This window comes from Caulobacter sp. GW821-FHT10C03 (genome assembly GCF_059415485.1).
In genome coordinates this window covers 52,822-108,827 of record NZ_JBWKNI010000016.1, presented here as the reverse complement: position 1 = coordinate 108,827, position 56,006 = coordinate 52,822, and the positions used below count along the sequence as shown (strand labels likewise).

Here is a 56,006-nt window from a genome sequence, read left to right as displayed (position 1 = left end):
GGCCGACCCGGCGGTGGTCGAACCGCTGCGCGCCGCCGCTGAACGCTTGCGGCCCGAACTAGCCGGCGCGTCGGCCAGCATCGAGGTTGGCGTGCGCGCCTCGACGTCGGACGGTCTTCCTCTGGTCGGCGAAAGCCGGGCGGCGGGCGTGATCCTGGCGGCGGGCGCGCGCCGCAACGGCTGGCTGCTCGCTCCGCTTGTGGCCGACATGGTCGCGGCGTATCTGACGGGCGCCGATCCCGGAGAGGACGCGGCCGCCTTCGACCCGCGGCGTTTCGAAGGCTAGAAAAGAACGACAGAGCGCAGGGAAGGGACGACATGGCCGGTTTCTGGCTGACCGAGGAACAGGAAGCGATCCGCGAAGGCGTGGCCAAGGTGTGCGCCGCCTTCGACGACGAGTACTGGCGGCGGACCGACGAGACCGGAAACTTCCCCGAGGCCTTCGTGGCCGCCATCGCCGAAGGCGGCTGGCTGGGCGTGGCCATGCCCGAGAGCGTCGGCGGGGCGGGCCTGGGCCTGACCGAGGCGGCCGTGATGATGCAGACCGTGGCCCAGTCGGGCGCGGGCTTCTCCGGCGCCTCGGCCATCCACCTCAACATCTTCGGCCCGATGCCGCTGGTGAAGTTCGGGACCGACGAGCAGCGCGAGCGCCTGCTGCCGCGCCTGATCTCGGGCGAGGACAAGATGTGCTTCGCCGTCACCGAGCCCAATTCGGGCCTGGACACTTCGAGCCTGGAGACCCGGGCCGAGAAGGTCGACGGCGGCTATCGCCTCAACGGCCGCAAGATCTGGACGACCGGCGCCCAGCGCGCCAACAAGATCCTGATCATCGCCCGCACCACCCCCAAGGACCAGTGCGCCAAGCCGACCGGCGGGCTGTCGCTGTTCTACACCGACCGCGAGCACATCGAGGCCAAGCCGATCCCGAAGATGGGCCGCAAGGCGGTCGAGTGTAACATGCTTTTTATCGAGGACCTGTTCGTGCCCCAGGAGGACCTGGTGGGCGAGGAGGGCAAGGGCTTCCAGTACCTGCTGCACGGCCTCAACCCCGAGCGGGTGCTGTTCGCGGTGGAGGCCATCGGCCTGGGCCGGGCGGCTCTGGCGAAAGCCTCGACCTACGCCAAGGAGCGCGTGGTGTTCGGCCGGCCGATCGGCCAGAACCAGGGCGTGGCCCACCCGCTGGCCAAGTCGTGGGCGGAGCTGGAGGCGGCCAACCTTATGGCCTTTAAGGCCGCGGCTCTCTACGACGCCGGCAAGGACTGCGGGGCCGAGGCCAACGCCGCCAAGTACCTGGGCGCGGAAGCCGGTTTCACGGCCTGCGAGGCCTCGGTGCTGGCCCATGGCGGCATGGGCTACGCCAAGGAGTACGACGTCGAGCGCTATTTCCGCGAGGCGATGATCGCCCGTATCGCGCCGGTCAGCCGCGAGATGATCCTGAACTTCATCGCCGAGCGCGTGCTCGGCCTTCCCAAAAGCTATTAGGCCAAAAGCTATTGATGAACTCGGACGGGCGACCCGATACGCGGTCGCCCGTCCGACGCCCCCTCAGTCAGCGGCGTTGAAGCGGATGGGGATCCTCACCTGCGCGCCGTCGACCGCCTGGCCGTTCTCGAGCTGCGGTTTCATCTTGAAGAACCGCGCCAGTTTCAGGGCCGCGGAGCCGAAGCCCTCGCTGGCCGGGTTTTCATCGACTACCATGCAGTTCTGCACCGTGCCCTTGGCGGTGACCGCGCAGTTCAGCGTCGCGCCGCCCGACACCCCGCGCCGCTGGGCGCCTTCGGGGTAATAGCGCGACATGTCGTCGGCGCTGGGCATCCTCAGCCAGGTCGCCCGGGTGATGGTCTTCGGCGCCGGGGCCGCGGGCGGTCCTGGAGGCGCCGGCGGATCGGCGGTGAAGCGCGGCGGTTCGGCGTTGGTCGGCGGACCCGGGTTCTCGGGGATCGGCACGGGCAGGGGCTCGGGCGTCGGGAACGGCGTGGGCAGCGGCGGATGCACCGGGATGGGGTTGGCGGACCGGGGCGGCGTCGGCGCCGGTTTTTCCGGCGGCGGCGGAGGCGGCGGCTTGGGGACGAACGGCTGCAGCTCGAAGCCGCCGTCGTCGACGATCTCGGTCGGCATCGTCACGTACTTCTGCACCGCGATGTAGGCGAACAGAGCCACGTGCGCCGCGCCGGAGATCGCCAGGGCGGCGACCAGCCCCTTGGAGAGCTTGCGCTTCTCGTCACGGTCCAGGCCGGCGATGCGCGGGTTGAAGTCGGCGGGTTGGGCGATCATGGCGACCTCCAAAGAGCGGCGTCGATCAACTTCGACACGCCGACGCTCACATGGAGAATGACGTGTGTAAACAGATAAAATTACGATCGTGATATTTTGTCGCCAGGCGTAAGGTCCGGGTGCGACCGGAGCGCGCAGGGGCGGGGTCGTTAAACGTGGTTAAGGCCGCATTAACCATGCTCGTTCAGATATTCGGGGCATGGCCGTCCAATCCATCCGCAACGTCGTTGAATCGGCGATCCAGCGCGCTTCCAGCGCGACGGGGGTGGATTTCACGTTCCTGATGGGCACGGCCAAGCGCGAGAGCGGCTACAACCCCGCCGCCAAGGCCCGCACCTCCTCGGCCTCGGGCCTGTTCCAGTTCGTCGACCAGACCTGGCTGGCCACGCTGAAGAAGCACGGCGCCAAGTACGGCTACGCCCGCTACGCCGACCTGATCCAGCAGGGCTCGGACGGCAAGTACCGGGTGGCCGGCGACGAGGCCCGCAAGGCCGTGCTGGGCCTCAAGCTCGATCCGCACGCCGCTTCGCTGATGGCCGGCGAGCTGGCTTCGGACCACGCCTCCTACCTGCGCGGCCGGGTCGGCCGCTCGCCGACCTCGGGCGAGCTCTACGCCGCCCACTTTTTGGGCCCGCAGGGCTCGGCGCGGCTGATCGAGGCCGCCAACAACAATCCCGGCGCCAGCGCCGCCTCGATGTTCCCCGAGGCCGCGGCCGCCAACCGTTCGATCTTCTACCGCGACGGCCGCGCCGCCACGGTGAGCGAGGTCTACGCCAACCTGACCAAGACCGCCGGCGGTGGCGGCGCGGTCTCCGCGCCGGCCGCGCGCGAGAGCCAGGCCGACGACGGCGAGGGCTTCCTGCAGTACGCCACCGGCCGCCGGATGGACCGCATCCAGCAGCAGCAGGCGGTGGTCGATCTGGTGCTGCGCGGCTCGCAGGGCTTCGACGGCGCCTTCGGGGCCGGCAAGAGCGAAGGCAGCAGCACGAGCCGCGTGGCCAACAGCCTGTTCTCGGCCGAGATGCTGCGCATGCTGTCGGACGCCAACGTCGGCTCGAGCGGCAAGGCGCGCTAAGCGCCCATCTCCCTGATCTCTTCCTCCGAATAGCCGAGCTCCGCCAGCACGGCCGCCGTGTCGGCGCCGAGCGCCGGGGCGGGGGTGCGGGCGTGTTCTTCGATCCCCGGGAAACGGGCCGGGGCGGCGGGCGAGCGGACGCCGGCGGTCGTCTCGACGAAGCAGCCGGCGGCCAGGGCCTGCGGGTCCTCGACCAGGTCGCGCGGGGTCTGCCAGGGCGCCCAGGTGATGTCGCCTTCGTCGAGGGCGGCGGCGGCGGTCTGGTAGTCCATCGATCCGAAGGCCGCGTCGAGGATGTCGACCAGGGCGGTGGTGTTTTCGCGCCGGGCGCGGGCGCCGGAGAAGCGCGGATCGTCGACCAGTTCGGGCCGGCCGACGGCGGCGGCGATGCGCGGCCAGTCAGTCGCGCCCTGGCGAGCCAGCAGGCAGATCCAGCGGCCGTCCCGGGTCTGGAAGAAGTTGGCCAGGGGCTGGACCGCTTCGCGGCGCGGACGGGTCGAGGCCAGCTTGCCGAAGTGCAGCTGGATGGCGAGGTCGGAGCCGATCGCGTAGGCGCCGGTGCGCAGCAGCGAGGTCTCGACCAGCCGGCCGACGCCGGTCCGGTGACGCTCGTGCACGGCGGCCAAGATCGCCGAGACCGTGGCCAGCGAGGTCACGTGGTCGCCCATGCCGGTGCGGATCGGGAAGGGCTCGGCGCCCTTGGGCGCGGTCAGGGCCCCAACCCCGGCGCGGGACCAGAAGGCGGCGACGTCCATGCCCGGCTTGTCGGCGTCGGGGCCGGTGAGGCCGTAGCCGGTCAGGCTGCAGTAGATCAGGCGCGGGAAGGCGCTCAGCAGGGTCTCGTGGTCCAGGCCCGCCCGGCGCAGGGCGGCGGGGCGGACGTTGGTCAGGAAGATGTCGGCCGTGGCGACGAGGCGTTTCAGGGCCTCCGCCCCGGCGGGGCTGCGGATGTCGAGCACGACCGAGCGCTTGCCGCGGTTGTCGAGCTCGAAGATCGGGTTGGCGGCCTGGTCGGCGCCGATGGTCTCGAAGAAGCGCCGCATCGGGTCGCCCTCCGGCGACTCGACCTTGACCACGTCGGCGCCCCAGTCGGCCATGATCCCCGCCGCGCCGGGGGCGGCGATGTAGGTGGCCAGTTCGACGACCTTGAGGTCCCGCAGCATCCGCTTCCTCCCGCTTTTTTTCTCGTTGCGGGCAGGATGGGCGTTCAAACGCTCGTTGGAAAGCCTTCTCAGGCCGCGCCGCGAACCCCTTCGCCGCGTGGCTGGCGGGTGAGGGCGGCGGCGTCGGCCACGGCGCGGGCCACGCCCGCCACGCTGACGGGCTTTCGCAGTACGGTGTCGGCGCCGGCCTCGGTGCACTCGCGGGCCTCGTCGGCGTCGCCGCCGATCACGGCGATGATCGGCATGTGGCCGTTGGCGCCGGGCAGGGCGCGGATCTCGGCGGCGGTCTCCGGACCGTCCAGCACCGGCATGCGGCCGTCGAGCATCAGCAGGTCGAACTCGCAGACCTTGGCCAGATCGACGGCGCGGCGGCCGTTCTGGGCGTGGACGACCTGGTGGCCCAGCTGCTCGAGGATGGCGCGCAGCATGGCGGCGTTGAGGGCGTCGTCCTCGGCGATCAGCACGCGCAGGCTGCGCTGGACGTCGGGGGCCTGATCGGCGGCGGCCAGGGTCTCCTCGACCGGCTCCTGCGGGCAGGGGACGGCGACGTCGTAGGGCAGCAGCAGGGTGAAGCAGCTGCCGACGCCCAGGGCGCTGCTGGTCTCCAGCGCGCCGCCCATCAGCTTGGCCAGCTGGCGCGACAGGGACAGGCCAAGGCCCGCGCCGTTGACGCCGGCGCCGGTGCGCTCGACGCGGCGGAAGGGCTCGAAGGCCTGTTCCAGTTCTTCGGCCGACAGGCCGGGGCCGGTGTCGGCGACCTCGATGGCGATGCGGTCGCCGCGCGGCTCGATCCGCACCTCGACCCGGCCGCGGACGGTGTATTTCACCGCGTTGCCGACGAGGTTGGCGATGATCTGGCGCGTGCGCATCGGATCGGCGACGGCGGCGCCGAGGAGGCGGGCCTCCAGCGTCGGATCGACGTGAACGGCCAGCTCCAGCCCCTTGGCCAGGGCGTGGGGGCGTTCCAGCAAGGCCAGGTCGCGGACCAGGCGGACGGGCTCGAAGGCCTGGCGCTCGACGGCCAGGCGGCCGGCCTCGGCGGTCTCGGCGTCGAGCGTGGCGTTCAGAACCGCGATCAGGTCCTGGGCGGCGTCGAGGGCGGCGTTCAGCTGCTCGCGCGACGGCGCGGCGCGGCCGCCCTTGCCGGCGGCGGCGGCCAGCACGTGGGTGACGCCGGTCAGGCCGTTGCGGATCTCGTGGCTGAGGGTGGCGACTATGTCGGACTTCGAGCGGGCGGTGCGCTCGGCGGCCTCCAGCACGCGCAGGCGCTCCTCGATCAGGGCCTCGTGGGCGACGGCCAGGGCGTGCTGGCGGCGCAGCATGCGGTTGAAGATCATGGCCATGGCCATGGCGAGCGCCAGGCCGCCCCAGGCCATGACGCCGGCCGAGCGGCTTTCGGGCCGGCTGAAGAGGGCGACCAGCGGACCGGCGGCGGCCACGGGGGCGACGACCATCAGGCAGGGCAGCACGGGGGCGGCGAAGAAGATGCAGACCATGCCGGCGGCGGCGGCCAGCAGCAGCAGGGTCTCGCGGGCCGGACCGGCGCCTTCCGCGAAGGCCGACATCTGCACGACGGCCAGCGCCCACAGCAGGCCGCCCGCGACCTGAAGCCGCATGCGGCGGGTCAGATCCTCGGCCTCCGGGGTCCTGAGCCAGTTGGTGACGCCATAGAACACGCCCCAGTTGATGGCGAAGACCGCGAAGGTCATCGTCATCCACAGGGCGTTGGCCGCGTGCGATCCCGCCCAGACGAAGAACGGCAGGCTTACGGCGAAGATGGCCAGGGCGTAGGGCAGCAACGCTCTCTGCACGCCGAGGGCGAGCGCGGTGTCGGCCCCGGGCCTGGTCAGGTCTTGGGTTCGGCGCTCGGCGAGCAAGAATCGGATCCTCGGACAGTCAGGGGAGGACGCTATGCGCTCACGGTTTGCGGCTGGTTACGGGGTATCGTTAATCGGGGAGGTGTCCAGGGCAAACAATCGTTAACGCTAACCGTCACATTGTTTGATTCGACGTTCATTCGCAGAAGGCCAGGCCCATGGCCACGACCCGCGCCGCGCTCACCACCGACGACATCCGCATGCTCGTGAAGGGCGCGACGCCTGACGAGCGCGCGCTGGCCGCCCACAAGCTGTGCCGCAAGATCGACCGCGCCGAACTGAGCGAGGACGAGCGCCTCCAGGCCCAGGACATCCTGCGGGTCATGGCCGCCGACGCCGCCGAGCTGGTGCGCCGCGCCCTCGCCGTGACGCTGAAGACCTCGCCGCTGCTGCCGCCGGACGTCGCCAACCGTCTGGCCCGCGACGTCGAGAGCGTGTCGCTGCCGGTGATCAGCTTCTCGCCGGTGTTCAACGACAACGACCTGGCCGAGATCATCCGCCTGGGCGGCCCCGTGCGCCAGATGGCCATCGCCCGCCGGCCCAAGCTGTCGAGCAAGGTCACCGGCCTGCTGGTCGACCAGGCGCCGGAAGACGTCGTGGCCGCCGCCTGCGCCAACGACAACGCCCGCTTCTCGGACATGGCCCTGCAGAAGGCCCTGGACCGCTTCGCCAAGTCGGAGACCGTGCTCAAGGCCGTGGCCTACCGCTCGGTGCTGCCGCTGTCGGTGACCGAGCGCCTGATCGACATGGTCGGCGACCAGCTGCGCGAGCACATCCTCGACAACCACGCCCTCTCGGCCGAGCGGGCGCTGGAGATCATCGTCGGCGCCAAGGAGCGGGCGACGATCGACCTGGTGGACCAGGCCGGCCGCACCGCCGACCCGCAGGCCTTCGCCGCCCACCTGCACCGCGCGGGCCGGCTGACGCCGTCGCTGCTGCTGCGGGCCGTGGCCCAGGGCCACATGACCTTCTTCGAGTGGGGTCTCTCCGAACTGGCCGGGGTTCCGCATCACCGCACCTGGCTGATGGTGCACGACGCCGGGGCCCTGGGCCTGAAGGCCGTCTACGAGCGGGCCGGCCTGCCGTCGCGCCTGTTCCCGGCCTTCCGCGCCGGGGTCGACGCCTATCACGGCGTGGAATTCGACGGCCGCCCCGGCGAGCGCGAACGCTTCCAGGAGCATATGCTGCAGCGGTTCCTGACCTCGTCCCAGGCCGTTTCGCGCGAAGAGCACGACTACCTCCTCGACAAGCTGGACCGCCTGGCTGGCTTCAAGGCCCGCGCGGCGGGGTAGGGCGTCCTTCTCCCCTTGCGGGAGAAGGTGGCGGCCGTTCCCGAGGAACCTCCCCCCGTGGGGGAGGCGATCGCGTAGCGATCGGAGGGGGAGTTGGTGCGGGATCGGCCGACGCCTCGAAAGCTGAAAACGTCCCCCCACCGGCCTTCGGCCGCCTCCCCCACAGGGGGAGGTTCCTGGACGCACGACTTCTCGATCTCACGCGCGATTGCGCTGAGTTGATGAAGGAGAGCGGAGCGCCCGGGCTACGCCCGGAGGTGTGTAGACAGTTACCGTTTCGACGAAGCCCGTGCGCTCCGCGCGGTCGTTTGGCTGCCGGCTTCCCGGGCGGCGGCGCTCTTAACGCCTTACCAGGACCATCCGCCGGGTTTCCCGTTTGGACGGCGACGAGGAGAGGGGTGCTCTGTAATCCTCGCCCAAGCCGACGGCGGGCGGGCCTGGCCAGCGCCAGGTCCCCGGACGCGACGGATCTTCCCAATCCGCCCCAGTCCCGCTCGATCGCATCCCGCCGCCGCATGGTCGCTGGCCGCGCGCCCCTTCGGTGCGGCGAGACCCAGTGATTATGCGGGTGGTTTGAGCGCGTCTGATCCAGGGCGGTGAGAAAGTTGTAAGGGTTTGGATTGGTTGGGTTTTGGTCCGCCCTCAACGGGGATTGGCAGCGCTCTATCCCCGTCCGCGATCCTTCTCCCCTTGCGGGAGAAGGTGGCGGCCGAAGGCCGACGGATGAGGGGTCTCTCAAATGTGAGACGCTTCGCCCGGCCTAACCGCCGCACGCGGCTTAGAGTTCTGAGAGACCCCTCACCCGACCCTGCTCCGCAGGGCCACCCTCTCCCGCAAGGGGAGAGGGAACGGAAAAGCCTGGGTCCCCGCTTTCGCGGGGATTTTACGGGGGAGGGGAAGGCCTGCGCTTCGGAAGCTGAAAACGGCCCCCCTCCGTCGCTCCGCGACACCTCCCCCAGAGGGGGAGGATTTCTATTCCGCCGGCAAACCCGCGCCGGCCGCGTTGATCCAGCCGACGATGTCGCCGATGACTTTCGCGTTGGCCTGGTCGAAGGCGGCGACGATGGCGCCGACGCGGTTGTCGGCGGCTTTCACCCTGGCTTCGAACAGCTGGTCGCCGACCAGGGCGCGGTCGCCGGTGCGGTTGATGACGCCGCGCACCTGGACGACGATTTCGGGGGGGGCCTTGGGGCCGTTCACATAGGCGGCCTCGAAGGCGCGGACCTCGAGCCGGACCACCATCTGGGCCTTGGCCACCTCGCCGCGGCCGATCAGGCGGGCGCGGCCGGGATCGGCGTCGAAGGCCCGGGCGATCGCCTCGTCGAACTGCACGCTGGCCGGGGCGATCCAGCGGGCGTCGGCGACATAGGCCGCCTCGCCGCCGGGGCTGGTGGTCAGGATGCGGTCGCCGGCCGAGGGGCGGGTGAAGACCGTGGGGGCCTTGAGCACGCCGAACATCGCGCCGGGCGGACCCTTGGCCGCCGCCGGAGGCGTGGTTCCGAAGCGGTACATGCCGGACGGCTTGGCCTTGGGGAACACGCTGATGCAGGCCGAGAGGCTGAGCGCCAGGCCGAGGGCCGCCGCGCCGGCGACCAGGGTCTTGATCCGGAATGCGCTCACGGCTTGATCTCCACTTCCTTGGCCGGGGCCTTGCCCACCAGGCCGCGCGGGTTCTGCTCCACCTCGCCGACCAGGCGGTCGAGCGATTCGGCGGCCGACTGCAGGGTGACGATGGCCGAGGACAGCTGCGGCAGGCCGGTGGAGGCGAAGTCGCTGGTCGGGCCTTCCAGGTTGCTGACCATGGTCCGCACGTCCTTGGCGGCCGCCTTGATCTCGTCGGCGGCCGCGCCGAGGTCCTTGATCGCCTTGCGGCCGTCGCCGTCGACCACGCCCTGGGTCGAGCGCGACAGGTTGGCGATCTCCTGGGCCGTCGTGTCGATGCTCTGCAGCGCCTTCTGGGCGTCGGCGATGATTTCCTTGCGCTCGCGCAGTTCGGCGGTGACCGACTGGACGTCGGACAGGCTGGCGCTGAAGGTCTTGATGTTGCGGTCGGACAGCACGCGGTTGACGCGGTCCAGGGCCTCGATCGTGCGGGTCAGCACCGTGCCGCCGCCTTCCAGCAGGTCGGAGAGGGCGCTGCGCTGGCTGCGGATGATCGGGATGTCGCCCTTCTTCACCGTTTCCTTCAGCAGCGGCTTGGTCGAGGTGCCGGCGGTCAGCTGGATGTAGTTGACGCCGGTGATGCCCTGCGGCTCCAGCGTGGCGTAGCTGTCGACGCGCACCGGCACGTCGGAGGTCAGGCGGGTGTGGGCGATGACGCGGTTGGGGTCGGCCTTGTCGAGCTCGATCTTGGTGACCTCGCCGACCTTGATGCCGTTGAAGTGCACCTCGCCGCCTTCAGACAGGCCGCGCACCGCCCCGACGAACAGCACGTCGTAGAGGTCGTAGTCCTTGTTGAACTGCAGCTTGGCCAGCCAGACCACGAACACCACCAGACCCATGAACAGGATCAGGCAGGCCGCGCCGACGAGGGCGTAGTTGGCGTTTCTTTCCATCAGCGGCTCCTCGCCGTAGCGCCTTTCCCGGCCGCGCGTCCGCGCGGGCCGAGGAAGTATTCCTGAATCCAGGGGTGGTCGGAGTGTTCGAGTTCCTCGACGGGGGCCTGGGCGATCACCTGCTTGTCGGCCAGGACGGCGACGCGGTCGGTGATGGCGTAGAGGCTGTCGAGGTCGTGGGTGATCATGAAGACGGTCAGGTCGAGGCTGTCGGACAGGTCCTTGATCAGCTCGTCGAAGGCCGCCGCGCCGATCGGGTCGAGGCCGGCGGTGGGCTCGTCCAGGAACAGCAGTTCGGGATCGAGCGCCAGGGCCCGGGCCAGGCCCGCGCGCTTGCGCATGCCGCCCGACAGTTCGGCCGGCTTCAGCGAGCCGGCGCGGGCGGGCAGGCCGGTCAGGGCGATCTTCAGGTCGGCCAGTTCGAGGATCTCGCTCTTGGGCAGGCGGGTGTGCTCGAACAGCGGGGCGGCGACGTTCTCGCGCACGGTCAGGTTCGAGAACAGCGCGCCCTGCTGGAACAGCACGCCCCAGCGGCGCTCCAGCGCCGTCCACTTGCGGCGCGAGGCCTCCTGCATGTCCTCGCCGAACAGGCGGATGACGCCGCCGTCGGGGGCCTTCAGGCCGATGATGCTGTTGAGCAGCACCGACTTGCCGGTGCCCGAGCCGCCGACCACGCCCAGCACCTCGCCGCGCTCGACGGTGAGATCGAGGTTGTCGTGCACGGTGTTGTCGCCGAAGCGCGAGACCAGGCCGTCGACCTGGATCGGCGGCGCGGCCTCTTCCGGTTTGGTCGCTTGAGCGTGAGCGGCGGTCATATGTCGAGCTCCATGTAGAGCAGGGCGAAGACCGCATCGATCAGGATGATGGCGAAGATGGCGTGGACCACGGCGGCGGTGACCCGGCGGCCCAGCGACTCGACGTCGTTGCCGACCTCCATGCCCTGGCGGCAGCCGATGGCGGCGATGACCATGGCCATGACCGGGGCCTTGGACATGCCGATCCAGAAGTGGGTGGCGCCGACATAGTCGGTCATCCGCTGCAGGAAGAAGCTGGGCGAGAGGTCCAGCACCACCCAGACCACGACGATGCCGCCGGCCAGACCCGCCAGGGTGGCCACGAAGGTCAGCAGCGGGATGGTCAGCAGCAGGGCCGCGAAGCGGGGCAGGACCAGGGCCTCGTAGGGATCGACGCCGATCACCTGCATGGCGTCGATCTCCTGGTTCATCTTCATCGAGCCGATCTCGGCCGCGAAGCTGGAGGCCGAGCGGCCGGCCAGGAGGATGGCGGTGATCAGGATGTTGAACTCGCGCAGCACCGACACGCCGATCAGCTCGACGCTGAACACCTGGGCGCCGAAGTCGGTCAGGAGGTTGGCGCCCAGCAGGGCGACGACCGCGCCGATGAAGAAGGTGGTGGTGGCCACGATCGGCATGGCGTCCAGGCCCGCGCGCTCGGACAGGGAGATGATCGGGGCCCAGCGGATCTTGCGCGGATTGACGATGCAGCGGCCGATGGCCGTCAGCAGGTGGCCCAGGAACACCAGCGTGCCGTAGCCGTCATGCAGCAGGTCGAACAGGCCGCGGCCGATGCGGTCGAGCAGGGCGACGAAGCCGTGCAGGCGGTTGTCGGGCGGGCACTCGACCTGGATGGCGTCGCCGACCAGCTCCAGCAGGCGCAGGGTCTGCTTGCGGGCCTTGATGTTCCCGGCCGTCAGGCGGCCGTCGGCGGCGCGGATGATGGCGTAGGCGCCGGCCGTGTCGCAGCGGCTCATGCCGGTGAGGTCGAGGTGGAACTTGTCCGAACCCTTCATCGCCTCGGCAAGGCGCAGGCCCGCGTCGGCCATGCCGCGCGCCGTCCAGTCCCCGGACAGGACGACCGACTTGCCGTCGTCCTTGTCTTCCAGGGTGAATTCCGCCCGTACGCCCATATACCGCGCTGATCCCTAGGTTGCTGACTCAGCCTAACAGGGACTGCGCCGCCGGCTCAAACGCGTCAAGGCGCAGCTTGTTGCGTCGTAATCGTGGCGCGGCCCGGATGATCGGTCTTGCAGCTTTATGCGGCGCCGCCGCAATGGCGCCGTCAAACCGCGTTAATTCGCTGTACGGTTCGTAGCGCCGAAGCGGCGCGCGGCATAGAAGGGGCCGCATGGAATTCGGTACGTTTAGCCGTCGCGGCGCGCTCGGCGCGCTGTCTCTAGGAGCTCTGGTCGCCATGCTCCCCCGTCTTGCCGCAGCGCAAACCGATACGGGATCGGCCGGCGAGCCGTTCTCGCCGGACATCCTGCGCGACATGGCGCAAAGCCTGGCCAAGAAACCCTACCGCGCCCCGGCCACGGGCGGGAACAAGGGCCTGGCCGGCCTGTCCTACGACGACTATTTCCGCATCCGCTTTAGGGCCGAGCATGCCCTGTGGGCCGATCGCCAGCCGCCGTTCCGCGCCGAGTTCTTTCCGCCGGCCTATCTCTATCCGCGCGTCTTCCCGATTCATGAGGTCGAGGACGGGGTCGCGCGGCCGGTGCAGTTCGATCCGGAGATGTTCGACGTGCCCGGCGAGCACGCGGGTGCGGCCAAGGCCATCGGCGGCTTCTCGGGCCTGCGCCTGCTGTGGCCGCTGAACCGGGCCGACAAGCTGGACGAGATCGCCGTCTTCCAGGGCGCGAGCTATTTCCGCAGCCTGGGCCGCGACCAGTTCTACGGCCTGTCCTCACGGGGCCTGGCCATCGGCGCAGGCGAGCCCAACGAGGAGTTCCCCAGCTTCGAGCGCTTCTGGCTGGAACGGCCGGCCGACGACGCCGAGACCGTCACCGTCCACGCCCTGATGGACAGCCCCAGCTGCACGGGCGCCTACAGCTTCCTGATCCGGCCCGGCCAGTCGGTGGTGTTCGACGTCACCGCCACGATCTTCCCGCGCGTGCGGATGACCAGGATGGGCGTGGCCGCCCAGAGCAGCATGTTCCTGTTCAACGTCTCGGACGGGCCGCGCGGCGACGACTTCCGCACGGCCGTGCACGACAGCGACGGCCTCGCCATGCTGACCGGGACCGGCGAGCAGATCTGGCGGCCGCTGACCAACCCGACCGCCCACCGCCTGTCGTACTTCCAGGACGAGAACCCCAAGGGCTTTGGCCTCGTGCAGCGCGCCCGGCGGCTGGAGGACTACGGCGACCTGGAAGCCCGCTACGACCTGCGTCCCAGCCTGTGGGTCGAGCCGCTCGGCGCCTGGGGCAAGGGCGCGGTGGTGCTGGCCGAACTGGCCACCCGCAAGGAGAGCGACGACAACATCGCCGTCTTCTGGCGGCCGGACGCCCCTTGGGAGGCCGGCTCGCGCGTCGATCTCTCCTACCGCCTGCATTGGGGCCGCGAGCGGATCGGCGACGGGGAGGCCAGGGTGGTGCGCACCCGCACCGGCGCCGACGCCCAGGCGGGCCTGCGGATGTTCACCATCGACCTCTCCGGCCCGATGCTGGCCGACGGGCTGGACGGGGTGAAGCTGCAGATCGAGGCCAAGGGCGGCCAGACCACCTGGAGCAACATCACGCCCTATCCGCGCGAGGCCACGGTGCGGGCCGCCTTCGGCCTCAAGCCGACGGCCAGCCAGGCCGAGCTCAGCCTGCGTCTGGTGCGCGGCGACACCCCGATCTCGGAGACCTGGCGCTACCTCTGGATGGCGTGAGCGCCGGCCGGGAAACTGGCCCGAAAGCGACCTTCCGCCACACCCCGCGCAAGCTTTAACGGCTCGACAGGCGGTCATTTGCGGCTGGGCCGCCCGGGTTTCAATCTTGGTTAATGAATTGCCGTCACGGCTCTCCTGACCAGGATTTTCAGTGACTCGGGGTGACGGCATGAGCGCGCAGAACCAGCTCGACCAGCGCATGAGCTTCATGCGGTTCGACCACAAGGACCGCGCCGCCCTGCGCGCGGCCAAGCCGCTGATCGACGCCGAGATCAACGGGGCGCTCGACGCCTTCTACAGCCAGGTCCGGGCCTTCCCTGAGACCCGCAAGATGTTCTCCAACGAAGCGCACATCGGCAGCGCCCAGACCCGCCAGTCCTCGCACTGGCGCCGCCTGGCGACCGCCGAATACGGCGCCGACTACCAGCAGGACGTCGCCCGCATCGGCAAGGCCCACGCCGTCATCGGCCTGGAGCCGCGCTGGTACATCGGCGGCTACGCCCTGGTGGCCGAGAAGCTGATCCGCGCCATGGTCGAAAAGCGCGCCAAGGGCCTGTTCGCCAGCGCCAAGAACGACGCCGAACTGGCCGACGGCCTGGTGGCCCTGAGCAAGGCCGTCATGCTCGACATGGACCTGGCGATCTCGACCTATCTGGAGCTGCTGCAGGACGAGCGCGACCAGCTGGAGGCCGAGCGCGCCAGCGCCGAGCAGCGCCAGGCCGACGCCGTGCGCGCCGTGGGCGACGCCCTCTCGCGCCTGGCGGCCGGCGACCTGTCGGCCCGCGTCGACGGCGCTCTGTCGCCCGAGTTCGTCAGCCTGAAGTCCGACTTCGACCAGGCCGCCGCCGCTCTGGCCGAAGCCATGGGCGCGGTCGACCGCGCCACCCGCGGCATCCGCTCGGGCGCCGACGAGATCGCCTCGGCCGCCGACGACCTGGCCCTGCGCAGCGAGCAGCAGGCCGCCACCCTGGAACAGACCGCCGCCGCCGTCGAACAGCTGACCTCGACCGTCGCCAAGACCGCCCAGAGCGCCCGCGAGGTCTCCACGCGCGTCGGCGAGGCCGCCACCGAGGCCCAGCGCTCGGGCGCCGTGGTCACCCGCGCCGCCGAGGCCATGAGCCAGATCGAAAGCTCGTCCAACCAGGTCAACCACATCCTGGGCGTGATCGACGAGATCGCCTTCCAGACCAACCTTCTGGCCCTCAACGCCGGCGTCGAAGCCGCCCGGGCCGGCGACGCGGGCAAGGGCTTCGCGGTCGTGGCCCAGGAAGTCCGCGCCCTGGCCCAGCGCTCGGCCGACGCCGCCAAGGAGATCAAGAGCCTGATCTCCGACTCCAGCCGCCAGGTCGGCGAGGGCGTCGAGCTGGTCCGCCAGACCGGCGACGCCCTGCGCGGCATCGTCGACAAGGTCGGCGCCATCGACAGCCTGGTCAACGAGATCGCCGCCTCGGCCAACGAACAGGCCACGGCCCTCAACGAGGTCAACAGCGCCGTCGGCCAGCTCGACCAGGTCACCCAGCGCAACACCGCCATGGCCCAACGCTCCACCGACGCCACCCGCGCCCTGCGCGCCGAAGCGGCGGACCTCGCCAACCACGTCGGCGGGTTCCGGATCGGGTCGCACGCCGCGCCGACGCAGCGCTACGCCGAGCCGGAGCACCCGGTGCACGCGGCGAGGGCCAAGGTTGCCGCGTTCGCGCGACCGGGGCGGTGAGGGCGGTTCTTCCAGCTCTGAGGTTTTGAGAGGGGCGCGGCCGTGGAGGCCGCGCCTTTTTCTTTGGGGCACGCCAATTTGCCGTGATCCGAGACCCGAACGGCTTGTCGTGACTCCTAGGCGACCTCCTGAAGGTCTGTAGCTGGATGATCAGGTCAGCGTTCTGCGAAATAAGGCTCAGCCTGATCCACGCATTTTGCACGCGACCGAACCTGACGCAGGCGGGCGGCAAAACTATCGCCCGACTGTGGGGGGAAGCTCGCACACCATCTAAGCTGCGCAAAAAAAGGGGAGGTGTCGATGAAGCCCAGAAACAAGCCGCGCGCCCAGCAGGTCGTGTTCGACGACCTGGCCGCGCTATGCGCCTCACCCGGCTATATCGAGGCCATCGCGCGCCTGAGCCTGCGTGACAACATCATCCTCTATGACCGAAACGGCCTGAAGGGCGATGCGTTCGCCAAGATCTTCTCCCACGACAGACTGATCCGAACCGAGACCTCGACCTTGATCGGCCTGATGCTTCGTCAGCCGCTGGATCTCACACCTCAAGCGCCAGCGGTGGTCGATGGCTACTGCACGCGCACAGATGCATTGATGTTGGAGCTGCACGACAGTTTCGGAAGTGTCTTCGATCGCATGATGCCCGGGGTGCTGCCCGACAAGGATTTCAATCCCTTCCAGAACGCCGAGGCGATGCGCGAGCCAATCTTCTACGGCGCGGAGTCGGCGTTCCCCTTCCAGTATCGGGAGTTCGCGGTCCGGAAGTATCTGGCCGACGATGCGTGGCTGGAGAGGAATCGGGGCTTTGCCGTCACGACGGCGCGCGACGTCTTGAGGGCCATCCAGAACGTTCAGCACGACAAGATCATGGCGTTCTTGGCGGCGGCGAAGGCCGGTGGCCAGCCGCCGGCGCTCTCCGGGTTTGCTTTCACCGCCGATGATGTGGCGCGAAAGGCCCGCCTCGACTTGGACAAGGTCAAGCCCGTGCTGGACGCCTTCACGGCCGGCGCCGAGGAACGCAACGCTGACTTCAAGGCCCTGGCCGACTTCAACGTCGCCAATGCCCAACCGCTCATCCGGCTGGGCGATGACGCCTATGCACTCTTCCATACGGCCAGCTTGGCCGAAGCGCTTTACGATTCGCCCTTCTTCTGGATGATGGCCGACGAGGCCTACAAGGGGACGGCCAGCGACAATCGCGGCGACTTCACCGAGACTTTCGCCGCCGAGCGGCTGGGGCGGGTGTTCGGGGCACCCCGGGTCTTTCTCAACGTCATCATCCCCGGCGCCAAAGGCACGACGCGGGGCGAGATCGATGTCCTCGTCCTGTTCGGCGATCGCGCGATAGTCCTGCAAGCGAAAGCCAAGCGCCTGACCCTGGAAGCGCGCAAGGGCAACGACCTTCAGCTCCAGAAGGACTTCAAGGGCGCGGTGCAGGACGCCAGCGATCAGGCCATGGACTGCTCGGCCCTGCTGCTGGAGCCAAGCGTGACATTGCTCGACGACAAGGGCCAGCCGATCCTACTCGCAAGCCCGATCAAGCACATCTATCCGGTCTGCCTGGTGCTCGACCACTATCCCGCGCTCGCCTTCCAGACCCGGCAGTTCCTGAAGGTTACGCCGGTGGAGAAGGTCGCGCCGCCTTTCGTCATCGACGTCTTCGCTTTGGACGTGATCACCGAGATGCTGACCTCGCCCTTGCGGCTGATCAGCTATCTTGAGCTACGCGCCCGCGCTGGCGACAAGTTCCTGGCCAGCAACGAGCTGACCATCCTTGGCTATCACCTGTCGCAGAACCTGTGGATCGGCAGTGACATCGACATGGTCATGCTGGACGACGATGTCGCCTCGAGCCTTGATGCGGCGATGATCGTGCGCCGCGAAGGAGCGGCAGGGCCGCGCACGCCGGACGGGATCCTGACTCGCTTTCAGGGAACCGCCGTCGCGCGCTTCATCGACACCATCGACGCCGAGCCCAATCCGGCGGTCCTGGAGCTAGGGCTGTTCCTACTCGAACTGGACGAGGACAGTGTTCGTTGGATCAGCCAAGCGATGGACAACCTGGTCAATGCGACGCGGCGCGATCACAAGCCCCACAACGCCGCGTTCCTGGTCGGCGAGCTTGGCTTGACCCTGCAGGTCAACAGCCTACCGGATGACAAGGCCATGGAGCTGCTGCGGGCCCAGTGCCTGCTGCGCAAGTACGAACGCAAGGCCAGCCGCTGGTTCGGCATGAGTCTGGACGTGGCTACGGGACGCCCACGGTTTGGGGTGATGCTTGATGAGCCATGGGTCCAAGATGCGAACCTGGACGTCGCGGTCGCCGATCTCGCGCCGCCTCAGACCATTCGTCGCCAGGTGCCGGTGCTAAACGCCAAGAAGCCCCAACGGAATGAGCCGTGCCATTGCGGCAGCGGTGCCAAGTACAAGAAATGCTGCCTGCCGCTCGACGAGGCGCAAGGCCGGGGCGGTGCCCCCTCGGCGATGCGGAGCCCGGGTCTGTTTAGGTAGCGATAGGCCGCTCAATGCGCCATGCGCCCAGTCCTTCGCTATAAGCGCTGTGGCGTCGTGTTTCTGAAGCGACCTCAAGTTCCGGCTCTGGCGCAAATTCCCTCACCCCACCGGCGGGGGCGCGGTCGACGCCCGGTGGATCAGTTCGAACGGCAGAAGTTCGTCGATCGGCGCGGCCATCGCCCCCGCCGCGCCGCCCTTGACCTGGCCCTTGATCAACAGGCGCGTGGCCAGTTCGGCCATTTCGGCGACGGGTTGGCGGACGGTGGTCAGCTGGGGGCGGGAGAAGCGGGCGCTGGGGCTGTCGTCGAAGCCCGCGACGGAGACTTCGCCGGGGACGAGGACGCCGGCCTCGGCGGCGGCGGCCAGGACGCCCAGGGCCATGTCGTCGTTGGAGGCGAAGATCGCCGTCGGGCGGTCGGGCAGGGCCAGCAGGGCCTTGGCGGCGTCGTGGCCCGACTGGAAGGTGAAGTCGCCCTGTTTGACCCAGGCCGCGTCGACGGAGAGGCCGCGGGCCTCCATGGCGGCCATGTAGCCGGCCCGGCGGGCCTGGCTGGCGCCGTGGCGGGGCTCGCCTACCACGAAGCCGATGCGCTTGTGGCCAAGGCCGGCCAGGTGCTCGGTGACGTCGCGGGCGGCGGCGAAATTGTCCATGTGCACGCGCGGGCCGGGGCCGTCGGTCTCTTCCGGGCCGAGGCGGACATAGGGCGTGCCGGACTTGTTGAGGAGCTCCAGCACGATCTCGTTGTCGGAGCTGGGCGGGGTGAGGATCACGCCGTCGGGCTTGAGGGCGGCCAGCAGGGCGCCGACCTCCTGGCGGATCTGCGGGGCCTCGTGGTCGATCAGCTCGACCAGCAGGTGGTAGCCGGCGTCGCGGCACTGGAGCGTGGCGCCCAGCTGGATGCGCGAGAGGTAGTCGGCGCCGCGCTCGCTGCGCCAGTGGTCGATGGTCAGGGCCGCATCGACGAAGACGGCGATGACGAAGCTCTTGGAGCCGGCCAGGCTGCGGGCCGAGAGGTTGGGGCTGTAGCCCAGGGCCTGGGCGGCCTCGAGCACGCGCTCGCGCATGACCGGCCGCACGTTGGGCTCGTTGTTCATGACCCGCGAGACGGTCTTGATCGAAACCTCGGCGCGCGCCGCCACGTCGTAGATGGTCACCGACGCCATCGGTTTGCCGCTTCCCCCGCTAAGCACGACTGAACTGTCGTTTGGTCGGGCCGCTTGGACTCAACCGTTCTGACCAGCCTAGAACATTTGGCGTACCGAACGCGACCCCGGAGCTTACGAAAAAACTGGAGGAGGGGCGCCGGCGCCTCTTGCCGGGCCGCAACGGCGCGGCGAAGGTCGCCGGGCAGGCGAACGCGGCGGCAAGACCGCGTCGGTCACAGGGAGCAGTCATGTCGCATCGCGGCGCAAGCCGGCCGGTCGAACCGGTCCGGCCGAGTTTCATCGCCGCCTTCACCTTCGCCCAGATGGGCGCCTTCGTCAGCTTCATGCCGCTGATCCAGGTGCTGCTGCCGCTGAAGGCGGCCGCGCTCGATCCGGCCCAGAAGGCGCTGGTGCTGAGCCAGACGGCGTTCTGGGGCGCGCTGATCGCCAGCGTCGCCAACCTGCTGGCCGGCGCGATCAGCGACCGCACGACCTCGCGCTTCGGCCGGCGGCGGCCGTGGCTGCTGATCGGCCTGGTGGGCACCCTGGCCTCGTACGTGGCGATCATGCTGGCTGACAGCCGCTTCGAGCTGATCCTCGGCGTCATCGGCTTCCAGCTGGCCTTCAACATGATGTTCGCGGCGCTGCTGGCGCTGCTGCCCGACCGGGTGCCCGACGCCCAGAAGGGCAGGGTGGCGGCGTTCCTGAGCCTGGGCCATCCGATCGGGGCGGTGGCCGGCGCGGTGCTGGTCGGCGGCCTCCTGACCTCGGAAGGTTCGCGCTACCTGGCGATCGGCGTGGTGCTGGCCCTGGCCATCGCACCCTTCGCCCTGCGCCTGAAGGACACGCCGATCACGGCCGACGACGCCGAGCGCTTCAGCCTGGTCGGCTTCCTCAAAGGGCTGTGGGTCGATCCGCGCAAGCATCCCGACTTCGCCCTGGCCTGGGTAAGCCGGTTCATGGTGCTGGTCGCGATCACCCTGACCCAGTGCTACATGCTCTACTATCTGCAGGACGCGCTGCGGTATCCGACCCTGTTTCCGGGCCAGCGGGCCGAGCAGGGGCTGGCCTTGCTGACCACCGTGGCGACGGTCGCCAATGTCTGCTGCGCGATGATCTTCGGCATGCTGAGCGACCGGCTGGGACGGCGCAAGCTGTTCGCGGCCGGGGCGGCGATGATCCTGGCCACCGCGATGCTGACCTTCTCGCTGGTGCCGGGCTGGCCCGTGGTGCTGATGGGGTTCGTGGTCTTCGGCTGCGGGGCGGGCTGCTACTACGCCGTCGACATCGCCCTGGTCAGTCAGGTGCTGCCCTCGCAGGCCGACGCCGGCAAGGACCTGGGGGTGATCAACCTGGCCAACACCTTGCCCCAGGCGCTGGCCCCGGTGCTGGCGGTGTGGTTCCTGGGACCCAGCCGCATGGACTATCATTCGCTGTTCGTGGTGGCCGCGTGCCTCGCGGCGGCTGGCGGTCTGGCGATCCTTCCGATACGGGGCGTGCGGTAGTCTTCCTTCGGATCCGCCGTGCCGCAGTTCGTCACCATCGCCGACCCCGCCGACCCGCGCCTGGCCGCCTATCGCGACATCCGCGAGCGCGACCTGGTGGGGCGGGAAGGGCGGTTCATCGCCGAGGGCGAGACGGTGCTGCGGGCCTTCGTGCGCGATGCGCCCGACCGGGTGGAATCGCTGCTGATCGACCCCAAGCGGCGCGACAAGCTCTCCGAAGTGTTCGACGGCCTCGCGGACGAGACCCCCGTCTATCTGGTCGAGCAGGCGGTGCTGGACGCCATCGCGGGCTTCCATCTGCATCGCGGGGTGCTGGCCGTGGGGCGCAAGCCGCAGGCGATGCTGGCCGCAGACCTGTTGGCGCGGTTACCGGAGCGGGCGGTGGTGCTGGCGCTGTTCGGCATCGCCAACCACGACAATCTGGGCGGCATCTTCCGCAACGCCGCCGCCTTCGGGGCCGACGCGGTGCTGCTCGACGCCGACTGCTGCGATCCCTTCTACCGCAAGGCCATCCGCGTCTCGGTCGGGGCGACGCTGAGCGTGCCGACGGCCCATATCGGCAAGGGCGAGGACGCTGTGGACCTGCTGGCCGGGGCCGGCTTCACGCTGCTGGCCCTGACGCCGTCGGCGGGGCGCATGCTGGCGCAGCTGGAACCGCCGGCGCGGGCGGCGGTGCTGCTGGGGACGGAGGGGCCTGGTCTGTCGGCCGAGGTCATCGCCCGGGCCGAGGGGGTCGGCATTCCGATGGCGGGCGGGTTCGACTCGCTGAACGTGGCGACGACCAGCGGGATCGTGCTGCATCACCTGAGGTTCGCCGGAAGCCTGCCAGGCGTGAGGCGCTGATCTTGTCCACCGGTTACCTGGCGCTTTAAGGTCCGCGCCAATTGTTGAGTTCGGGAGAAACGTCATGCCGCAACTGAACCGTCGGGGCGCCTTCGCCCTGCTGGCGGGGATCACCGCCCTGTCGACCGCGAGCATGGCCAGCGCGGCCCGCAAGCCGGCCGTTCCCGAGCCGAGCGAGGTGCGGCCGCTGTGGCCCAGCGATCCGCCGGGCTCGCAGGGCGTGACCGCCCAGGAGACGGTGACCGAGCGCAGCGACGGCAAGGGTCCGCGCGACCGGGCCGTGACCCACACCCGCAAGCCGACGCTCAGCCTGTTCCGCCCGCGCAAGCCCAACGGCGCGGCGGTGATCCTGATGCCCGGCGGCGGCTACGAGCGCGTGGTCATGGACAAGGAAGGCTTCGAGACCGCCCAGTGGCTGGCCGATCGCGGCTACACCTGCTTCGTGCTGCTGTACCGCCTGCCGGGCGACGGCTGGGGCGCGGGGCCGGACGCGCCGCTGCAGGACGCCCAGCGGGCCCTGCGTCTCGTCCGCTCCTGGGCGCCGGAGATGAAGTTCGCGCAGAACCGCATCGCCATCATGGGCTTCTCGGCCGGCGGCCACGTGGCGGCCAGCCTGACCACGCGCTTCGAGGCCGAGGTCTATGACCGCGTCGACGCCGCCGACGACCTGTCGGCGCGTCCGGACCTGTCGGCCCTGATCTATCCGGTGATCACCATGACCGCGGGCCTGACCCACGCCGGCTCGCGCAAGCAGCTCTTGGGCGCGGCCCCGTCGTTCGAGACGGTGCAGGCCTATTCGCCCGAAGCCGGGGTGGGCGGGCGCACGCCGCCGGTGTTCCTGGTCCACGCCGCCGACGACAAGGCCGTGCCGGTCGAGAACAGCCTGATGATGTTCGCCGCCCTGAAGGCCAAGGCGATCCCGGCCGAGCTGCACGTCTTCGAGGAGGGCGGGCACGGCTTTGGCCTGCGCTCGATCGCCGGCAAGCCGGTGGCCGCCTGGCCAGGGCTGTTCGAGACCTATGCGAAGAAGAAGGGGATTTAGCGCTTCTGGCATTCCCGCCCCTGTGGCGGGGACATCCGCCGCTACCGACACCCGCCAGGAAGCGGACGGATCTTATGTCGGCTATGATGGAAGCGGTCACCGAAACCCTCTCTCATGGAGAGAGGGAGGGGCCCGCGCCGTAGGCGTGGGAGGGTGAGTGGGTAGGCGAAGCCCCTGGACGATCTTGGCGCTGTTGCGGGCGATGTGCCGGCACGCCGGCTGAAGGTGTAACCACTCACCCTCCCATCGCTGCGCGATGGGCCCCTCCCTCTCTCCAAGAGAGAGGGCGCGCCGCATCTGATGTCCGCAACGGGTCGTGAACTGAAGTTGGTCCTGCCGCCTGTTTCGGACGGTCAAATCAGCGTCGCGAGCGAGTGTTTGTTTCGGTCAACCTTGTGGCGGGAGCCCCCCTGTCGGCCGCAAGGGCGAGTGAGGCGGCGTGCTCGGCACGCCGCGGGTTCTTCTCGTGGAAGCGGAGCCAGGGTTTCCCGCCGCAAGGGCGTGTGTTCACCCAAGCCGGCACTTGCCCGTGGCGGCGACTTGAATGTTCTTACAAACAATTAATGAAAACTGTTGCATCCGAGCGCTGACCCCGGCGCCTCTACAGCATGTGCCAAGAACGATCTGCGCATCTCTCAATATATGCGCGCGGCATGTGAATTTATGTCTTGAGGCAGTCGGAGGGGGCTTATGAGTGGAGTAGAGATTTTTGCGCCGCGCACCGCCAAAAGTCGGCGCACGTGGACCGCCGCAGCACTGATCCTGATCGTCGTTTTCTTTTTGGTCGGACAGCTGACGGCCATCTTCGCCATCTTGAAGCCCCTTGGGTATCACAAGGCGGACCTTGATACGCAATGGCAGCCGCTCGCCATCTACTTGGCCGGCGGAGGCGTTACCATACTTCTCATCGTTGCCTGGGCGTTTCTGTTCGAGCGCAGATCGCCGGCGGCCTTGGGTTTCAACGGCAAAATGGCCGGCGCCTATTTGCGCGGACTGCTCGTCGGAGGGCTTTGCCTCAGCGCCGTCGTCGGCGTCATTTTCGCCGCGGGTGGTTACAAGGCCGCCGGGAATTTGTCCTTGGGCTTGCTGGCGCCGGCCGTTCTGACGCCGTTTCTGGCCTTGTTCGCCGGGTATGTGATCCAGGGAGCGGCCGAAGAAACCATGTTGCGTGGTTGGCTGATGCCTTTGGTAGCCTCCAGGCACGGATTGATCGTCGCCGTTCTTCTCAATGCCGGCTTTTTTGCTCTGCTCCATGCGAGCAATATCGATCCCTCGAAGGAGCTCGTGCTCGGGCTCTTCAACCTGTTTCTTTTCGCCGTCTTTCTTAGCCTCTACGCCGTCAAGGAAGGATCATTGTGGGGCGTGTGCGCCTTCCATACGGCCTGGAACGCCCTCCTCGGTACGGGTTTTGGACTGGAGGTCAGCGGCCAGAAGGTCGCCATCGCACCGATCGTCGTGAGTCTGGCGCCGGTCTCGAGCGCGCCGTGGTGGCTTACCGGTGGGGCGTTCGGCCCGGAAGCGAGCGTCGCCACGACGATCGTGCTTGCTGGCGGCTCCGCCTATCTGATCGCAAAGGGGGCCTTGAAGGCGGCGTCCAAGGCGCGGCCTAGAGCCGTTGCAGAAGCCCTTTCGTAGCCGAGCCCTTGTCGGTTGCGAACACAGAGAGGGCGGGAATGACGGGAGAACAGGTCGGGGCGGAGGGGAGGCTATGAGCCCCTACCGCCCGCCGATCGGATCCATCGTCGCCGCGCCCGGCACGTAGCTGTAGCCGCCGCGCTTCAGATCGGTCGACAGGGTCAGGGGGGCTACGCCGCCGCCCAGGCGGGCGCGGTAGACCATGGTGGTCTCCAGCGTGCGCATCACGTAGTTGCGGGTCTCGCTGAACGGGATGCACTCGATGAAGTCGAGCGGGTCGGTGCTGGCGCCGCGCGGATCGCCGCACAGGGTCACCCATTGCGGCGGCCGGCCGGGGCCGGCGTTGTAGGCCGCGGCGGCCATGATGTAGGAGCCGCTGAAGCGGTTGATCATGTCGCCCAGGTACACCGAGCCCAGGCGCATGTTGTAGTCGGGCTCGAACAGGCGATCGACGGTGTGGCTTTCGCCCAGCTTGCGAGCGACGCCGGCGGCGGTGGGCGGCATCAGCTGCATCATGCCGCGCGCGCCGACGCCCGAGCGGGCGCGGGGGTCGAAATTGCTTTCCTGGCGCGAGATCGAATAGACGAAGGCGGTCTCGGCGGCGCCGGGGATCGGCGTGAAATGGTGGTCGAGCAGGGGATAGCCGCGCTCGGGCAGGATGAAGCCGCGCTGGGCGGCGGTGCGGACCGCGCGCATGGCCAGGTCCTGGTCGCCGGTGTTGCGGGCGAAGTCGACCAGCAGGGCCTCCTCGGCCGCGGTCGGCAGCTGGTCGTCGATATAGAGCACCAGGGCGCGGAAGGCGTCGTTGGCCCCGACGTCGCGCAGCAGCTTGGCGGCGCGCACCAGCTCGCGGCTTTCGAAGCGGGCGCGGTCGGCCTCCGTGATCACCGGGTCCTTGTCGAGCCGGATCTCCTTGATGCCGGCCTTCTCGGCGGCCAGCTGGCCGTAGAAGGTGGTGATGTACTTGGCGCCGTCGCCGTAGAAGGCCTGGGCGGCGATGGCGTCGCCCTGGGCCTCGGCCGCGCGGCCCTGCCAGTAGAGGGCGCGGCCGCGGGTGATCGGAGAGGCGCCGATCTCGGCGATGCGGCCGAAGTGGTCGGCGGCGGCGTCGGCGTCCTTGAGGCGGGAGAGGGCGATCCAGCCGGCGAAGAACTCGGCCTCGGCCGCGTCGGCGCCGCCGGGCAGGCCGGCGTTGGCGGCGGCGTAGGCCCCGCGGCTGTCGCCGTTCTTGATCGCCGACATCACCAGCTGCTTGCGCTCGCGCCAGATGGCGCCGGCGACGTCGTCGGACGGCGGCGGGGCGGGGAAGTAGCGCACCAGCTCCAGCGCCATCACGTCCATGCCCTTGCGGCGCAGGGCCGAGGCGCGCTCGAAGGCCACGCCCGGCGACAGCTGCTGGGCCGGGGGGAGGGCGGCCACCAGGTCGTTGGCGTTGCCCGCGCCCGAGCGCAGGGCGATGCGGGCCAGGGCGGCGGCCTGCTGGTCGGCCGGCAGCAGGGCGATCATGTCGCGCGCGGCCGGGCCCTGCTGGCCATAGAGCAGGACGTCGGCGCGGCGGGCGTGGTCGTCGGCGGTCAGCACCGCGCCGAACCGGGCCAGCATGGCCCGCTGGGCGTCGACCTCGAAGCTCTTGCCGCGCCAGAACCGGCGGATGAGGTTGGTCGCATCCTGGGCGCGGCCGCTGGCCTGGTAGGCCGAGGCCAGCGCCATCGCGCCCTCGGCCGTCAGCGGTTCGGATCCGCCGAACCAGGCGATGGTCTGGGCCGGCGTCAGGCCCGAGGTCGAGAGGGCCTTCTCGGCCGGCAGGTCGCGGCGCGAGGCGCGGGGCCAGCCCACCAGGTCGCGGCGGGCCTGGTCGAGCTCGAAGAAGCTCATGCTCTCGGCGCCGACGTCGGCCAGGGCCCAGAGGGCGATCTTGCGGGCCAGCGGGTCGGAGATGCTGGTCATGGCCGCGCGCACGGTGGCCGCCGAGCGCTGGCCCATGACGGCGGCGCGCAGATTGGCCGCGTCGCTGTCGGACAGGCTGGAATTGTTGGCGGTGTAGGGCGTGCTGATCAGGCCGGGGCGGGCCGAGCCGGTATAGGGCTGGGGCGCGGTCGGCAGGCCCTCTTCGTCGGTCTGGCCAGTCTGGGCGTCGGCGACGCCCGAGATCAGGACCAGGCTGGCGCAACCGAGGAGAAGCCGACGAATCCCAAAAGCCAAAACGCGGTCTCCTTCACGAGCGGGCCCTGGGCCCCTATCTTGTCTACGACGGCTTCGAGGGCCGATTTGGGGCCGGAACCGAGACGATGCACGCTCTATAGCCCGGTTCGCCGCCGGATCGACCCGTCCAGGCGGGCACAACCCTCGAAAAGGTCAGCTCGGCCAGTTGCGGTCGGGCGGCGCCCGGACATATTGTCCGCCCCCACGTTTCAGCCGCAACTCTCGCGGCGTCTGCTCACGGCAAATTGCAAGTCATGGTCCATTCCCCGTTCAAGGGCGTCATCCCGGCCCTGGTCACCCCGTTCCAGAACGGCGAGGTCGACGAGAAAGGCTTCGTCGCGCTGGTCGAGCGCCAGATCGCCGGCGGCGTGCACGGCCTGGTGCCGGTCGGCACCACGGGCGAGACCTCGACCCTGTCGCACGACGAGCACAAGCGCGTCGTCGAACTGTGCGTGAAGACCGCCCGCGGCCGCGTGCCGGTGATGGCCGGCGCCGGCAGCAACTCGACCGACGAGGCCATCGACCTGGTGCGCCACGCCAAGACCGTCGGCGCCGACGCCGCCCTGGTGGTGACGCCGTACTACAATCGCCCGAGCCAGGAGGGCATGTACCAGCACTACAAGGCGATCAACGACGCCGTGGAGCTGCCGGTGTTCGTCTACAACGTGCCGGGCCGCACGGGCGTCGACATCTCCAACGACACCCTGGCGCGCCTGTCGAAGCTGCCCAACATCGTCGGCATCAAGGACGCCACGGGCGACCTGACCCGCATCAGCCTGCAGCGCATCACCTGCGGCGAGGACTGGGTCCTGCTGACCGGCGATGATCCGACCGCGCTGGGCTACATGGCCCACGGCGGCCACGGCGTGATCTCGGTGACCTCGAACGTCGCCCCGGACGCCTGCGCCACCTTCATGAACGCCTGCTTCAACGACGATTGGGAGACGGCCCGCTACTGGCAGGACCGCCTGATCAAGCTGCACAAGGCGCTGTTCCTCGACTCATCGCCGGGTCCGACCAAGTTCGCCCTGGCGCAGCTGGGCCTGTCCACGGAAGACGTGCGCCTGCCGATCACGCCGTGCAGCGAAGCCGTGCGTCCCGCGATCCTGGAAGCGATGCGCGAGGCGGGTCTGGTCTGATGACCAAGCCGATCGCCGAGAACCGGCGCGCCCGGTACGACTACTTCATCGAGGAAACCTTCGAGGCCGGCATCATGCTGACCGGCACCGAGGTGAAGAGCTTGCGCGTCGGCCGGGCCAACATCGCCGAGTCCTATGCGTCGGTCGAAGGGCGCGAGATCAAGCTGATCAACGCCGACATTCCGCCTTATGGCCACGCCAACCGCTTCAACCACGAGCCGCGCCGGCACCGGAAGCTGCTGCTGCACCGCAAGCAGATCGAGAAGCTGATCGGCGCGGTGCAGCGCGACGGCCGCACCCTGATCCCGCTCAAGCTCTATTGGAACGAGAAGGGCCTGGCCAAGCTGGAGATCGGCCTGGCCAAGGGTAAGAAGAACCACGACAAGCGCGAGACCGAAGCCGCGCGGGATTGGGCGCGCGACAAGGCGCGGCTGATGAAGGGCGACCGGGGGGATTGATCTGTCCGTGAGGAACCTCCCCCCGTGGGGGAGGTGATCGCGAAGCGATCGGTGGGGAGAGTGGTTGCCGACCCCGCCGACGTCCCGGAAGCTGAAAACGGCCCCCCACCGGCCTTCGGCCGCCTCCCCCAAAGGGGGAGGTTCCTTGGTTCAGATGCTCCCCCTTCAGGGGGAGGGTTTTGATCCTGGCCCCAACCTTGCTCCTCCTTCCGCGAAGGAGTCCGCCCATGTCCGATATTGGTGCAAAACCGGCCAAGGCCGCGCGTCCGCTGTCCCGTGGCGGGCCGCTGGATGCGTTGCGGTTCTTCGCGGCCTTCTTCATCGTGGTCTATCACTACGCCGAGCAGGCGCCGGTCTCGCTGTTCTCTATCCATCCGGCGTTCGGGCGCGGCTATCTGGCCACCGACTTCTTCCTGATGCTGTCGGGCTATGTGCTGGGCCGGGCCTATGGGCCGCGGTTCACCGCCGGGCAGGTCGACGACCGCGCCTTCCTGCTCAAGCGCGTCGCCCGGGTGTGGCCGGCGCACCTGGTCATGATCGCCGCCTTCGTGGCCCTGGTGCTGGCCACCTCGTTCCTCGGCCTGCCGGCCCGCAATCCGCAGTGGTACCAGTGGGACCAGCTGCCGGCGCAGATCTTCCTCATCCAGACCTGGGGCTTCCAGGGGCCGTCGGGCTGGAACATGCCGACCTGGACGCTGTCGGCGCTGCTGGTCTGCTACGCCCTGTTCCCGACCATCTGGCGGGTGTTCGGCAAGGTCCGCTCGCCGTGGCTGGCCCTGGCGATCGGCCTGGCGATCTTCGTGGCGGTGGACGCCTTCGCCCGCGCCGCCTTCGGCCTGCCGTCGTTCCACCTGCACCTGCGCAACGGCCTCTACCGCGCCATTCCGTTGTTCCTGATGGGCGTGCTGATCGCCCGCCTGGCCCGCGAGGTGGTGATCGGCCCGAAGCTGGCCGACGCCCTGGCGGCCTTCGCCATCGTCGGCTTCGTGGCCCTGAACGTGGTCGGCGAATACGCCTATCCGAGCCTGGCCCTGCTGGGCCTGCTGATTTTCGCCGCCAGCGGCTCGGCCCAGAACGGCTGGACCTGGGCCAAGACCGGCGGGCGCCTGTCGTTCTCGCTGTACCTGACCAACCAGTTCGTGGGCGTGGTGTGGTTCGCCCTGCAACGCGTCCTCGACCAGAAGGTCGAGCTGCACCAGGCCGCCCACTGGGTGATCTGGGCCATGGCCTTCCCGGCCGCGATCGCCTTCGCCTGGGTGTTCGAACGCCTGGTCGATGCGCCGCTGCAGGACTGGCTGAAGCCTTACCTGGAGCGGTTCACCGCCGGTTGGGGCAGGAAGGCCGAGCGGAACCCCAGCGCCCAGACGATGGTTACGACCCTGCCTTGAAAACAAGGCCCTGAAATCGCCTTGCCGTTCGCGGCGAGATAGGCGACGAGGGATAAAACGCGCGTTCCAAACACTACGCGCATAGGGAGTCGTAACTGTATGCTCAGGACCGCCATTCTCGCCGCCGTCGCCAGCGCCGCCTTCGTCGCGCCGGCCATGGCCGCCGACATCACCGGCCTCTGGCTGACCGAGACCAACGGCGGCCAGGTCGAGGTCAGCCGCTGCGGCAACAGCCTGTGCGGCAAGCTGGTGACCTCCGACCACATCAAGACCGACCCGTCCAAGAAGGACGTCAAGAACAAGGACGCCTCGCTGCGCACGCGCCCCCTGAAGGGCATGCAGATGCTGTGGGGCTTCAGCGGCGGTCCCGAGAAGTGGACCGGCGGCAAGGTCTACAACGCCGACGACGGCGGCACCTATTCGGGCACCATCACCATGACCTCGCCCGACAAGCTGAAGCTGAAAGGCTGCATCGTCGCGCCGCTGTGCAAGACGCAGGTCTGGACGCGGTTGAAGTAGAACTCTCCTTCTCCCCTTGCGGGAGAAGGTGTCAGCGAAGCTGACGGATGAGGGGTCTCTCAGACGCAAAACGCCGCGAAAGCTGATCGGCTTTCGCGGCGTTTCTGTTCGTGCGACCCCTCACCCGACCTCCCTCCGGGAGGCCACCCTCTCCCGCAAGGGGAGAGGGGTCAGATGGGCTTACACACCTCTTCCAGCCAGGCCCGCACTTCCGGCTCGAGCCGCGGGCCGATCTCCCTCAGCACCCGGGCGTGGTAGGCGTCGAACTGGGCGACTTCCTCGGCCGTCAGCAGGGCCTTGTCGACCAGGCGACGGTCGATGGGGGCGAGCGTCAGGGCCTCGAAGCGGTGCATCGGGCGGTCGCCGCCGCCGACGGTCTCGGCGGGCATGACGACTTCCAGGTTCTCGATGCGGATGCCGTATTCGCCGTCCTTGTAGTAGCCCGGCTCGTTGGAGACGATCATGCCGGGCTGCAGGGCGACGGTGTTGGGCGCCTTGCTGATCCGCTGCGGGCCTTCGTGCACGCCCAGATAGACGCCGACGCCGTGGCCGGTGCCGTGGTCGTAATCCAGGCCGTGGGCCCAAAGGGCCATGCGGGCGAGCGCGTCGATGGCCGAGCCGGTGGTGCCGGCCGGGAAGCGCAGGCGGGCGATGGCCAGGTGGCCCTTCAGGACGAGCGTGTTGCGCTGGACCATCTCGGCCGTGGGCTCGCCGATGGCCACGGTGCGGGTGACGTCGGTGGTGCCGTCCAGGTACTGGCCGCCGCTATCGACCAGCAGCAGCGAGCCGAGGGCCGCGCGTTCGTTGCTGCGCTCGGTCGGACGGTAGTGGGGCAGGGCGCCGTGGCCGTTGGCCGCGCCGATGGTGTCGAACGACAGGTCCTTCAGCACGCCGGTGGCTTCGCGGAAGCTTTCCAGCTTGGCGACGGCCTCCTTTTCGTCCGGCGGGGTCACCTGGCCCTCGGTGGCCAGCCAATGCAGGAAGCGGGTCAGGGCGGCGCCGTCGCGGCGGTGGGCTTCGCGCGTGCCGTCCAGCTCGACGCCGTTCTTGCAGGCGCGGGGCAGGGTGCAGGGGTCCATGCCGCGCACGACCTTGGCGCCGGCGGTGGTCAGGGTGTCGAAGTACCAGGCCGAGGACTGGGCCGGATCGACCAGCACCGACTTGCCGGCCAGCTCGGCCAGGGCGCCTTCGAGGGCCTCGGGAGCTTCCAGCGAGACCTCGTTGCCGAGCCAGGCGGGCAGCTCTTCGGTCACCTTGGCCGGGTCTAGGAACAGGCGGGCGCTGCCGTCGGCGCGCAGCACGGCCTGGGCCAGGGGCAGGGGCGTGCGGATGACGTCGCCGCCGCGGATGTTGAACAGCCAGGCGATCGAGGCCGGGGCGGTGATCACGGCTGCATCGGCTCCAAGACCGGCGCCGACGCGGGCGCGCTTGGTCGAGCTTTCCTCGCCTGCGTACTGGGTGGGATGCGGCACGACCGGCGCCTGGGGCTGGGCCGGGCGATGCGCGCCCCAGGCTTCGTCCAGCGGGTTGGCGGCGACGGGCTTGAGGGTCGCGCCGGCGCGGGCGGCGGCCGCCTTCAGGGCCTCCAGCGCGGCGGGGCTGTGCAGCCGGGCGTCGTAGCCGATGACGGCGCCGTTTTGGGCGGTTTCCAGATAGGCCGGGACGCCGCCCTCGACGAGGTCGCGGATCTCGAACACGCCCTGGTCGACCTGCTCGCGCACTTGCAGCGTATAGCGGCCATCGACGAAGACGGCGGCGCGGTCGCTCATGATGACGCCGGCGCCGGCAGAGCCGGTGAAGCCGCTGGCCCAGGCCAGGCGGTCGTTGGCGGCGGGCAGGTATTCGTTCTGGTGCTCGTCCTCGTGGGGCACGAGGAAGCCGTCCAGACCCTGACGGGCCATGGCCTCGCGGATCAGCGGAACGTGGCGCGGGCCAAAGCCCGGATCGGTGGATTCATCGAAGGTCTGGCGCATGGAGACCGATTTAGGCCCCATGCGCCGACCTGAAAAGGGGACTTATTGCAGGCGGTCGGGGTTGGGCGACGGCGCCGTGCCGTCGGTGGTGGCCCCAGTCCCAGGGGGGGCGTTGGCGGCGGCGTCGTGGGCGGCGTCGGCGGCGCTTTGGGCCTGGGCCTCGGTCTGGCGGCGGACGGCGTCGGCAGCCGCGGCGGCGTCACGGGCCGAGCTCTCGGCGGCGGCCTGGGCCTGCTGTGCGCCGGTCTGGAGGCCGACCTGCGCGCCTTCGATCAGGCCGGCGGCGCGGCCCTGCTCCTGGGCCTGGGCGATCTGGTCGGTGGAGGCGTCCATAGGCCGCGAGGTCAGCATGAAGGCCACGGCGATCACCGCCACGATGGCCACCACGCCGGCCACCAGCCAGCCCAACGGGCTCGACTCGCGGCGGACTTCCACGACGCGCTCAGGCTGTCGCTGGACCGGAGGGAGGGAAGGATCGGTATAGGTCATGGCTCTCGTCCTGGAACGTTGTTGTTCGAGGAAACGTGGAGCCAAGCGGAGGTGTTCCGCCGCGCCTTCCACCTCTCCCATGGGGAGAGGGAGGGGCCCATTGCGCAGCAATGGGAGGGTGTGGGGGTAAAACGGGTGAGGTTGTAACACCTCACCCTCCCACGCCTGACGGCGCGGGCCCCTCCCTCTCCTTACAGGAGAGGTGTTGTTAGTTACGGCCGCTCGAGCACCAGCGTCGCCCAGGCGTCGCGGTGGATGCGGGTCTTCACGCGGAAGCCGCGCGACAGGTAGGCGGCCTTGACCATGCGTTCCTGGGTGCGCAGCAGGCCCGACAGGATGACCGTGCCGCCGGGGACCAGGGCGCGCTTGATGTCCTGCACCAGGCTGATCAGCGGGCGGGCCAGGATGTTGGCGAAGACGAGGTCGTAGGGCGCGTTGTCGGCGACCAGGCGGTGGCCCAGGCCCGAGGCGTGGACGAAGCGGGCGTTGGCCTTGTTGACCAGGGCGTTCTCGCGGGCGATGCGCACCGACGGCTTGTCGATGTCGGTGCCGACGGCGAGCTTCGAACCGGTGCGGGCGGCGGCGATGGCCAGCAGGCCGGTGCCGGCGCCGACGTCGAGCACCTTGTTGAACTTCTTGGCCTTGATCAGGCGGTCATAGGCCTGGAGGCAGCCGACGGTGGTGCCGTGGTGGCCGGTGCCGAAGGCGGCGCCCGCCTCGATGCGCAGGTTGACGGTGCTGGCCGGCAGGCGGCCGCGGTCGTGCATGCCGTAGACGAAGAAGCGGCCGGCGCGCACCGGCGGCAGGCCCGACAGCGCCATGGCCAGCCAGTCGGCGTCGGCCAGGGTCTCGCGCACGACCTTCAGCGGGAAGCCGCCCAGCAGCTCTAGCAGGCCGGCGTCTTCCTCGTCGGTGGTCGGGAAGGCGTCGATGCGCCAGATGTTCTTGTCCTCGTCCTCTTCCAGGATCGAGTAGGTCGCGCCTTCGAGGCCGGGCATGTTGTCGATGGCGTCGGCGGCTGCTTCGGCGTCGGCGCGGGCGCCGCGGGCGACGATCTGCTGGGGCGTGTAGTCGGTCATGCCGCTCCAATAGTCGTACGCGCCGCCAAAGGCGAGACCGTGCGTCGCCCGAAGACGGGGGCGGGGCTCCAAATTTCCGGGATCGGCTCGGGCGGGGCCAGGCGCCAGGTCAGCGGCGCCTCTTCTCGGGGGGCTCGCGCGGCCTTCGGTTCGGCGCCGCGGGCGAAGCCCAGGGCGGGGCCGAGCAGGCGCGTGGCGGCCGCGCAGGCCAGGGCCCAGGCGATGCCGTTACGCTCCAGGATGAAGCTTTCCGAGAAGGTGGTGATCAGGAAGATGACCAGGAACAGCGTCGCCCAATAGCCGTCGCGCACCTTGTCGAACCGGAACAGGGCGACCAGCAGCGGCAGGCCCAGCACCAGCGCCGACAAGCCCACGCCCACCCAGCCAAGTTGGGCCAGCACGTCGAGCCAGCCGTTGTGGGCGGTCGGCACGTTCCAGCCGGTCTCCTTGCGGATGAACATGGCCGGCACCGACTCGTCGCGCCAGAACACCGCATAGCCGTAGCCGGTGATCGGGGCCTTGGCCGACTGGCGCAGCAGGGCGTCCCAGATCTCGGTGCGGCCGGTCAGGGTGGGGTCCTTGCCCAGGGCCTTGAAGAGGAGTTCGGGGGCCAGCCACATGACCAGGGCCAGGCCGCCGACCACGGTGACGCCTAGCCAGACCATGGTGATCGCGGTGGCCGGACCGCGCCGCATCATGCCCAGCAGGCCCGAGCCCGCCAGGCCGATCATCAGCACCATCAGCGAGGTCTTGGACTTGCTCATCACGATCATGAAGGCGCAGAGCACGATGGCGGCGATGAAGAGCTTGCGGTGGCGCGTGCCGGCCAGGATGGCGGCCATCGAGGCCAGGGCGCCGTAGACCATCATCGCGCCCATCTGGTTCTTCTCGAACCACAGGCCGCGCCAGTCGCCGGCGTTGATGTCGTGCTGCACGCCCATCTTGGGATAGGCGATCGCCGCCAGCAGGCCGCCGGCGCCGAGGATCAGGAAGGTGGTCGCCAGGATCTCGGCCATGCGGCGGCCGTCGAAGCTGGCGGCGAAATAGAAGCCGAACAGGGTGGTGAAGGCCGCCGCCAGGGCCCGGCGGTTGGTGGTGCCCGGATCGAACGACCACGACGACGAGGCGAACACCCAGAAGACCAGCAGGCTGAGCACGCTCGCCGGCAGCCAGAACTTCATCAGGCGGGGCGCGCGCCACATCACCAGCCCCAGGATCAGGGCGTAGACCGGCAGCCACATCAGGCGAAGGAGCGGCATGTCCTCGCCGCCGGCCTGTTCGGGGTCGAGCAGCGGGCCGATCAGGGCGTTGGACAGCATGAACAGCACAAAGCCGCAGGCCCAGGCCTCCAGCGTGCGCAGGATCCCTCCCTCGTGCTCGTCCCGTTCCAGCGCCGCCGCGTCCATCTGCGTTCCCGTGTGGCGCGAAACGGCACAATGTCGCTTCGCTCGACGGGATGGGTGCAAGGCGGGGGCCTAAATCCCTCTCCCCTTGCGGGAGAGGGTGGCCTCCGAAGGAGGTCGGGTGAGGGGTCTCTCAGATCTCGACGCTGCGTGCGGCGGCTAGGTCTGGGCGAAGCGTTTGATGTTTGAGAGACCCCTCATCCGTCGGCTTCGCCGACACCTTCTCCCGCAAGGGGAGAAGGATCAGTAGCTCGACGCCGCCATTTCCGTTGGCGGGCCCGTCACCACCTCTTCCGGCAGGCGCTTGTCGAGGATGTCGCCGCTGGTCGAGGCGTAGCTGGCGCGGGGGGCGTCGGCCGGTTCGGCGGGGGCGGGGGGCTGGTCCATGGCGGTGGCGCCGGAGGCCGAGACGATGTCCTGATCGGCGGGCTCGTAGCTGGCCGGTTCGATCAGGCCCATCTCGGGGCCCATGCCGACGAGATCGGCCGAGGTCAGCACCACCGGCGTCTCGTCCTGCGGCGGGCGCAGGAAGTCCTGGCCGATGACGTAGTCGGGGACCTTGCCGGCCGGCCAGACCATGGGCGCGGCCTCGGCGTACTGGCTGCCGTGAACCTCGACATAGGCGCCGGGTTCGGCCTCCTGCGGACCGATCTGCATGGCGACGCCGGCCACCGCGCCCAGGGTCAGGGCGAGGGGGAGGCCGACGATGGCGGCGCGGGTTTTCAGGAGATCGAACGGCGTCATGCGAGGATAGCGCTTCAGCCGCCAATTCGTTCTGGCTAGCTTCCGATTCAGGGCGGAAGTCTGGGCGAAAGAATGAAGGAGCGGACATGACGAGCAGGAAGGGCGGCGGCCTGCTGCGGGCGCGCGAGGGCGGCCATGCGCGGGTGACCTATGTCGAGCTGTTCTTCGACCTGGTGTTCGTCTTCGCCATCACCCAGCTGTCGCACGGCCTGATCGGCCATCCGAGCCCGTTGGGCGTGCTGGAGACGGGCCTGCTGCTGATGGCCGTCTGGTGGGCCTGGGTCTACACCGCCTGGGTCACCAACTGGCTGGACCCCGAGCGGCCGCCGGTGCGGATCATGCTGTTCGTGGTGATGGCCGCGGGCATGGTGCTGGCCATGTCGATCCCGCAGGCCTTCGAGGGGCGGGGCCTGCTGTTCGCCCTGGCCTATGTCGGCATCCAGGTGGGGCGCAGCCTGTTCACCCTGTGGTGCGTGCGGGCCGACGAGGGTCTGCGGCTGAACTTCCTGCGGATCAGCGCCTGGCTCAGCGTTTCGGGCGTGCTGTGGATCGCCGGCGGCCTGCTGCACGACGAGCTGCGCCTGGCCTGCTGGGCGGCGGCGATCGCCATCGAATACGCCTCGCCGGCCGCCGGCTTCTGGACCCCGGGCCTGGGCCGGTCGAAGACCGCCGACTGGACGGTGGAAGGCGCGCACCTGGCCGAACGCTGCGCCCTGTTCACGATCATCGCCCTGGGCGAGTCGATCCTGGTGATGGGCGCGACCGCCGCGGGCCTGGACTGGACGCCGGCGGTGACGATGGCCTTCGCCTCGTCGTTCGTGGCCAGCCTAGCCATGTGGTGGATCTATTTCTCGTTCACCGCCGAAGCCGCCAGCGAGGCGATCAGCCATTCCGACGATCCGGGCCGGGTGGCGCGGGTGGCCTACACCTACAGCCACCTGCTGCCGGTGGCGGGGATCATCGTGGCGGCGGTCGGCGACGAGTGGGTGATCCACCATCCGGTCGGCCACGCGGACCTGAAGACCGCCATGGCCCTGATCGGCGGGCCGCTGCTGTTCCTGCTGGGCGGGGTGCTGTTCAAGAAGGCGGTGTTCCGCATCTGGTCGCCGTCGCGGATCGCCGGCATGGCGGCGCTGGGGCTGCTGGCCCTTGTGGCGATGGCGGTCTCGCCGCTGGTGCTGTCGCTGCTGACGACGGTGCTGCTGCTGGCGGTGGCGGCCTGGGAGAGCCTGGCGATCAAGCGGCGGGGGAGGCACCTGGGGGCTTGAAACAAAAGCCCTCTCTCTTTGAGAGAGGGAGGGGCCCACGCCGTAGGCGTGGGAGGGTGAGAGGTTACACTCTCTCCGAATGAGGCGCGGCTTTCCGGCTCTGGTTTGAACGCTTTGGGATTTGCCGGCCGGCGGTGAAACCCCTCACCCTCCCACGCTTCGCGCGGGCCCCTCCCTCTCCCTATGGAAGAGGGGACTAACTACCGCCCGAACGCCGCGTCGGTGGCTCGCACCAGGCCGTCGATGACGCCGGGCTCGGTCGAGGCGTGGCCGGCGTCCCAGACGATCTCGAAATGGGCCGAGGGCCAGGCGCGGTGCAGGGCCCAGGCGCTGGCGAGCGGCGTGACGACGTCGAAGCGGCCCTGGACGATCCAGGCCGGGATGCGCCGGATCGTCTCGATGTTCTTGAGGATCCAGCCGTCCTCGGGGAAGAAGCCGCGATTGACGAAGAAGTGGCTCTCGATCCGCGCGAAGGCGATGGCGAAGTCTTCTTCGTTGAATTTCGGCGGCCGGGCCTCGGGCCCCCGCAGCGAGATGGTGTCGCCCTCCCACTGGCTCCAGGCGTTGGCGGCCTCGGCCTGGACGCGGCGGTCGGGATGGACGAGGCGCTTGTGATAGGCGGCCATCAGGTCGCCGCGCTCCTCGACCGGGATCGGCGCGAGAAAGCGCTCCCAGGCGTCGGGGAACAGCATCGAGGCGCCGTCCTGGTAGAACCAGTTCAGCTCCTTCTCGGTCAGCAGGAAGACGCCGCGCAGCACCAGCCCCTCGACGCGGTCGGGATGCTTGATGGCGTAGGCCAGGGCGAGGGTGGAGCCCCAGGAGCCGCCGAACACGGTCCATTTTTCGACGCCCAGGTGCTCGCGCAGCCGCTCGATGTCGGCGATCAGGCTCCAGGTGGTGTTGTCGTCGAGGCTGGCGTTGGGACGCGAGCGGCCGCAGCCGCGCTGGTCGAACAGGGCCATGCGCCAGCGGCCGGGATCGAAGAACCGCCGCATGGTCGGGTTGATCGCCCCGCCGGGGCCGCCGTGCAGGATGACCGCCGGCTTGCCGCGCGGCGCGCCGCATTCCTCGTAATAGATCTCGTGCGGCCCGCCGACCGACAACCAGCCGAAGGAGAACGGCTCGACCTCGCGGAACAGGCCGCGACGGCCGATGGCGGACATGGCTGCGAGGGAAGCATGACGGTCCATGGACAGAACCTAGGCGGTTTGCTTGCCCCTGTGAACGCGCTTCGTCACGGTTCGGTCGTTGTCGAGGCGGGGCGGGAGTAAGCTTGACCGCGAGCAACCCTGGCGATAACGCCGCTGGAGCAGGTGGCGTACGGAGGGGACATGCGGCGGCGCGAAGTGATGGCGGCCCTTGCTGCGATGGGGGCGACGACGGGCCTGGCGACGCCGAGCCTGTCCTGGGCCAAGGGCAAGCAGGCGGCGGTGGGCGACGTCGCGCCGCCGTTCACGATCTCGACCTTCGATCACCAGGTCATCAAGTCGACCGAGATGGCCGGCGACGTCGTGGTGCTGAACTATTGGGCCACCTGGTGCGGCCCCTGCCGCGCCGAGATGCCGGCCATGGACCAGTTCATGCGCGAGCGCAGCGGGGCGGGCCTGCGGATCTACGCCATCAGCGTCGAGGATTCGCCGCCGGAGCGGGCCCTGCGCGACCTCGCCAAGGTGCTGGCCTTCCCGCTGGCCAAACGGCTGACGGGCAAGGGCTATGGCAAGATCGACAACGCCGTGCCGACCAGTTTCGTCATCGACCGCCAGGGCGTGGTGCGCCACGCCGACTCGGGCAGCTTCACCTACGGCAGCTTCGCCAAGCTGCTGAAACCCTTGCTGGCCGAGCCGCGCCCGATCGAGGCCAAGTCGGCGCCGGTCGCCTAGCGGCCGAAAGGTCTGCTATGTCGGGGCGCATGAGCAATACGCCTGAAGACTTCTCCGACGACGAACTGCTGGATCTGCTGAGCGACGACCAGCTGATCGAGCTGGACCAGTCGATCGCCGACATGTTCGGCGCCGAGGGGCTGGACCGGCCGGAGGCGCTGGTGGTGCTGGCGCGGGTCTACACCATGCGGGCGGCCGAGCGCGACGAAGCCTCGGCTCTGGCCCTGCTGCAACTGGCGGCCGCCATGCGCCGCCGCGCCGAACGGCTCAAGCCGCGTCAGTAGGGGCGGGCAGGGCGACCTTCCGCGACATCGATAGCGACACCGCCGGGCCGAGCCAGCGCTCCTGACGTCGTCTTGACCGTAATGCGTATAGCTAGGTATATAGCTTGCTATATACAATTCTGCAGGATGGCGCTCATGACCTCCGACACCCTCTCCGACCTGGGCGTGACGTTCCTGGGAAGCCGCCTCAAGCGCCTGGGCGACCGGTTGCAGACCGAGGCCGGGGCGATCCTGCAGGCCATGGACCTGCCGGTGCAGCCGGCCCAGCAGCCGCTGCTGGCGGTGCTGCGCCGCGAGGGGCCGCGCACGGTCGGGGCGATCGCCCAGCATCTGCGCATCAGCCAGCCCACCGCCACGCGCGCTTTGCAGGCGCTGATCGAGCAGGGGCTGGTCGAGGCCAGCAGGGAAGGACGCGACCAGCGCCACAAGCTGCTGTCGCTGAGCCCCGCCGGCGAGGCCTTGATGGACAAGCTGGAAAATGACCTCTGGCCCCGGGTCGAGGCCGCCGCGATCTCGCTGTGCGGCGGGCGGCATCAGCAGTTGATGGACGCCATCGCCGACATCGAAGCCGAACTGGACCGCCGCTCGCTCGTCGATCGCACCTTGGCCGACCGCACCCTGGCCCCGTCGATGAGCGTGCGCGACTTCTCCGACGAGCTGGCCGAGCCGTTCCATCGCATCAACGCCGAATGGATCGAGGAGATGTTCGCCCTGGAGGCCAACGACGTCGACCTGCTGTCCAACCCGCGTGAGCGGATCATCGACAAGGGCGGGGCGATCCTGTTCGCGCAGACGCCCGACCTGGGCGTGGTCGGGACCTGCGCGCTGATGAAGGCCAAGGACGGTTGGTTCGAGCTGACCAAGATGGGCGTGTCGAAGTCGGCGCGGGGCCGCAAGGTCGGCGAGTTCCTGCTGGCCGAGGCGATCAAGCGGGCGAAGGCGATGGGGGCGAGCGAGAAGCTCTACCTGCTGACCAACACCAAGTGCGGGCCTGCCGTGCACCTCTACGAGAAGCTGGGCTTCGAGCACGACGCCGAGGTGATGGCCCTGTTCGGTTCGCGCTACGAGCGCTGCGACGTCGCCATGCGGTTCAGGGGCTGATCACCCGAGGGCTGAGAACGAAAACGCGGCCGGGAGTCGCCTCCCGGCCGCGCGTCCTTCAGGCTCGAAGGCGGATCAGAACGCCTTTTTGATCGTCACGAAGCCCTGGCGGGGCGCGCCCGGCAGCAGGGTCATGGCTGTGCCGGCGGTGTCGTTGTTGACGAAGCCGCCCGAGCCGACGGTCGAGATGTAGTCCTCGTCGAACAGGTTGGTGATGTTGGCCTGGATCTCGAGGCCCTTGGTCCAGCCCTCGCCGTCGAAGCTGTAGCCGAGGGTGAGGTCGGCCACGGTGGCGCTGTCGACCTTCCCGCCGATGTTCTCGTAGGTGTAGTAGCGCTCGCCGGTGTAGCTGACGCCGAGCTTGGCGTAGAAGCCGGCCTGCTCGAACTTCACCTCGCCCTTGAAGATGTTCTCGGGCGTATCGACCACGGTCTTGCCCGCGGTGTGGGCGACGACGGCGCCGCTGCCGTTGATGACGTCGTCCTGGTATTCCGACTTGTTGTGGGTGTAGGCGGCGTAGACCGACCAGGCGTCGCTGACGCGGTATTCGCCGGCCAGTTCCAGGCCTTGGGTCTTCACCGAGCCGACGTTCGACAGCACGGCCGGCAGGCCCAGGATCGGCGAGGCCGTCGAGGCGCTGAGCAGGCGGTCCTCGAAGTTGACGTCATAGACCGCGACCACGCCCTGGAACGGACCCCGGTGATAGCGGGCGCCGGCTTCGAAGGTCCGGGAGCTTTCCGGGTTCAGGGTCTTGGCGACGTAGTCGACGACCGTCTGGCTCTGCGAGGCGAACGGGCCGGCCGTCGCCGCCGAGACGTAGGCGGCCATGTTCTCGGTGTAGCCGCCGAAGAACTCGACGCCGCTGCCCAGGTCGTAGACGAAGCCGATCTGCGGCAGGAACGTGTCCTTGCTCTCGATCTTGCCCGCCAGCGCGCTGCCGACCACCGTCTCGACGCTGTTTTCGACCTTCACCGCCTTGAAGCCGAAGTTGACCTTCAGGGCCTCGGTGACGGTCCAGCTGTCTTCGATGTGGCCCGTCAGGGTCTTGGTCTCGAAGCGGTACTGCCACTGGGTGGCGAACGGGTTGGCCTGGAAGTCCAGCGGATCGCGCGACGGGGCCGAGGCGGTCTCGGCATAGAACCGGCGGGCCTGGTTGAAGTGGTTGGTTTCCGTCCAGAAGCCGCCGCTGATGGTGTGGGCGCCCAGCTCGACCGACAGGCCGGCGGTCAGGCCGCCGCGGTCGATGTCGTATTCGGTGGTGCGGATCGACAGCGGGGCGGCGTTCGAGCCGGTCGTGCCGAAGCCGGGGCTGGCCAGGTACGGCGTGTACCACAGGCCCTGGCCCTGGTTCTTGTGCTGGTAGGCGGTGGCGTCGAACTTCACGCGGTCGCCGAAGGGCAGGCTGAGGCTGGCCCCGTAGAGATCGTCGTCACGGATGCCGGCGCCGGCGTAGTAGGCGTCGTCGACCGAGGTGAACGGCGAGGGCAGGGCGGTTCCGGTCTGGTAGGCGCGGGCGGCGGCGATCGCCAGGGCCCAGTTGGGCTGGGTGTTGTCCCAGTCGCGGCCGAGACGCTTGATCATCTCGAACGACATGTCCTGGTAGTCCTGCTCGCGGCGTTCCGAGCGGTGGTAGAAGCCGGTCAGTTCGCCTTCGCCCAGCGGCAGCACGGCCTTGGCGTCGTACTGACGCTGCTTCTGCTCGCCGCCGCCCTTCCACTTGTCGCTCTTCTGGTCGGCGATCGAGACGTAGGCGCGCAGGCCGCCCAGTTGCTCGATGGCGCCGGTCTCGAAGCGGCCGAACACCCGGTGCATGGCCTCGGAGCCGCCGGTGACGTTGAGCTGGCCGCCGAGCGTCTCGGACGGATCGCGCGAGAAGAACTGCAGCGTGCCGCCCAGGTTCGAGGTCGAGGCGACGCCCAGCGCGCCGGCGCCCTGGGCCAGTTCGACCTTGCCGATGTTCTCGCTGGCGACGGCGCGGCTGATGTGCAGGCCGTTGTGGTTGCCGTAGCTCATGTCGCCCAGCGGCACGCCGTCCAGCGTGAAGCCCAGCTGGTTCTGGTTGAAGCCGCGGATCGAGATGCGGGTCGACCATTCGTAGGCGCCGAAGGCGTCGGCCGACTGGAACGACACGCCGGGCAGCTTGGCGATCGCCTTCAGCGGGCTGGAGCCGGAGGCTTCCAGGGCCAGGGCGGCGTCGTTGACGGTCTGGACCTGGCGGCTCTGGCCCTGGCCGATGACGATGACGGCGTCGACCTCGGTGGCGGCGTCAGCCGCGGCGGGCGCGGGTTCGGCGGGCGTTTCGGCGGCGAGGGCGGGAGCGGCCAGCAGGAGGGCGCCGAAGGCGGCGCTCAGCAGAAGAGCGGATTTCATTTTCTATCCCCTGGTGCGCCGGGCGGGGAGATCGCCCAGGGCGCGTCTAGGGGGCTCGCCTAACGTTGATCGACGACACCGCCGCGACGGTTATTTGTCGTCTCGCCGACAGTCTGGCGACGAATGCGTGAAGGGGCCGCGATTGCGCAAACCGCCCCCAACCGCTATTTGAGCGCCCGACCCCCGCACCCCGACCCGAGAGACGAAAAGCCCCTCATGGCGCAGCAATACATTTTCCAGATGCAGGGCCTGACCAAGGCCTATCCCGGTGGCAAGAAGGTCTTCGAGAACATCTGGCTGTCGTTCTACTCCGACGCCAAGATCGGCGTCGTGGGCGTCAACGGCTCGGGTAAGTCCACCCTGCTGAAGGTGATGGCCGGCCTCGACAAGGAATTCTCGGGCGAGGCCAAGGCCGCCGACGGCATCAAGCGCGGCTATCTCCCGCAGGAGCCGGTGCTGGACCCGACCAAAGACGTCTGGGGCAATGTCATCGCCGACTGCGAAGACAAGCACGTCTTCGACAAGTACAACGCCCTCGCGGTTCAGCTCGGTGAGGAATACACCGACGAGCTGATGGAGGAGATGACCAAGCTCCAGGAGATCATCGACGCCAAGGATCTGTGGGACATCGATTCCAAGATCGAGATGGCGATCGACGCCCTGCGCTGCCCGCCCAACGACAGCAACATCGAAAGCCTGTCGGGCGGTGAAAAGCGCCGCATCGCGCTGGCCCGCCTGCTGCTCAGCAAGCCCGACATGCTGCTGCTCGACGAACCGACCAACCACCTGGACGCCGAGTCGGTGGCCTGGCTGCAGCACCACCTGGAAGACTTCCCGGGCTGCGTGATCCTGGTGACCCACGATCGCTACTTCCTGGATCAGGTCACCAAGTGGACCCTGGAACTGGATCGCGGCAAGGGCATCCCCTACGAGGGCAACTACTCCGGCTGGCTGGAGCAGAAGCAGAAGCGCGTCGTCCAGGAGCAGTCGGAATCCGAAGCCCGCCAGCGCGCGCTCACCCGCGAACTGGAATGGGTCCGCTCCTCGCCCAAGGCCCGTCAGTCCAAGTCGAAGGCCCGCCTGGCCTCGTACGACGAAATGGTCGCCGCGCAGGAAAACGCCCGCGCCGCCCAGACCCAGGCCCACATCCAGATCCCGCCCGGCCCGCGCCTGGGCAACCTGGTGCTGGAAGTCGAGGGCCTGGAAAAGGAATACGGCGACAAGGTGCTGTTCAAGGACCTGTCGTTCCGCCTGCCGCCGAACGGCATCGTCGGCGTCATCGGTCCGAACGGCGCCGGCAAGTCGACCCTGTTCAAGCTGATCACCGGCCGCGAACAGCCCGACGCCGGCACCGTGAAGGTCGGCGAGACGGTGAAGCTGTCCTATGTCGACCAGTCGCGCGACGCGCTGGATCCGAACAAGACCATCTGGCAGGAAATCAGCGGCGGCACCGACGTGATGGTGGTCGGCAAGCGCGAGATCAATTCCCGCGCCTATGTCGGCAGCTTCAACTTCAAGGGCGGCGACCAGCAGAAGAAGGTCGGCCTGCTGTCGGGCGGTGAGCGCAACCGCGTCCACCTGGCCAAGACCCTGGCCACCGGCGGCAACCTGCTGCTGCTCGACGAACCGACCAACGACCTGGACATCGAAACCCTGCAGGCCCTGGAAGAGGCGCTGGAAGAGTTCGCCGGCTGCGCCGTGGTCATCAGCCACGATCGCTGGTTCCTGGACCGCCTGGCGACCCACATCCTGGCCTTCGAGGGCGACAGCCACGTCGAGTGGTTCGAAGGCAACTTCGAGATGTACGAAGAAGACAAGAAGCGCCGCCTGGGCGCCGACAGCCTGATCCCCAAGCGGATCAAGTTCCAGAAGTTCGCCCGCTAAGGCGGGAGGAACGCCTCGAGATCGAAGCCCGCCGGACCGGATGGTCCGGCGGGCTTTTTCTTATTTGCCGGCGGGCTTGAGCAGCGAGCGCAGGTCGAACGGCGAGACCGACTGGTCGTCCTTGGCCGTCTTCGGCGTCGCGCCCCAGTAGGCCAGGTCGTGGAACTGCTGCTTCTGCTGCTCGGTCAGCTTGCTCTGATCCAGGTCGCTCAGCGCATCCAGGCAGTCGAGGATGATCTGCTCGCGCTGGCTGGCGCGGCATTTGCCGATGACCGGCCCCGCCTCCTTGAACTTGTGCCCGCGCACCAGGATGCGGACGTCCTCGGGCAGGAAGTAGTCATAGTCGCCGGTCTTGCTCCGGCCTTCCGTCACGATCGTCTGGGCCTGGGCGAGGGCGCCGCGCTTGGCGTACAGCCTGGCCAGTTCGCGATAGGCGTCGGGCGACACGTTCGGCGAGGAGCGGGCGGCCTCCAGGTGGTTGACCGCGTCGCCCGGCCGGTTCTGGGCCAGGGCCACCCGCGCGGCGACCAGCCGGATATAGGCCTCGCGTTTGAAGGGCGTGTTCAGGGCGATCTGGATCTCGCTCGCGGCCTTGGCGTACGAGACCTGCGGATCCTCGCCCTGCACCGGGTCGAGGGCGTTCTCGGCGTTGCTGGCGGCGCGGGCGGCGCGCACCGCCTCGGCCAGTTCGGTCAGGCCCATCAGGCCGGTGGTCTCGGCGACGATCTTGCCGCTGGCGGGGGTGATCTGGGCCCTGTCGTAGGCGGCCTGGCGATAGCGCTCCATGCCCTCCGACCGGGCCTTGGCCGAGCGGTGGTCGCGGCTCATCCAGTCGATGGCCTGGCTCTTGGCCTCCTCGATCAGGCTCTTCTTCAGGGCTTCGCCCATGGTGTTGGCCGCGGCGCTGAACTGGCCCTGGTTGAGCGCGGCCTGGTACTGCGGGTCGGCCAGCAGGGCGGAGGCCTTCTTGCTGAGCCCCGATTTGACGGCGTCTACGCGGTCGTCCATCGCCTTTTCGCCCAGCGCGAACTGGGTCGTGGAGTAGCTCCAGCGCGGCTGGTAGCCGGCCAGGGCGGCGACGTCGTAGCCCGCGGCGTCGGCCTCGTCCTCGAGCATCCGCCCCCAGAACGGCATGGCGATCTTGTCGACCAGGAAGCGCAGGCGGCGATGGGCCTCCTTGGAGTCCTCGATCCGCTCGCGCATGTCGGCGTTCACGCCGGGCTCGGCGTAGCGCATGTTGGCCTCCAGCACCGCGCCGCGCTGGTAGAGCGAGGTCATGCTCTGCAGCAGCTTGCGCTGGCCCTCGGCGGCCTCGTCGCGACGGCTGTGGCCGAGGGCCAGGTGGGCGTATTCGTGACCCAGCAGCCAGTAGAGGTCGTTGTCGGTCAGCTGGTCGGTCAGGGTTCCGGGCGTGGTTCCCTCGAACACGCCCAGCCAGACGGTCAGCGTGTTGTCCGGCCGCGCCTCGGCGTTGTAGGCGAGGTTGGCGCTGATCAGCACCCGGGGACGCGGCGCGTTCGGATAGGGCCAGGCCTTGGCGAGGCGATCGACCATGGCCTGGAGGCGCGCCTGGGTCTGGTTCATCTGGAAGAGGGTGGGGCGCATGTCGCCGCGCACGTCGGCCTGGGCCGACAGCGACAGCACGGCCGGTCCGCCGCCGGGCGTCGTCGTCTTGGTCGCGGCCGGTGCGGGCTCGGGCCGCGCCGCGCGCTCGGTCGCCTGCGCGGCCTGGCCGGGCGAGCACAGGAAGACGCCGTCGCGGCCGCTGATCGAGAACCGGTCGATCGTGGTCGAGCCGATCCGCGCCAGTCCGCCGCCGATCATGCCGCGCACGCCGCCCTTGGCGGGAGGCGGGGCTTTCAGCGCCTCGCCGCTGCAGACCGCCACGAGGCCCGGCTGGGGCGGCGGGGCGGGCGGTTGCGGCGGCGGAGGCGGCGGCTTGGGCGCGGCGGCGGCCTTCGCCGGGGGCTTGGCGGCGGGCGACTTGCGGGCCTGGGCCATGGCGTCGCTGGCCGGGACGCCCAGGCTCAGCCCCATAGCGAGCGCCAGGACGGCGCGCAGGCGCGGGGTCAGTTGTTGCATGCCGCCCCCTGCGACCCGGCCGTGGCCGTGGCCTTGGGCCGCTCGGCCATGCGCAGCCCGCTCTGGCACGGACCCTTGCGGGCCGAGAGCGCGGCCTCCAGCACGTAGTAGCGAACCCCCGAGGCGTCCTTGAGGGTCAGGCAGCCGCCGCTGGCGGGGACCGCCGGGTCGCGGGTCAGCGGCGGCAGCTTGCCGGCCGCGACCGTCTGCTTGGTGGCGAAGCAGTCGGGATCGGCGTGCAGCGTGACGCTGCCGGCGCTGAAGGCGACTGGGACATCGCCGTCGGCGGCGAGCGCCGGGCCGGCTGCGGGCAGGAGCAGGGCGGCGCAGAACGCCGCGGACGCGATCGGACGGTTCATGATGAGGACGCCTCGTTCTCGGTGGCTCGGGGAGGGGGCGGGGAAGCGGGGCGGCGGCGCAGCAGGGCGCGCGCCTTCCGGACGCCGTTTCGCCAGGCGACGACGACGGCGTCGCGGCAGAGGATGGCGCTCCAGCTGAAGCCCTCGATGCTCCAGAAGCTGATCACGCCGTCCATGATGGTGAAGCCGAACAGCCCCACGATGTTGACCGGCTCCCAGTGTCGCGTCTGGGTGAAGATCACCGCCGTGGTCAGCACGACGCAGCTCATCAGGAAGAGGCCGACGATCTTGCGAAGGACGTCGCGGCGGCGAACGCCTTCGGCTTCGACGCGCCGCCGGGTGTGCTCTACCAGGAAGGCGATCGAAAAGGCGCAGGCGAACTCCAGCACCTCGCCCCAGTCGAGGTTGAGGTCGCCGAGCAGGCCGTCCTCGAAGACGTCGGGCGGCGGCCGCTGCAGGTTCGGCCCCAGGCGGACCAGGTTGTCGTAGGCCATGGCGTGGAACTGCACGCCGGGCTGGCGGCCGTGGACGACGTTGCTGATCCAGTCGTTGTTGCCCGACTGCGCGGCGCCCACCATCACCGTGCGGCCCGCAAGGTAGCCGCGAACTTCGCCGGCGCGCGGGCCGGTCAGCTCGTCGCGCAGCACGGCGTAGTCGAAGGTGGGCGCGTAGGGGCAGGCGACCTTGGCGGCGGCCTCGTGTTCGCCGATCGCCGAACTCAGCTGGACGAAGCCGACGGAGAGCAGCCGCAGCGGCGAGCGGGTTTCCTTGTCGCAGTCCTTTTCTTCGTCGCTGACGGCGTAGATCTTCTGGTCGAGCGCCAGCTTTTTCGGATCGGGGCGCGATCCCCAGATGACCGAGGCCTTCTCCGCAGGAAGGCCGAGCCTGTCCAGCGTCTCGCGAAACGCAGGCCCTTCGGTCGGCAGCGCCCGCAGGGCCGCGCACAGGGTCTTGCCCTCCTCCGGCCTGGCCGGCGCGCGCAGGCAGTCGACGGCGTAGGCGGCCATCGCCGGGGAGAGATCGTATTGCGCGCCGCCGTGCCAGGCGAAGCCCGGCCTGGTCGCATCGCCCGGGACCTCGATCGTGCGCAGGGCCTTGCAGGACGCCATCAGCGCCGCGGCCTGCTTGTTCTTGGCCGGGTCCCGCTTGTCGCCATAGGCGTCGTTCATGGCGGCCGCATAGTCCTGGCGGGTAAGGACGGGCCGATAGGCGTCCGGCAGGTCGGGCCAGCCCAGCGGCGCCAGCAGGGCCACGCCGTCCTGGGCGATCATGTCCATGGACATGGTTCTGCCGGTGATCGGGCCGCACTGGTCGGGCGGAAACTGCTTGCCGAGGATCACCGGCACGCCGCCGGCCTGGACGATGCATTTCAGCTTGTGGAGCGGGGTCGAGCGGCAGTCGGCGCCCTTGGGCCAGTCGGCGACCCGGGTGACCTCGCCGACGGTCTGGATGAAGGCCTGGCGCTCGCTGGGCTCGCCGAACTCGGACACCAGCATGTAGTCGAGGAAGATCGCCGAGGGACGTTCGGCGGCCAGGGTGCGGACGAGATCGCTGTAGAAGCCGCGCGGGGGAGGCCAGGGCGTGGCCATCTCCTGCAGGGTGGCGTCGCTGACGAGAACCACCGTGGGGCGATGGGGCGGCGCGTCGGGCTCGCCGCCGTAGAACGGCGCCGTCATGCGCCCGACCACGCCGGCGCTATGCCGGTCGGACGCCTCGTCCAGACCCATGGGATCGAGCACGGCGATGATCGCCGCGATCGCCGTCACGATGACGGCCACGACGAAACATGCCGCGAGCTCGCGACGAAGTTGCATGTGCAGACCCCCCTGCCTCTTCACGATAGGGGCAGAGGGGGCTCATGGTAAAGCGAATAGTCGCGCTTTAGTTGCGCCTTGGTCGCCTGTCTACTTCGGCTCTTTCGGCGGCATGTTCGGGTCGGTTCCGGGTAGGTTCGAGCCGGGTTGCGGGGCCATGTCGTCGGGCGGCGTGCTGTTGGTCGGCGGCGTGGTCGGCATCGAGGCCGGGGCGTCGGTCATGGGCGGATTGACCTGAGTGCTGGCCGCGGCGTCACCGGACATCGAGCCGTTCATCGAATTGGCTGGGGACGCCGGCGGCATGGTCGCCGAGGTGTCGGCCTGCATGCCGGTGGCCGCCTCGCCGGCCCACCAGTCCTTGGTCGCGCGCTGCTTGGGCGAGGCCTTGGTATAGGCGTCGAGCTGGCTGTAGGGGATCGGCTGCTTGGGCGCGGCCACGGCGGCGCCGGCCTTGATCTTCGGATTGGCGACGGCCGCGCCGGAGACGATCATGGCGAGCGCTGCGCCCGCCAGCAGGGTTTTCGTCAACATGGGGAGCTCTCCCTAAGGCGCCGTGCTCGGCGCCAAGGAATAAAACCCGTTCGCGCTCAAGGCGTTCACAGCTTGGCATTGCCTGTTGCGGTGCGGGAACCGGTGATCGGCGCGGCGGGTTGTCTGCGGCAGTCCGGCCGGGGCGAGGCGTTCGCGCAAGCCGCCGCCGGACGACTTCAGATATTCGTGCGTCGCGCGCTACGTGCTGGCGCCCGGCCGCCAGAAGAGTAGCTTGTCCTTTGGAGATGATCGTCCCGCGGATCGGCGACGGAGACCTTCCGCCGCGCGCCGGGACCGGAGCCGCCGCCAATGCCGCAAAACCCTGTCGTAAAGCCCCACATCGTTCTTTCGCACGAGATGCTGCTGCCGATGCAGCCGCTGCTGGAGGGCGCCTACGAGGTGCACCGCCTGTGGGACTATCCTGATCGCCTGGACTTTCTTGAAGGGCCGGGCGGGAAGGTGCAGGCCATCGTCCACGCCGGCGAGATGGTGCTGCCGCGCGACCTGCTGTCGGAAATGCCGCGCCTGGGCCTGATCGCCTGCGTCAGCGCCGGCTATGACGGCGTCGACGTGCCCTGGTGCCGGGCCCACGGGCTGGCGGTGACCCACTCGGTCGGCCTCAACGCCGGCGACGTGGCCGATCATGCGCTGGGCCTGCTGCTGGGCGCCTGGCGCGGGATCGCCGAGGGCGACCGGCGGGTGCGCAGCGGCCGCTGGAGCTCGATGGACCGCATGGGCGCGCGCCACGGCCTGCGCGGCCGCAAGGCCGGGATCGTCGGCCTGGGTCATATCGGCGAGGCCGTCGCCCGCCGCCTGGCCGCCTTCGACGTCAAGGTCGCCTGGTGGGGTCCGCGCCCCAAGGAGACCGAGTGGCCGCGCGCCGACAACCTGCTGGCCCTGGCCCGCGACAGCGACATCCTGGTGGTCTGCGCCCGGCCCGACGTGTCCAACCGCCACCTGATCAACGCCGGGGTTATCGACGCCCTGGGTCCGCAGGGCTTGCTGGTCAACGTCTCGCGCGGGTCGCTGGTCGACGAGGACGCCCTGGTCGAGGCTCTGAAGGCCGGCCGCCTGGGCATGGCCGCCCTCGACGTCTTCGAGCAGGAGCCGACCTCGCCGGCCCGCTGGGCCGACGTGCCCCACACGGTGCTGACCCCGCACATGGCCGGCGCGACGCTCGACAGCATTCCGGCCATGGTCAACCTGACCCTGGAGAACCTGCGCCGCTACTTCCTCGGCGAGCCCCTGGCGAGCCCGGTGGCGGCGTGATGTAGTCCCCTCTGCTCTTTGCGGGTGGAGGGGAAGTCATGGCCAAGGTGCTCGGTCTGGGCGGCGTGTTCTTCAAGGCGAGCGATCCCAAGGCGCTGGCCGACTGGTACGCGCGGGTGCTCGGCTTCAAGATCGAGGACTGGGGCGGTGCGGTGTTCGAGCCTTCGAAGAAGCCGTTCACCGGCAATTGGTCGCCGTTCCCTGCCGACACCCGCTATTTCGAGCCATCGGCCGCGCCGTTCATGGTCAACTTCGTCGTCGACGACCTGGAGGGCGTGCTGGCCAAGGCCGCCGCGGCGGGCGTCGAACCGACCGGCCGCCAGGACGAGGGCTACGGCAAGTTCGCCTGGCTGGTCGATCCTGAAGGCTTGAAGATCGAGCTGTGGCAGCCGGCCGAATAGGCGCGGGGCGGGCAGGGGAAGATTTATCCCCTGCGCCGTGCGTTTGGAGCGCTCGCGGGGCTTTTTGATCTCCGCGCGGCGGGCTAAGGACGGTCTCTCAGCTTAGAAATCGCTTGCCAAATCGGACATAAAGATATCTTTATGTCCCTATGGCGCTATCGAGCGAACAGGTTGTCGACGTTTTGCGCGCGGCGGGCGAAAGCACCCGTCTGCGCATCCTCGCGCTGCTGGCGGCGGACGAGCTTTCGGTGCTCGAACTGTGCCGGATCCTCGACCAGAGCCAGCCGCGCGTCTCCCGCCATCTGAAGCTTCTGGCCGAGGCCGGGCTGGTCGAACGTTTTCCCGACGGCGCCTGGGTCTTCTACCGCCTGGCGGGGACTTCGGGCGGCGGGGCGGTGGTCGCTTCGGCCCTGGGGCTGATCGACCGCGACGACGCCGTCATCCAGGCCGACGCCAGCCAGCTGGCCGCGGTGCGGGCCGAACGCTCGGCCGGCGCCCAGGCCTATTTCGCCCGCAACGCCGCGCGCTGGAACGAGATCCGCTCGCTCTATGTCGACGAGCAGGAGGTCGAGGCGGCCATCCTGCGAGCGATCGGCGAAGGGCCGTTCGACGAGATGGTCGACCTGGGCGCGGGCGCTGGCCGCATGCTCACCCTGCTGGGCAAGCGGGTGGTCAACGCCCTGGGCCTGGACCTGTCGCAGCAGATGCTGAACATCGCCCGCGACGAGGTGGCCAAGGCCGGGCTGACGGCATGCGAACTGCGCCACGGCGACATCTTCGACACGGGCCTGCCGGGCGGTTGCGCCGACCTCGTCACCGTCCACCAGGTGCTGCACTATCTGGGCGATCCCGCCGCCGCCGTGGGCGAGGCCGCGCGCCTGGTCGCGCCCGGCGGCCTGCTGCTGATCGCCGACTTCGCCCCGCACGACCACGAGTTCCTGCGCGAGGCCCACCAGCATCGCCGTCTCGGCTTCGCCGACGACGAGATCCAGCCCTGGATCGTCGCCGGCGGCCTGGTCCCGGAAGCCAATATCGCCCTGCCGCCGACCACGGCCGAAGGGCTCACCGTGAAGATCTGGACCGCCCGCCGCCCGGCGCAAGCGCTCGCCGAAAGGACCGCCGCATGACCCTGCCGCCCACCCGCCGGGTCATCGGTCCCGTCGCCCGCGCCGGCGAGCGTCCCGTCGGCGCCGTGCGTCCGCGCGTCTCGTTCGAGTTCTTCCCGCCCAAGACCGAAAAGATGGAAGCCAGCCTGTGGGAGGCGATCACCCGCCTGGCCCCGCTGGATCCGGCCTTCGTGTCGGTGACCTACGGCGCTGGCGGTTCGACCCGCGAGCGCACCCACCGCACCGTCAAGCGCATCCTCGACGAGACCAGCCTGAAGCCGGCCGCCCACCTGACCTGCGTCGGCGCCAGCCGCGCCGAGGTCGACGAGGTGATCCACGACTACTGGGACATCGGCGTGCGCCACATCGTGTCGCTGCGCGGCGATCCGCCTCCCGGCGAGGGCGGCATCGGCGGCGTCTACGTGCCCCGCGAGGACGGCTACAAGAACGCCACCGAGCTGACGGCGGCCCTGCGCGGCATCGCGCCGTTCGAGGTGCTGGTCGGGGTCTATCCCGAGAAGCACCCCGAGAGCCCCTCGCTCGACCACGACATCGAGGTGCTGAAGGCCAAGGTCGACGCCGGCGCGACCCTGGGTATCAGCCAGTTCTTCTTCGACATCGACGCCTTCCTGCGCTTCGTCGACAAGGCCCGCGCGGCCGGGATCACGATCCCGATCGTGCCGGGGATCATGCCGGTGACCAACTTCAACGGCCTGAAGAAGATGTCGGTGGCCTGCCAGACCTCGGTGCCGTCGTGGCTGGCCAACCTGTTCGACGGGCTGGACGAGGATCCCGAGACCCGCCGCCTGATCGCCTGTTCGGTGGCCGCCGAGATGTGCGCCAAGCTGCAGGAGCAGGGCTTCAACGACTTCCACTTCTACACCCTGAACCGGGCCGATCTGGTCTACGCCATCTGCCGCGTGCTGGGCGTGCGCGAGACCGCGCCGGCCCCGGCGGCGGAGGCCGCGGCATGAAGCGGATCCTGACCTTCGCCCTGGCCCTGGGACTGGCCGGCCTTTCCCCGGCCGGCGCGCAGGACAACGCTTCCTGGACCAAGCCGAACCGGCCCTATCGGGTGGTGGGCAACATCTATTACGTCGGCTCCGAGGGGCTGTCGGCCTGGCTGATCACCTCGCCGGAAGGCCATGTGGTGCTGGACGGCGGCCCGTCGGCCGAGGGCGGCAAGCTGATCGAGCGCAACATCCAGTCGCTGGGCTTCAAGCTCACCGACGTGAAGGTGCTGATCAACACCCACGCCCACTTCGACCATGCCGGCGGCCTCGCCCAACTCAAGGCTGACACCGGCGCCAAGGTCTGGGCCTCGCGCGCCGACAAGCCGGCCCTGGAGAAGGGCCAGCACTTTGGCGACAACGCCAATGGCGCAACGCCTTTTCCGGCCGTGAAGGTCGACAAGGCGTTCGGCGACGAGACCAAGCTGAAGATGGGCGGCACGACCCTGGTCGCCCACCTGACGCCCGGCCACACCGTCGGCTGCACCACCTGGACCACCCAGGTGGTCGAGAAGGACCGGCCGCTGAACGTGACCTTCCCGTGCTCGCTGTCGGTGGCCGGCAACGTGCTGGTCGGCAACAAGACCCACAAGACCATCGTCGCCGACTATCGGGCCAGCTTCGCGACCATGCGGGCGCTGCCGACCGACGTCATGCTGCCCAGCCACGAGGAGCAGGGCGGCCTGCTGGCCAAGCGCCAGAAGCAGCTGCGCGGCGACGCGGACGCCTTCATCGATCCGACCGAGCTGGGCCGGTTCGTCAACGCCTCCGAGACGGCGTTCAACAAGGAACTCGCGCGCCAGCAAGGAGCCGCGAAATGACCGACCTGACCATCCGTGCGAACCGCGTCGCGGCCCTGAAGGCCGCCGCCAAGGAGCGCATCCTCATTCTCGACGGCTCCTGGGGCGTGATGTTCCAGAAGAAGAAGTTGAGCGAGGCCGACTATCGCGCCGAGCGCTTCGCCGACTTCGACGGTCAGATGAAGGGCAACAACGACATCCTGTGCCTGACCCGGCCGGATCTCGTGGCCGAGCTTCACGACGCCTATTTCGCGGCCGGCGCCGACATCTCCGAGACCAACACCTTCTCGGGCACCACCATCGCCCAGGCCGACTATCGCCTCGGCGAACAGGACGTCTGGGATATCAACCTGGAAGGCGCGAAGATCGGCCGCCAGGTCGCCGACCGCTGGAACGCCGAAAATCCCGACCGTCCGAAGTTCATCGCCGGCTCGATCGGTCCGCTGAACGTCATGTTGTCGATGTCGTCGGACGTGAACGATCCGGGCGCGCGCAAGGTGACCTTCGACCAGGTCTACCAGGCCTATCGCCAGCAGGTGGACGCCCTCTACCAGGGCGGGGTCGACCTGTTCCTGATCGAGACCATCACCGACACCCTGAACTGCAAGGCCGCCATCAAGGCGATCCTCGACTGGCGCGACGAGGGCCACGAGGAGCTGCCGATCTGGATCAGCGGCACCATCACCGACCGCTCGGGCCGCACCCTGTCGGGCCAGACCGCCGAGGCGTTCTGGAACTCGATCAAGCACGCCAAGCCGTTCGCCGTCGGCTTCAACTGCGCCCTGGGGGCTGATCTGATGCGCCCGCACATCGCCGAGATGGCCCGCATCGCCGACACCTTGGTCGCGGCCTATCCCAACGCCGGCCTGCCCAACGCCATGGGCGAGTACGACGAGGAGCCGCACGAGACCGGCCACGCCCTGCACGAATGGGCCAAGGACGGTCTGGTCAACATCCTGGGCGGCTGCTGCGGCACCACCCCCGACCACATCCGCCACGTGGCCGACGAGGTGCGCGGCGTCGCGCCCCGCGCCATCCCCGAGCGCCCCAAGGCCATGCGCCTGTCGGGCCTCGAACCCTTCGAACTGGCCTGATCGAGTACGAGTCTGATGCGCACCACCATCCTCTTCGGCGGCCCCAGCCGCGAGCGTCTCGTGGCCGTGGCCAGCGCCCAGAGCCTGACCCGGCAGCTGCCGGACGCCGACCTGTGGTTCTGGGCGCCGGACGGCCAGGTCTATTCGGCCAGCCAGGCCGTGCTGCTGGGCCATGACCGTCCGTTCGAGCTGGACCTGCCGACCGAAGGCGCGCCGATCGGCGACATCGAGACGGCCCTGGACGCCGCCGCCCGCGAGGACCGCGCCCTGCTGCTCAGCCTGCACGGCGGCTTCGCCGAGGATGGCGGCCTGCAGAAGCTGTGCGAGGCGCGCGGCGTGGCCTTCACCGGCTCGGGCTCGCACGCCAGCTGGCTGGCGTTCAGCAAGACGCGGGCGAAGGACGTGGTCGCGCAGGCCGGCGTCTCGGTCCCGCAGAACATCGCTTCGGAGGACGCGCAGGCGGCGCTGGCCAAGTACGGCCGCCTGATCGCCAAGCCGTCCGAGGACGGCTCCAGCTACGGCCTGATCTTCGTCGATACGCCGGCGGACCTGGACGCGGCCCTGAAGGCTGCGACCGAGCAGGCCTATGTCATCGAACCCTTCGTGCAGGGTCTGGAATCGACCTGCGGCGTGCTGGAGCTGGCCAGCGGCGAACTGATCGCCCTGCCGCCGGTGGAGATCCGTCCGTCGGCCGGCAAGTTCGACTACAAGTCCAAGTACCTGGCCAAGGACACCGAGGAAATCTGCCCGGCCACCTTCGCGCCGGAGATCAACGCCGCTCTGCAGGACCAGGCGCTGAAGGCTCACAAGGCGCTGGGCTGTCGCGGCTATTCGCGTTCGGACTTCATCGTCTCCGAGCACGGCCTCGTCTATCTGGAGACCAACACCCTGCCGGGCCTGACCGCCTCGTCGCTTTATCCCAAGGCGCTGAAGGCGCAGGGGATCGAGGTCGCCGACTTCCTCCGGGGCCAGCTGGCCCTGGCCGAGGCGCGCGCCAAGCAAGCCGCGACGGCGGCCTGATCATGGCCTGGGACAACGGACCCTTCGAAAAC

Annotated in this window: 48 protein-coding genes (2 of these 48 only partly in view); 28 read left to right on the top strand and 20 right to left on the bottom strand. The window is 69.2% G+C overall.

Annotated features, from left to right (window positions below; translation table 11 throughout):
- Both AC07NG_RS19225 and AC07NG_RS19220 read left to right on the top strand, forming a co-directional pair.
- Positions 1-286 carry the final stretch of an NAD(P)/FAD-dependent oxidoreductase gene (locus AC07NG_RS19225; protein ID WP_494595712.1) on the top strand. It extends 728 nt beyond the left edge of the window, so only the last 286 of its 1,014 coding nucleotides appear in the window; its start codon lies off the left edge, out of view; it ends in the stop codon at positions 284-286.
- Positions 287-318: 32 nt separating this feature from the next.
- Positions 319-1,482 carry an acyl-CoA dehydrogenase family protein gene (locus tag AC07NG_RS19220; RefSeq protein ID WP_492857482.1) on the top strand — a complete coding sequence of 388 codons (1,164 nt, stop codon included), beginning with the start codon at positions 319-321 and terminating at the stop codon, positions 1,480-1,482.
- 63 nt (positions 1,483-1,545) lie between these two features.
- On the opposite strand, the gene AC07NG_RS19215 is transcribed toward AC07NG_RS19220, so the two are convergent.
- A complete protein-coding gene (locus tag AC07NG_RS19215; RefSeq protein ID WP_494595710.1) occupies positions 1,546-2,274 on the bottom strand; it encodes an energy transducer TonB family protein in 729 nt (242 codons plus the stop codon).
- A 199-nt stretch (positions 2,275-2,473) separates the two neighbouring features.
- Here AC07NG_RS19215 and AC07NG_RS19210 point away from each other — a divergent pair, with 199 nt between their 5' ends.
- The gene (locus AC07NG_RS19210) at positions 2,474-3,349 is read left to right on the top strand and encodes a transglycosylase SLT domain-containing protein (RefSeq protein WP_494595709.1); all 876 of its coding nucleotides are present in this window, start codon (positions 2,474-2,476) and stop codon (positions 3,347-3,349) included.
- Here the strand turns inward: AC07NG_RS19210 and AC07NG_RS19205 are convergent.
- Complete coding sequence (locus tag AC07NG_RS19205) at positions 3,346-4,512, bottom strand: CaiB/BaiF CoA transferase family protein (protein WP_494595707.1); 1,167 nt, start codon at positions 4,510-4,512, stop codon at positions 3,346-3,348. The genes AC07NG_RS19210 and AC07NG_RS19205 overlap by 4 nt on opposite strands.
- Before the next feature lie 68 nt (positions 4,513-4,580).
- Positions 4,581-6,389 (bottom strand): ATP-binding protein, encoded by a 1,809-nt coding sequence (locus AC07NG_RS19200; protein WP_494595706.1) that lies wholly within the window; start codon positions 6,387-6,389, stop codon positions 4,581-4,583.
- Positions 6,390-6,547: 158 nt separating this feature from the next.
- On the opposite strand from AC07NG_RS19200, the gene spbR reads away from it, so the two are divergent.
- Positions 6,548-7,681, top strand: coding sequence for a pole-localized protein SpbR (gene spbR / locus AC07NG_RS19195; RefSeq protein ID WP_492857477.1), 1,134 nt, complete (start codon positions 6,548-6,550; stop codon positions 7,679-7,681).
- A 972-nt stretch (positions 7,682-8,653) separates the two neighbouring features.
- On the opposite strand, the gene AC07NG_RS19190 is transcribed toward spbR, so the two are convergent.
- Genes AC07NG_RS19190 through AC07NG_RS19175 form a run of 4 tightly spaced genes read right to left on the bottom strand, consistent with a single transcriptional unit; the run spans position 8,654 to position 12,163 of the window.
- Entirely contained in the window at positions 8,654-9,301 is a 648-nt protein-coding gene (locus tag AC07NG_RS19190; protein ID WP_494595705.1) for an ABC-type transport auxiliary lipoprotein family protein, read from the bottom strand.
- Complete coding sequence (locus AC07NG_RS19185; RefSeq protein ID WP_110121203.1) at positions 9,298-10,236, bottom strand: MlaD family protein; 939 nt, start codon at positions 10,234-10,236, stop codon at positions 9,298-9,300. The genes AC07NG_RS19190 and AC07NG_RS19185 overlap by 4 nt, the downstream gene beginning before the upstream one ends.
- Positions 10,236-11,051: an ABC transporter ATP-binding protein gene (locus AC07NG_RS19180; protein WP_487291709.1), complete on the bottom strand. Its 816-nt coding sequence runs from the start codon at positions 11,049-11,051 to the stop codon at positions 10,236-10,238. Before AC07NG_RS19180 ends, AC07NG_RS19185 begins: the two co-directional genes overlap by 1 nt.
- Positions 11,048-12,163: an MlaE family ABC transporter permease gene (locus AC07NG_RS19175; protein ID WP_492855872.1), complete on the bottom strand. Its 1,116-nt coding sequence runs from the start codon at positions 12,161-12,163 to the stop codon at positions 11,048-11,050. Before AC07NG_RS19175 ends, AC07NG_RS19180 begins: the two co-directional genes overlap by 4 nt.
- 284 nt (positions 12,164-12,447) lie before the next feature.
- Here AC07NG_RS19175 and AC07NG_RS19170 point away from each other — a divergent pair, with 284 nt between their 5' ends.
- The 3 genes from AC07NG_RS19170 (at position 12,448) to AC07NG_RS19160 (ending at position 18,133) form a co-directional block, all read left to right on the top strand.
- Positions 12,448-13,908, top strand: a complete 1,461-nt coding sequence (locus AC07NG_RS19170; RefSeq protein ID WP_494595703.1) for a glucan biosynthesis protein G — start codon at positions 12,448-12,450, stop codon at positions 13,906-13,908.
- Between the two features lie 169 nt (positions 13,909-14,077).
- On the top strand, positions 14,078-15,622 hold the full coding sequence (locus tag AC07NG_RS19165) for a globin-coupled sensor protein (RefSeq protein ID WP_494595701.1): 1,545 nt from the start codon (positions 14,078-14,080) through the stop codon (positions 15,620-15,622).
- 300 nt (positions 15,623-15,922) lie between these two features.
- Positions 15,923-18,133: a nuclease-related domain-containing protein gene (locus AC07NG_RS19160; RefSeq protein ID WP_494595700.1), complete on the top strand. Its 2,211-nt coding sequence runs from the start codon at positions 15,923-15,925 to the stop codon at positions 18,131-18,133.
- A gap of 102 nt (positions 18,134-18,235) precedes the next feature.
- On the opposite strand, the gene AC07NG_RS19155 is transcribed toward AC07NG_RS19160, so the two are convergent.
- Positions 18,236-19,300: a LacI family DNA-binding transcriptional regulator gene (locus tag AC07NG_RS19155; RefSeq protein WP_487291715.1), complete on the bottom strand. Its 1,065-nt coding sequence runs from the start codon at positions 19,298-19,300 to the stop codon at positions 18,236-18,238.
- Between the two features lie 230 nt (positions 19,301-19,530).
- Between AC07NG_RS19155 and AC07NG_RS19150 the strand changes: the two genes are divergently transcribed.
- From AC07NG_RS19150 to AC07NG_RS19135, 4 genes are all read left to right on the top strand, one after another.
- Positions 19,531-20,787, top strand: a complete 1,257-nt coding sequence (locus AC07NG_RS19150) for an MFS transporter (protein ID WP_494595698.1) — start codon at positions 19,531-19,533, stop codon at positions 20,785-20,787.
- A gap of 18 nt (positions 20,788-20,805) precedes the next feature.
- The gene (locus AC07NG_RS19145) at positions 20,806-21,630 is read left to right on the top strand and encodes a TrmH family RNA methyltransferase (protein ID WP_494595696.1); all 825 of its coding nucleotides are present in this window, start codon (positions 20,806-20,808) and stop codon (positions 21,628-21,630) included.
- A gap of 64 nt (positions 21,631-21,694) precedes the next feature.
- The gene (locus AC07NG_RS19140; protein WP_494595694.1) at positions 21,695-22,672 is read left to right on the top strand and encodes an alpha/beta hydrolase; all 978 of its coding nucleotides are present in this window, start codon (positions 21,695-21,697) and stop codon (positions 22,670-22,672) included.
- 690 nt (positions 22,673-23,362) lie between these two features.
- A complete protein-coding gene (locus AC07NG_RS19135; protein WP_494595692.1) occupies positions 23,363-24,307 on the top strand; it encodes a CPBP family intramembrane glutamic endopeptidase in 945 nt (314 codons plus the stop codon).
- Between the two features lie 81 nt (positions 24,308-24,388).
- Here AC07NG_RS19135 and AC07NG_RS19130 read toward each other — a convergent pair whose 3' ends face one another.
- Positions 24,389-26,509: a lytic transglycosylase domain-containing protein gene (locus AC07NG_RS19130; RefSeq protein ID WP_494595690.1), complete on the bottom strand. Its 2,121-nt coding sequence runs from the start codon at positions 26,507-26,509 to the stop codon at positions 24,389-24,391.
- A 254-nt stretch (positions 26,510-26,763) separates the two neighbouring features.
- On the opposite strand from AC07NG_RS19130, the gene dapA reads away from it, so the two are divergent.
- The 4 genes from dapA to AC07NG_RS19110 all read left to right on the top strand — a co-directional run bounded on the left by dapA (position 26,764) and on the right by AC07NG_RS19110 (position 30,013).
- Entirely contained in the window at positions 26,764-27,648 is an 885-nt protein-coding gene (gene dapA, locus AC07NG_RS19125) for a 4-hydroxy-tetrahydrodipicolinate synthase (protein WP_492855883.1), read from the top strand.
- Positions 27,648-28,106, top strand: a complete 459-nt coding sequence (gene smpB, locus AC07NG_RS19120; protein ID WP_058349779.1) for an SsrA-binding protein SmpB — start codon at positions 27,648-27,650, stop codon at positions 28,104-28,106. The genes dapA and smpB overlap by 1 nt, the downstream gene beginning before the upstream one ends.
- Positions 28,107-28,333: 227 nt before the next feature.
- Entirely contained in the window at positions 28,334-29,494 is a 1,161-nt protein-coding gene (locus tag AC07NG_RS19115) for an acyltransferase family protein (protein ID WP_494595687.1), read from the top strand.
- 99 nt (positions 29,495-29,593) lie between these two features.
- Complete coding sequence (locus AC07NG_RS19110; RefSeq protein WP_487291724.1) at positions 29,594-30,013, top strand: DUF2147 domain-containing protein; 420 nt, start codon at positions 29,594-29,596, stop codon at positions 30,011-30,013.
- A 170-nt stretch (positions 30,014-30,183) separates the two neighbouring features.
- On the opposite strand, the gene AC07NG_RS19105 is transcribed toward AC07NG_RS19110, so the two are convergent.
- From AC07NG_RS19105 to AC07NG_RS19085, 5 genes are all read right to left on the bottom strand, one after another.
- Complete coding sequence (locus AC07NG_RS19105) at positions 30,184-31,986, bottom strand: aminopeptidase P family protein (protein WP_494595685.1); 1,803 nt, start codon at positions 31,984-31,986, stop codon at positions 30,184-30,186.
- Positions 31,987-32,028: 42 nt separating this feature from the next.
- A complete protein-coding gene (locus tag AC07NG_RS19100) occupies positions 32,029-32,421 on the bottom strand; it encodes a hypothetical protein (RefSeq protein WP_494595683.1) in 393 nt (130 codons plus the stop codon).
- Between the two features lie 266 nt (positions 32,422-32,687).
- Complete coding sequence (locus AC07NG_RS19095; RefSeq protein ID WP_487291727.1) at positions 32,688-33,554, bottom strand: 50S ribosomal protein L11 methyltransferase; 867 nt, start codon at positions 33,552-33,554, stop codon at positions 32,688-32,690.
- Positions 33,551-34,960: an O-antigen ligase family protein gene (locus AC07NG_RS19090; protein WP_492855887.1), complete on the bottom strand. Its 1,410-nt coding sequence runs from the start codon at positions 34,958-34,960 to the stop codon at positions 33,551-33,553. Before AC07NG_RS19090 ends, AC07NG_RS19095 begins: the two co-directional genes overlap by 4 nt.
- Before the next feature lie 240 nt (positions 34,961-35,200).
- Positions 35,201-35,701, bottom strand: a complete 501-nt coding sequence (locus AC07NG_RS19085) for a hypothetical protein (RefSeq protein WP_492855888.1) — start codon at positions 35,699-35,701, stop codon at positions 35,201-35,203.
- Positions 35,702-35,787: 86 nt separating this feature from the next.
- Here AC07NG_RS19085 and AC07NG_RS19080 point away from each other — a divergent pair, with 86 nt between their 5' ends.
- Positions 35,788-36,969: a low temperature requirement protein A gene (locus tag AC07NG_RS19080; RefSeq protein WP_494595681.1), complete on the top strand. Its 1,182-nt coding sequence runs from the start codon at positions 35,788-35,790 to the stop codon at positions 36,967-36,969.
- Positions 36,970-37,169: 200 nt separating this feature from the next.
- Here the strand turns inward: AC07NG_RS19080 and pip are convergent, their stop codons facing one another.
- Positions 37,170-38,159: a prolyl aminopeptidase gene (pip, locus tag AC07NG_RS19075; protein WP_492855890.1), complete on the bottom strand. Its 990-nt coding sequence runs from the start codon at positions 38,157-38,159 to the stop codon at positions 37,170-37,172.
- 141 nt (positions 38,160-38,300) lie between these two features.
- Between pip and AC07NG_RS19070 the strand changes: the two genes are divergently transcribed.
- The 3 genes from AC07NG_RS19070 (at position 38,301) to AC07NG_RS19060 (ending at position 40,234) form a co-directional block, all read left to right on the top strand.
- Positions 38,301-38,849, top strand: a complete 549-nt coding sequence (locus tag AC07NG_RS19070) for a TlpA family protein disulfide reductase (protein WP_492855891.1) — start codon at positions 38,301-38,303, stop codon at positions 38,847-38,849.
- A 29-nt stretch (positions 38,850-38,878) separates the two neighbouring features.
- Entirely contained in the window at positions 38,879-39,133 is a 255-nt protein-coding gene (locus AC07NG_RS19065) for a low temperature requirement protein A (RefSeq protein ID WP_110121231.1), read from the top strand.
- 135 nt (positions 39,134-39,268) lie between these two features.
- Positions 39,269-40,234, top strand: coding sequence for a bifunctional helix-turn-helix transcriptional regulator/GNAT family N-acetyltransferase (locus tag AC07NG_RS19060; RefSeq protein ID WP_492855892.1), 966 nt, complete (start codon positions 39,269-39,271; stop codon positions 40,232-40,234).
- A 75-nt stretch (positions 40,235-40,309) separates the two neighbouring features.
- Here the strand turns inward: AC07NG_RS19060 and AC07NG_RS19055 are convergent, their stop codons facing one another.
- On the bottom strand, positions 40,310-42,604 hold the full coding sequence (locus AC07NG_RS19055; RefSeq protein ID WP_494595679.1) for a TonB-dependent receptor: 2,295 nt from the start codon (positions 42,602-42,604) through the stop codon (positions 40,310-40,312).
- A gap of 216 nt (positions 42,605-42,820) precedes the next feature.
- Between AC07NG_RS19055 and ettA the strand changes: the two genes are divergently transcribed.
- Complete coding sequence (gene ettA, locus AC07NG_RS19050; protein WP_487291734.1) at positions 42,821-44,488, top strand: energy-dependent translational throttle protein EttA; 1,668 nt, start codon at positions 42,821-42,823, stop codon at positions 44,486-44,488.
- Positions 44,489-44,548: 60 nt separating this feature from the next.
- Here ettA and AC07NG_RS19045 read toward each other — a convergent pair whose 3' ends face one another.
- From AC07NG_RS19045 to AC07NG_RS19030, 4 genes are all read right to left on the bottom strand, one after another.
- A complete protein-coding gene (locus tag AC07NG_RS19045; protein ID WP_494595677.1) occupies positions 44,549-46,570 on the bottom strand; it encodes a M48 family metalloprotease in 2,022 nt (673 codons plus the stop codon).
- Positions 46,558-46,929, bottom strand: coding sequence for a hypothetical protein (locus AC07NG_RS19040; protein ID WP_494595676.1), 372 nt, complete (start codon positions 46,927-46,929; stop codon positions 46,558-46,560). Before AC07NG_RS19040 ends, AC07NG_RS19045 begins: the two co-directional genes overlap by 13 nt.
- Positions 46,926-48,743 carry a hypothetical protein gene (locus tag AC07NG_RS19035; protein WP_494595674.1) on the bottom strand — a complete coding sequence of 606 codons (1,818 nt, stop codon included), beginning with the start codon at positions 48,741-48,743 and terminating at the stop codon, positions 46,926-46,928. The genes AC07NG_RS19040 and AC07NG_RS19035 overlap by 4 nt, the downstream gene beginning before the upstream one ends.
- 90 nt (positions 48,744-48,833) lie before the next feature.
- On the bottom strand, positions 48,834-49,274 hold the full coding sequence (locus AC07NG_RS19030) for a hypothetical protein (RefSeq protein ID WP_494595672.1): 441 nt from the start codon (positions 49,272-49,274) through the stop codon (positions 48,834-48,836).
- A 309-nt stretch (positions 49,275-49,583) separates the two neighbouring features.
- Here AC07NG_RS19030 and AC07NG_RS19025 point away from each other — a divergent pair, with 309 nt between their 5' ends.
- The 8 genes from AC07NG_RS19025 to AC07NG_RS18990 all read left to right on the top strand — a co-directional run.
- Positions 49,584-50,543, top strand: coding sequence for a 2-hydroxyacid dehydrogenase (locus AC07NG_RS19025; RefSeq protein WP_492855897.1), 960 nt, complete (start codon positions 49,584-49,586; stop codon positions 50,541-50,543).
- Positions 50,544-50,581: 38 nt separating this feature from the next.
- Positions 50,582-50,944: a VOC family protein gene (locus AC07NG_RS19020; protein ID WP_110120994.1), complete on the top strand. Its 363-nt coding sequence runs from the start codon at positions 50,582-50,584 to the stop codon at positions 50,942-50,944.
- Positions 50,945-51,093: 149 nt separating this feature from the next.
- On the top strand, positions 51,094-52,071 hold the full coding sequence (locus AC07NG_RS19015; protein ID WP_494595670.1) for an ArsR/SmtB family transcription factor: 978 nt from the start codon (positions 51,094-51,096) through the stop codon (positions 52,069-52,071).
- The gene (metF, locus tag AC07NG_RS19010) at positions 52,068-53,024 is read left to right on the top strand and encodes a methylenetetrahydrofolate reductase [NAD(P)H] (protein WP_492855899.1); all 957 of its coding nucleotides are present in this window, start codon (positions 52,068-52,070) and stop codon (positions 53,022-53,024) included. Before AC07NG_RS19015 ends, metF begins: the two co-directional genes overlap by 4 nt.
- Positions 53,021-53,881 (top strand): CAU/MBL1b family subclass B3 metallo-beta-lactamase, encoded by an 861-nt coding sequence (gene blaCAU, locus AC07NG_RS19005; protein ID WP_494595669.1) that lies wholly within the window; start codon positions 53,021-53,023, stop codon positions 53,879-53,881. The genes metF and blaCAU overlap by 4 nt, the downstream gene beginning before the upstream one ends.
- The gene (locus AC07NG_RS19000) at positions 53,878-54,954 is read left to right on the top strand and encodes a homocysteine S-methyltransferase family protein (RefSeq protein ID WP_492855901.1); all 1,077 of its coding nucleotides are present in this window, start codon (positions 53,878-53,880) and stop codon (positions 54,952-54,954) included. Before blaCAU ends, AC07NG_RS19000 begins: the two co-directional genes overlap by 4 nt.
- 15 nt (positions 54,955-54,969) lie before the next feature.
- A complete protein-coding gene (locus AC07NG_RS18995; RefSeq protein ID WP_494595667.1) occupies positions 54,970-55,974 on the top strand; it encodes a D-alanine--D-alanine ligase family protein in 1,005 nt (334 codons plus the stop codon).
- Between the two features lie 2 nt (positions 55,975-55,976).
- A protein-coding gene (locus tag AC07NG_RS18990; protein WP_110120986.1) for a DUF4259 domain-containing protein crosses the window boundary here: on the top strand, positions 55,977-56,006 show its 5' portion. The gene runs 369 nt beyond the window's last position; only the first 30 of its 399 coding nucleotides appear in the window; the start codon lies at positions 55,977-55,979; the stop codon falls past the right edge of the window.

What these genes read in the sequence shown, in the direction of transcription:
- AC07NG_RS19220 (WP_492857482.1), top strand. Translation starts at nt 319, where the DNA reads ATGGCCGGTTTCTGGCTGACCGAGGAACAGGAAGCGATCCGCGAAGGC.
- AC07NG_RS19215 (WP_494595710.1), bottom strand. Translation starts at nt 2,274, where the DNA reads ATGATCGCCCAACCCGCCGACTTCAACCCGCGCATCGCCGGCCTGGAC.
- AC07NG_RS19210 (WP_494595709.1), top strand. Translation starts at nt 2,474, where the DNA reads ATGGCCGTCCAATCCATCCGCAACGTCGTTGAATCGGCGATCCAGCGC.
- AC07NG_RS19205 (WP_494595707.1), bottom strand. Translation starts at nt 4,512, where the DNA reads ATGCTGCGGGACCTCAAGGTCGTCGAACTGGCCACCTACATCGCCGCC.
- spbR (WP_492857477.1), top strand. Translation starts at nt 6,548, where the DNA reads ATGGCCACGACCCGCGCCGCGCTCACCACCGACGACATCCGCATGCTC.
- AC07NG_RS19185 (WP_110121203.1), bottom strand. Translation starts at nt 10,236, where the DNA reads ATGGAAAGAAACGCCAACTACGCCCTCGTCGGCGCGGCCTGCCTGATC.
- AC07NG_RS19180 (WP_487291709.1), bottom strand. Translation starts at nt 11,051, where the DNA reads ATGACCGCCGCTCACGCTCAAGCGACCAAACCGGAAGAGGCCGCGCCG.
- AC07NG_RS19175 (WP_492855872.1), bottom strand. Translation starts at nt 12,163, where the DNA reads ATGGGCGTACGGGCGGAATTCACCCTGGAAGACAAGGACGACGGCAAG.
- AC07NG_RS19170 (WP_494595703.1), top strand. Translation starts at nt 12,448, where the DNA reads ATGCTCCCCCGTCTTGCCGCAGCGCAAACCGATACGGGATCGGCCGGC.
- AC07NG_RS19165 (WP_494595701.1), top strand. Translation starts at nt 14,078, where the DNA reads ATGAGCGCGCAGAACCAGCTCGACCAGCGCATGAGCTTCATGCGGTTC.
- AC07NG_RS19160 (WP_494595700.1), top strand. Translation starts at nt 15,923, where the DNA reads ATGAAGCCCAGAAACAAGCCGCGCGCCCAGCAGGTCGTGTTCGACGAC.
- AC07NG_RS19155 (WP_487291715.1), bottom strand. Translation starts at nt 19,300, where the DNA reads ATGGCGTCGGTGACCATCTACGACGTGGCGGCGCGCGCCGAGGTTTCG.
- AC07NG_RS19150 (WP_494595698.1), top strand. Translation starts at nt 19,531, where the DNA reads ATGTCGCATCGCGGCGCAAGCCGGCCGGTCGAACCGGTCCGGCCGAGT.
- AC07NG_RS19140 (WP_494595694.1), top strand. Translation starts at nt 21,695, where the DNA reads ATGCCGCAACTGAACCGTCGGGGCGCCTTCGCCCTGCTGGCGGGGATC.
- AC07NG_RS19135 (WP_494595692.1), top strand. Translation starts at nt 23,363, where the DNA reads ATGAGTGGAGTAGAGATTTTTGCGCCGCGCACCGCCAAAAGTCGGCGC.
- dapA (WP_492855883.1), top strand. Translation starts at nt 26,764, where the DNA reads ATGGTCCATTCCCCGTTCAAGGGCGTCATCCCGGCCCTGGTCACCCCG.
- smpB (WP_058349779.1), top strand. Translation starts at nt 27,648, where the DNA reads ATGACCAAGCCGATCGCCGAGAACCGGCGCGCCCGGTACGACTACTTC.
- AC07NG_RS19115 (WP_494595687.1), top strand. Translation starts at nt 28,334, where the DNA reads ATGTCCGATATTGGTGCAAAACCGGCCAAGGCCGCGCGTCCGCTGTCC.
- AC07NG_RS19110 (WP_487291724.1), top strand. Translation starts at nt 29,594, where the DNA reads ATGCTCAGGACCGCCATTCTCGCCGCCGTCGCCAGCGCCGCCTTCGTC.
- AC07NG_RS19105 (WP_494595685.1), bottom strand. Translation starts at nt 31,986, where the DNA reads ATGCGCCAGACCTTCGATGAATCCACCGATCCGGGCTTTGGCCCGCGC.
- AC07NG_RS19095 (WP_487291727.1), bottom strand. Translation starts at nt 33,554, where the DNA reads ATGACCGACTACACGCCCCAGCAGATCGTCGCCCGCGGCGCCCGCGCC.
- AC07NG_RS19090 (WP_492855887.1), bottom strand. Translation starts at nt 34,960, where the DNA reads ATGGACGCGGCGGCGCTGGAACGGGACGAGCACGAGGGAGGGATCCTG.
- AC07NG_RS19085 (WP_492855888.1), bottom strand. Translation starts at nt 35,701, where the DNA reads ATGACGCCGTTCGATCTCCTGAAAACCCGCGCCGCCATCGTCGGCCTC.
- AC07NG_RS19080 (WP_494595681.1), top strand. Translation starts at nt 35,788, where the DNA reads ATGACGAGCAGGAAGGGCGGCGGCCTGCTGCGGGCGCGCGAGGGCGGC.
- pip (WP_492855890.1), bottom strand. Translation starts at nt 38,159, where the DNA reads ATGGACCGTCATGCTTCCCTCGCAGCCATGTCCGCCATCGGCCGTCGC.
- AC07NG_RS19070 (WP_492855891.1), top strand. Translation starts at nt 38,301, where the DNA reads ATGCGGCGGCGCGAAGTGATGGCGGCCCTTGCTGCGATGGGGGCGACG.
- AC07NG_RS19065 (WP_110121231.1), top strand. Translation starts at nt 38,879, where the DNA reads ATGAGCAATACGCCTGAAGACTTCTCCGACGACGAACTGCTGGATCTG.
- AC07NG_RS19060 (WP_492855892.1), top strand. Translation starts at nt 39,269, where the DNA reads ATGACCTCCGACACCCTCTCCGACCTGGGCGTGACGTTCCTGGGAAGC.
- AC07NG_RS19055 (WP_494595679.1), bottom strand. Translation starts at nt 42,604, where the DNA reads ATGAAATCCGCTCTTCTGCTGAGCGCCGCCTTCGGCGCCCTCCTGCTG.
- ettA (WP_487291734.1), top strand. Translation starts at nt 42,821, where the DNA reads ATGGCGCAGCAATACATTTTCCAGATGCAGGGCCTGACCAAGGCCTAT.
- AC07NG_RS19045 (WP_494595677.1), bottom strand. Translation starts at nt 46,570, where the DNA reads ATGCAACAACTGACCCCGCGCCTGCGCGCCGTCCTGGCGCTCGCTATG.
- AC07NG_RS19040 (WP_494595676.1), bottom strand. Translation starts at nt 46,929, where the DNA reads ATGAACCGTCCGATCGCGTCCGCGGCGTTCTGCGCCGCCCTGCTCCTG.
- AC07NG_RS19035 (WP_494595674.1), bottom strand. Translation starts at nt 48,743, where the DNA reads ATGCAACTTCGTCGCGAGCTCGCGGCATGTTTCGTCGTGGCCGTCATC.
- AC07NG_RS19030 (WP_494595672.1), bottom strand. Translation starts at nt 49,274, where the DNA reads ATGTTGACGAAAACCCTGCTGGCGGGCGCAGCGCTCGCCATGATCGTC.
- AC07NG_RS19025 (WP_492855897.1), top strand. Translation starts at nt 49,584, where the DNA reads ATGCCGCAAAACCCTGTCGTAAAGCCCCACATCGTTCTTTCGCACGAG.
- AC07NG_RS19020 (WP_110120994.1), top strand. Translation starts at nt 50,582, where the DNA reads ATGGCCAAGGTGCTCGGTCTGGGCGGCGTGTTCTTCAAGGCGAGCGAT.
- AC07NG_RS19015 (WP_494595670.1), top strand. Translation starts at nt 51,094, where the DNA reads ATGGCGCTATCGAGCGAACAGGTTGTCGACGTTTTGCGCGCGGCGGGC.
- metF (WP_492855899.1), top strand. Translation starts at nt 52,068, where the DNA reads ATGACCCTGCCGCCCACCCGCCGGGTCATCGGTCCCGTCGCCCGCGCC.
- blaCAU (WP_494595669.1), top strand. Translation starts at nt 53,021, where the DNA reads ATGAAGCGGATCCTGACCTTCGCCCTGGCCCTGGGACTGGCCGGCCTT.
- AC07NG_RS19000 (WP_492855901.1), top strand. Translation starts at nt 53,878, where the DNA reads ATGACCGACCTGACCATCCGTGCGAACCGCGTCGCGGCCCTGAAGGCC.
- AC07NG_RS18995 (WP_494595667.1), top strand. Translation starts at nt 54,970, where the DNA reads ATGCGCACCACCATCCTCTTCGGCGGCCCCAGCCGCGAGCGTCTCGTG.